The organism is Streptomyces sp. NPDC052023, from assembly GCF_044548465.1.
Classification (GTDB): Bacteria; Actinomycetota; Actinomycetes; order Streptomycetales; family Streptomycetaceae; genus Streptomyces.
Genome location: NZ_JBIUBW010000001.1, coordinates 664,265 through 720,172 on the forward strand (window position 1 = coordinate 664,265; position 55,908 = coordinate 720,172).

Annotated in this window: 47 protein-coding genes, 3 tRNA genes and 2 pseudogenes (1 of these 52 running past the window's edge); 26 read left to right on the top strand and 26 right to left on the bottom strand. The window is 72.9% G+C overall.

Annotated elements, in window-relative coordinates:
* A protein-coding gene (locus ACIHCM_RS03070) for a rod shape-determining protein (RefSeq protein WP_399888184.1) crosses the window boundary here: on the top strand, positions 1–570 show its 3' portion. It extends 468 nt beyond the left edge of the window; only the last 570 of its 1,038 coding nucleotides appear in the window; the start codon falls outside the window, past its left edge; its stop codon occupies positions 568–570.
* Between the two features lie 28 nt (positions 571–598).
* Positions 599–1,687 (top strand): annotated as a pseudogene (locus ACIHCM_RS03075) (GAF domain-containing protein); the annotation flags it as partial.
* 12 nt (positions 1,688–1,699) lie between these two features.
* On the opposite strand, the gene ACIHCM_RS03080 reads toward ACIHCM_RS03075, so the two are convergent.
* Together ACIHCM_RS03080 and ACIHCM_RS03085 are read right to left on the bottom strand one after the other, a co-directional pair.
* A complete protein-coding gene (locus tag ACIHCM_RS03080; RefSeq protein ID WP_399888186.1) occupies positions 1,700–2,698 on the bottom strand; it encodes an anti-sigma factor RsbA family regulatory protein in 999 nt (332 codons plus the stop codon).
* Positions 2,695–3,048, bottom strand: a complete 354-nt coding sequence (locus tag ACIHCM_RS03085) for an STAS domain-containing protein (RefSeq protein ID WP_399888189.1) — start codon at positions 3,046–3,048, stop codon at positions 2,695–2,697. Before ACIHCM_RS03085 ends, ACIHCM_RS03080 begins: the two co-directional genes overlap by 4 nt.
* A 240-nt stretch (positions 3,049–3,288) precedes the next feature.
* Between ACIHCM_RS03085 and ACIHCM_RS03090 the strand changes: the two genes are divergently transcribed.
* A complete protein-coding gene (locus ACIHCM_RS03090) occupies positions 3,289–3,981 on the top strand; it encodes an ANTAR domain-containing response regulator (protein WP_399888191.1) in 693 nt (230 codons plus the stop codon).
* On the opposite strand, the gene ACIHCM_RS03095 is transcribed toward ACIHCM_RS03090, so the two are convergent.
* The 5 genes from ACIHCM_RS03095 to ACIHCM_RS03115 all read right to left on the bottom strand — a co-directional run bounded on the left by ACIHCM_RS03095 (position 3,893) and on the right by ACIHCM_RS03115 (position 6,521).
* Positions 3,893–5,560 carry an adenosine deaminase gene (locus ACIHCM_RS03095; RefSeq protein WP_399888722.1) on the bottom strand — a complete coding sequence of 556 codons (1,668 nt, stop codon included), beginning with the start codon at positions 5,558–5,560 and terminating at the stop codon, positions 3,893–3,895. The two genes, ACIHCM_RS03090 and ACIHCM_RS03095, sit on opposite strands and share 89 nt — an antisense overlap.
* Before the next feature lie 148 nt (positions 5,561–5,708).
* Entirely contained in the window at positions 5,709–6,083 is a 375-nt protein-coding gene (locus tag ACIHCM_RS03100) for an SRPBCC domain-containing protein (RefSeq protein WP_399888193.1), read from the bottom strand.
* Between the two features lie 43 nt (positions 6,084–6,126).
* A tRNA-Ile gene (locus ACIHCM_RS03105) sits at positions 6,127–6,203 on the bottom strand.
* A 167-nt stretch (positions 6,204–6,370) separates the two neighbouring features.
* Positions 6,371–6,443: transfer RNA gene (locus tag ACIHCM_RS03110), tRNA-Asn, on the bottom strand.
* Positions 6,444–6,448: 5 nt separating this feature from the next.
* Positions 6,449–6,521 (bottom strand) — tRNA-Asn (locus ACIHCM_RS03115).
* Between the two features lie 157 nt (positions 6,522–6,678).
* On the opposite strand from ACIHCM_RS03115, the gene ACIHCM_RS03120 reads away from it, so the two are divergent.
* From ACIHCM_RS03120 to ACIHCM_RS03135, 4 genes are all read left to right on the top strand, one after another.
* On the top strand, positions 6,679–6,984 hold the full coding sequence (locus tag ACIHCM_RS03120; RefSeq protein WP_399888195.1) for a YtxH domain-containing protein: 306 nt from the start codon (positions 6,679–6,681) through the stop codon (positions 6,982–6,984).
* A gap of 140 nt (positions 6,985–7,124) precedes the next feature.
* Complete coding sequence (locus tag ACIHCM_RS03125) at positions 7,125–8,576, top strand: FGGY family carbohydrate kinase (protein WP_399888197.1); 1,452 nt, start codon at positions 7,125–7,127, stop codon at positions 8,574–8,576.
* Positions 8,577–8,687: 111 nt separating this feature from the next.
* Positions 8,688–10,421 carry an ABC transporter ATP-binding protein gene (locus ACIHCM_RS03130; protein ID WP_399888199.1) on the top strand — a complete coding sequence of 578 codons (1,734 nt, stop codon included), beginning with the start codon at positions 8,688–8,690 and terminating at the stop codon, positions 10,419–10,421.
* Positions 10,421–12,349, top strand: coding sequence for an ABC transporter ATP-binding protein (locus tag ACIHCM_RS03135; protein ID WP_399888201.1), 1,929 nt, complete (start codon positions 10,421–10,423; stop codon positions 12,347–12,349). Before ACIHCM_RS03130 ends, ACIHCM_RS03135 begins: the two co-directional genes overlap by 1 nt.
* 53 nt (positions 12,350–12,402) lie before the next feature.
* Here ACIHCM_RS03135 and ACIHCM_RS03140 read toward each other — a convergent pair whose 3' ends face one another.
* The 5 genes from ACIHCM_RS03140 to ACIHCM_RS03160 all read right to left on the bottom strand — a co-directional run bounded on the left by ACIHCM_RS03140 (position 12,403) and on the right by ACIHCM_RS03160 (position 19,433).
* Positions 12,403–13,719 carry an RNA polymerase sigma factor gene (locus ACIHCM_RS03140; RefSeq protein WP_399888203.1) on the bottom strand — a complete coding sequence of 439 codons (1,317 nt, stop codon included), beginning with the start codon at positions 13,717–13,719 and terminating at the stop codon, positions 12,403–12,405.
* A gap of 102 nt (positions 13,720–13,821) precedes the next feature.
* Entirely contained in the window at positions 13,822–15,723 is a 1,902-nt protein-coding gene (dnaG, locus tag ACIHCM_RS03145; RefSeq protein ID WP_399888205.1) for a DNA primase, read from the bottom strand.
* Between the two features lie 38 nt (positions 15,724–15,761).
* Complete coding sequence (locus ACIHCM_RS03150) at positions 15,762–17,027, bottom strand: NAD(P)/FAD-dependent oxidoreductase (RefSeq protein WP_399888207.1); 1,266 nt, start codon at positions 17,025–17,027, stop codon at positions 15,762–15,764.
* A 158-nt stretch (positions 17,028–17,185) separates the two neighbouring features.
* Entirely contained in the window at positions 17,186–18,484 is a 1,299-nt protein-coding gene (locus ACIHCM_RS03155) for a deoxyguanosinetriphosphate triphosphohydrolase (RefSeq protein ID WP_399888209.1), read from the bottom strand.
* 166 nt (positions 18,485–18,650) lie between these two features.
* Entirely contained in the window at positions 18,651–19,433 is a 783-nt protein-coding gene (locus ACIHCM_RS03160; protein WP_399888211.1) for a sirohydrochlorin chelatase, read from the bottom strand.
* A 222-nt stretch (positions 19,434–19,655) separates the two neighbouring features.
* Between ACIHCM_RS03160 and ACIHCM_RS03165 the strand changes: the two genes are divergently transcribed.
* A complete protein-coding gene (locus tag ACIHCM_RS03165; RefSeq protein WP_399888213.1) occupies positions 19,656–20,339 on the top strand; it encodes a vancomycin high temperature exclusion protein in 684 nt (227 codons plus the stop codon).
* 144 nt (positions 20,340–20,483) lie between these two features.
* The gene (locus ACIHCM_RS03170; RefSeq protein ID WP_399888215.1) at positions 20,484–22,676 is read left to right on the top strand and encodes a molybdopterin oxidoreductase family protein; all 2,193 of its coding nucleotides are present in this window, start codon (positions 20,484–20,486) and stop codon (positions 22,674–22,676) included.
* An 11-nt stretch (positions 22,677–22,687) separates the two neighbouring features.
* Here ACIHCM_RS03170 and ACIHCM_RS03175 read toward each other — a convergent pair whose 3' ends face one another.
* Positions 22,688–23,098, bottom strand: a complete 411-nt coding sequence (locus tag ACIHCM_RS03175) for a gamma-glutamylcyclotransferase family protein (RefSeq protein ID WP_399888217.1) — start codon at positions 23,096–23,098, stop codon at positions 22,688–22,690.
* A gap of 123 nt (positions 23,099–23,221) precedes the next feature.
* Between ACIHCM_RS03175 and ACIHCM_RS03180 the strand changes: the two genes are divergently transcribed.
* From ACIHCM_RS03180 to ACIHCM_RS03190, 3 genes are all read left to right on the top strand, one after another.
* Positions 23,222–24,862, top strand: a complete 1,641-nt coding sequence (locus tag ACIHCM_RS03180; protein WP_399888219.1) for a M4 family metallopeptidase — start codon at positions 23,222–23,224, stop codon at positions 24,860–24,862.
* Positions 24,863–25,306: 444 nt separating this feature from the next.
* Positions 25,307–25,828, top strand: coding sequence for a hypothetical protein (locus ACIHCM_RS03185; protein ID WP_399888222.1), 522 nt, complete (start codon positions 25,307–25,309; stop codon positions 25,826–25,828).
* Between the two features lie 114 nt (positions 25,829–25,942).
* Positions 25,943–26,572: a class F sortase gene (locus tag ACIHCM_RS03190; protein WP_399888725.1), complete on the top strand. Its 630-nt coding sequence runs from the start codon at positions 25,943–25,945 to the stop codon at positions 26,570–26,572.
* 1 nt (position 26,573) lies between these two features.
* Here ACIHCM_RS03190 and ACIHCM_RS03195 read toward each other — a convergent pair whose 3' ends face one another.
* Complete coding sequence (locus tag ACIHCM_RS03195) at positions 26,574–26,912, bottom strand: winged helix-turn-helix transcriptional regulator (protein ID WP_399888225.1); 339 nt, start codon at positions 26,910–26,912, stop codon at positions 26,574–26,576.
* A gap of 107 nt (positions 26,913–27,019) precedes the next feature.
* On the opposite strand from ACIHCM_RS03195, the gene ACIHCM_RS03200 reads away from it, so the two are divergent.
* Positions 27,020–27,913, top strand: a complete 894-nt coding sequence (locus tag ACIHCM_RS03200; protein WP_399888229.1) for an NAD(P)-dependent oxidoreductase — start codon at positions 27,020–27,022, stop codon at positions 27,911–27,913.
* Here ACIHCM_RS03200 and ACIHCM_RS03205 read toward each other — a convergent pair.
* Complete coding sequence (locus ACIHCM_RS03205; protein WP_399888232.1) at positions 27,910–28,692, bottom strand: sulfite exporter TauE/SafE family protein; 783 nt, start codon at positions 28,690–28,692, stop codon at positions 27,910–27,912. The genes ACIHCM_RS03200 and ACIHCM_RS03205 overlap by 4 nt on opposite strands.
* 606 nt (positions 28,693–29,298) lie before the next feature.
* On the opposite strand from ACIHCM_RS03205, the gene ACIHCM_RS03210 reads away from it, so the two are divergent.
* Genes ACIHCM_RS03210 through nirD form a run of 3 tightly spaced genes read left to right on the top strand, consistent with a single transcriptional unit; the run spans position 29,299 to position 33,476 of the window.
* Positions 29,299–30,519, top strand: a complete 1,221-nt coding sequence (locus ACIHCM_RS03210; RefSeq protein ID WP_399888233.1) for an NAD(P)/FAD-dependent oxidoreductase — start codon at positions 29,299–29,301, stop codon at positions 30,517–30,519.
* Positions 30,520–33,129, top strand: coding sequence for a nitrite reductase large subunit NirB (nirB, locus tag ACIHCM_RS03215; protein ID WP_399888236.1), 2,610 nt, complete (start codon positions 30,520–30,522; stop codon positions 33,127–33,129).
* Positions 33,126–33,476, top strand: coding sequence for a nitrite reductase small subunit NirD (gene nirD / locus ACIHCM_RS03220; RefSeq protein WP_393112284.1), 351 nt, complete (start codon positions 33,126–33,128; stop codon positions 33,474–33,476). Before nirB ends, nirD begins: the two co-directional genes overlap by 4 nt.
* Positions 33,477–33,508: 32 nt before the next feature.
* On the opposite strand, the gene ACIHCM_RS03225 is transcribed toward nirD, so the two are convergent.
* Genes ACIHCM_RS03225 through ACIHCM_RS03235 form a run of 3 tightly spaced genes read right to left on the bottom strand, consistent with a single transcriptional unit; the run spans position 33,509 to position 37,463 of the window.
* Entirely contained in the window at positions 33,509–35,344 is a 1,836-nt protein-coding gene (locus ACIHCM_RS03225; RefSeq protein WP_399888240.1) for a GMC family oxidoreductase N-terminal domain-containing protein, read from the bottom strand.
* A complete protein-coding gene (locus ACIHCM_RS03230) occupies positions 35,341–36,780 on the bottom strand; it encodes a hypothetical protein (RefSeq protein WP_399888242.1) in 1,440 nt (479 codons plus the stop codon). The genes ACIHCM_RS03225 and ACIHCM_RS03230 overlap by 4 nt, the downstream gene beginning before the upstream one ends.
* Entirely contained in the window at positions 36,777–37,463 is a 687-nt protein-coding gene (locus tag ACIHCM_RS03235) for a FadR/GntR family transcriptional regulator (RefSeq protein ID WP_399888245.1), read from the bottom strand. Before ACIHCM_RS03235 ends, ACIHCM_RS03230 begins: the two co-directional genes overlap by 4 nt.
* Before the next feature lie 303 nt (positions 37,464–37,766).
* Here ACIHCM_RS03235 and ACIHCM_RS03240 point away from each other — a divergent pair, with 303 nt between their 5' ends.
* Together ACIHCM_RS03240 and ACIHCM_RS03245 are read left to right on the top strand one after the other, a co-directional pair.
* Entirely contained in the window at positions 37,767–38,927 is a 1,161-nt protein-coding gene (locus ACIHCM_RS03240; RefSeq protein ID WP_399888248.1) for an alkaline phosphatase PhoX, read from the top strand.
* Positions 38,928–39,087: 160 nt separating this feature from the next.
* A complete protein-coding gene (locus ACIHCM_RS03245) occupies positions 39,088–39,504 on the top strand; it encodes a TIGR03668 family PPOX class F420-dependent oxidoreductase (protein ID WP_399888251.1) in 417 nt (138 codons plus the stop codon).
* Position 39,505: 1 nt separating this feature from the next.
* Here ACIHCM_RS03245 and ACIHCM_RS03250 read toward each other — a convergent pair whose 3' ends face one another.
* On the bottom strand, positions 39,506–40,426 hold the full coding sequence (locus tag ACIHCM_RS03250; RefSeq protein WP_399888254.1) for a hypothetical protein: 921 nt from the start codon (positions 40,424–40,426) through the stop codon (positions 39,506–39,508).
* Between the two features lie 173 nt (positions 40,427–40,599).
* Between ACIHCM_RS03250 and ACIHCM_RS03255 the strand changes: the two genes are divergently transcribed.
* Positions 40,600–41,058 (top strand): excalibur calcium-binding domain-containing protein, encoded by a 459-nt coding sequence (locus ACIHCM_RS03255; protein WP_399888256.1) that lies wholly within the window; start codon positions 40,600–40,602, stop codon positions 41,056–41,058.
* A 1-nt stretch (position 41,059) separates the two neighbouring features.
* On the opposite strand, the gene ACIHCM_RS03260 is transcribed toward ACIHCM_RS03255, so the two are convergent.
* Positions 41,060–41,263, bottom strand: a complete 204-nt coding sequence (locus ACIHCM_RS03260) for a hypothetical protein (protein WP_399888259.1) — start codon at positions 41,261–41,263, stop codon at positions 41,060–41,062.
* 82 nt (positions 41,264–41,345) lie between these two features.
* On the opposite strand from ACIHCM_RS03260, the gene ACIHCM_RS03265 reads away from it, so the two are divergent.
* Together ACIHCM_RS03265 and ACIHCM_RS03270 are read left to right on the top strand one after the other, a co-directional pair.
* Positions 41,346–41,546, top strand: coding sequence for a DUF1737 domain-containing protein (locus ACIHCM_RS03265; protein WP_399888262.1), 201 nt, complete (start codon positions 41,346–41,348; stop codon positions 41,544–41,546).
* Positions 41,547–41,973: 427 nt separating this feature from the next.
* The gene (locus ACIHCM_RS03270; protein ID WP_399888264.1) at positions 41,974–42,882 is read left to right on the top strand and encodes a UTP--glucose-1-phosphate uridylyltransferase; all 909 of its coding nucleotides are present in this window, start codon (positions 41,974–41,976) and stop codon (positions 42,880–42,882) included.
* A gap of 108 nt (positions 42,883–42,990) precedes the next feature.
* Here ACIHCM_RS03270 and ppdK read toward each other — a convergent pair whose 3' ends face one another.
* Both ppdK and ACIHCM_RS03280 read right to left on the bottom strand, forming a co-directional pair.
* Positions 42,991–45,738 (bottom strand): pyruvate, phosphate dikinase, encoded by a 2,748-nt coding sequence (ppdK, locus tag ACIHCM_RS03275; RefSeq protein WP_399888268.1) that lies wholly within the window; start codon positions 45,736–45,738, stop codon positions 42,991–42,993.
* Positions 45,739–46,143: 405 nt separating this feature from the next.
* On the bottom strand, positions 46,144–47,352 hold the full coding sequence (locus ACIHCM_RS03280; protein WP_399888271.1) for an ROK family protein: 1,209 nt from the start codon (positions 47,350–47,352) through the stop codon (positions 46,144–46,146).
* Positions 47,353–47,748: 396 nt separating this feature from the next.
* Here ACIHCM_RS03280 and ACIHCM_RS03285 point away from each other — a divergent pair, with 396 nt between their 5' ends.
* Complete coding sequence (locus ACIHCM_RS03285; RefSeq protein ID WP_399888274.1) at positions 47,749–49,497, top strand: CDP-alcohol phosphatidyltransferase; 1,749 nt, start codon at positions 47,749–47,751, stop codon at positions 49,495–49,497.
* 99 nt (positions 49,498–49,596) lie between these two features.
* Positions 49,597–50,088 (top strand): SRPBCC family protein, encoded by a 492-nt coding sequence (locus ACIHCM_RS03290; protein ID WP_399888277.1) that lies wholly within the window; start codon positions 49,597–49,599, stop codon positions 50,086–50,088.
* Positions 50,089–50,179: 91 nt separating this feature from the next.
* On the opposite strand, the gene dusB is transcribed toward ACIHCM_RS03290, so the two are convergent.
* Complete coding sequence (gene dusB / locus ACIHCM_RS03295; protein WP_399888280.1) at positions 50,180–51,313, bottom strand: tRNA dihydrouridine synthase DusB; 1,134 nt, start codon at positions 51,311–51,313, stop codon at positions 50,180–50,182.
* Positions 51,314–51,390: 77 nt separating this feature from the next.
* Between dusB and ACIHCM_RS03300 the strand changes: the two genes are divergently transcribed.
* Positions 51,391–52,839 (top strand): MFS transporter, encoded by a 1,449-nt coding sequence (locus tag ACIHCM_RS03300; protein ID WP_399888283.1) that lies wholly within the window; start codon positions 51,391–51,393, stop codon positions 52,837–52,839.
* 143 nt (positions 52,840–52,982) lie between these two features.
* Entirely contained in the window at positions 52,983–53,189 is a 207-nt protein-coding gene (locus tag ACIHCM_RS03305) for a hypothetical protein (RefSeq protein WP_399888286.1), read from the top strand.
* Positions 53,190–53,199: 10 nt separating this feature from the next.
* On the opposite strand, the gene ACIHCM_RS03310 is transcribed toward ACIHCM_RS03305, so the two are convergent.
* Positions 53,200–53,787: a TetR family transcriptional regulator gene (locus tag ACIHCM_RS03310; protein ID WP_399888289.1), complete on the bottom strand. Its 588-nt coding sequence runs from the start codon at positions 53,785–53,787 to the stop codon at positions 53,200–53,202.
* A 25-nt stretch (positions 53,788–53,812) separates the two neighbouring features.
* The gene (locus ACIHCM_RS03315) at positions 53,813–54,817 is read right to left on the bottom strand and encodes an aldo/keto reductase (protein WP_399888728.1); all 1,005 of its coding nucleotides are present in this window, start codon (positions 54,815–54,817) and stop codon (positions 53,813–53,815) included.
* 20 nt (positions 54,818–54,837) lie between these two features.
* On the opposite strand from ACIHCM_RS03315, the pseudogene ACIHCM_RS03320 reads away from it, so the two are divergent.
* Positions 54,838–55,207 (top strand): annotated as a pseudogene (locus ACIHCM_RS03320) (hypothetical protein); the annotation flags it as partial.
* An 11-nt stretch (positions 55,208–55,218) separates the two neighbouring features.
* Here the strand turns inward: ACIHCM_RS03320 and ACIHCM_RS03325 are convergent.
* On the bottom strand, positions 55,219–55,833 hold the full coding sequence (locus ACIHCM_RS03325; RefSeq protein ID WP_399888292.1) for a LysE family translocator: 615 nt from the start codon (positions 55,831–55,833) through the stop codon (positions 55,219–55,221).
* Positions 55,834–55,908: the final 75 nt, after the last annotated feature.

Here is a 55,908-nt window from a genome sequence, read left to right on the forward strand (position 1 = left end):
GCGACCATGGTCCTGGTGTGCGGGGCGGCCGCCACGCAGGTCGCGGTGCTCTCGCTCGGCTCGATCGTGACCGCCGTGCGGATTCCGGTCGGCGGTGAGGCCGTGGACCACGCGATCGTGCAGCACCTGCGGCACGAGCACGAACTGGTGCTGCCCAGCCAGTCGGTACGTCCCCTGCAGATCGCCCTCTCCGGCAACGGACTCACCCCGCAGGGACCGGCCTCCACGGAGATCCACGGACGCGACGTCGCCACCGGCCTCGCCCGCAGCGTGCGGATCGACACCGCCGCCGTGCGCGACGCCATCCAGACGCCGCTGACCGGCGTCCTCGACGGCATCGGCAAGGTGCTGCGGGACTGCCCGCCGGACCTGGTCGCCGACCTCGCCGACCGGGGGATCATGATGGTCGGCGGCAGCGCCCTGCTCCCCGGCTTCGACCAGATGCTGCGGCAGGCCACCGGCATGCCGGTGCACATCGCCGAGCGGCCCGACGTGTGCGCGGTCCAGGGCCTCGGCACCATGCTGGAGGGCCGGATCGAACCGCTGGAACTGGACCCGCTGGGCAGCTGAGCCGTCCCCTGCGCCCACCGGGACCCCCATGCCTGACGTCCCGCGCCTGCCCGCGCTCCTCCTCGGAGCCGTCCTCGGGGTCGGCGCCGACCTCGGTCTGCGCGCCACCCTCCGGCGCGTGGTCGACGGCGCGGCCGAACTGACCGGCGCCCGCTACGCCGCTCTCCGTCCACGTGATCCCCGCCGCGACGGCCTGGACGAGATCCGCCGGGCGGGCACGCCCGCCCCACCGCCGGGCGCCCCCACCCTCGACGTGCCGATCTTCGTCGGCGACGAGGAGTTCGGCCGTCTCCAGCTCGCCGGCAAACACGGCGGCGGACCGTTCACCGCCGAGGACGAACAGCTGCTGCACGTCCTCACCACCCAGGCCGGCATCGCCCTCGGCAACGCCCGGCTGTACGAGGCCGCGCGGCAGCGGGGACGCTGGATCGAGGGCGCGGCGGCCGTCACCACCGCGCTGCTCAGCGGCGAGCGCGCGGGCGACGCCCTGACGACGGTCGCCGACCAGGCCAGGATCCTCGCCGGCGCCGCCGCGGGCATCATCCTGCTGCCCACCGAGGCGGGCGGCATGGAGATCGCCGCCGCCGCGCCCGAGGAGCCCGGCGACCTCGTCGGCACGACCATCGCCCCCGGCAGCCCCGTCCTGGAGCAGCTCCTGAGCGGCGAGCCGGTGTTCGTCGACGACTCGGCGACCGATCCGCGCATGACCACACCGGTACGGCACCGGTTCGGCCCCAGCATGCTGCTGCCGTTGCAGTCGGGTGGTCGGCTGATCGGCACCCTCGCCCTGCCCCGCCGGCGCGGCGGCCCTGCGTACACACCCCTGGAACGCCGGCTGGCCGGGAAGTTCGCCTCCCAGGCCGCGCTCGCCCTGGTCCTGGCCGACGCCCGGCACAGCCGCGCCCGCCTCGCCGTCTACGAGGACCGCGACCGGATCGCCCGGGACCTGCACGACCTGGTCGTGCAACGGCTGTTCGCCGCCGCGCTGATGCTGGAGACCGCGCAACGCCGTGCGGAGCCGGGCGCGGTCCACGACCGGCTCGGCCGTGCCGTCGACGAGCTCCACGCGATCATCGAGGAGGTGCGCACCACGATCCTCACCCTCCAGCAGCCGCCGGGGTAGCCGCCGTCAGCGGGCGAACCAGCAGCGGATCGTGGTCCCCGCCTCGTCGGCGTGCAGCCGTACGAGATCGGCGACCATGTTCACCAGCAGCAGTCCGCGGCCCCCTCGCTGGTCACGGGAGGCCGGGCGGCGCCCCGCCAGCGGGTCCGTCAGCCGTCCCTCGTCGCGCACCTCGCACACCACGTGCCCGTCCTCGGCCCACACCCGCAGCACGCCCGAACCGCCACCGTGCACCACGCTGTTGGTGGTCAGCTCGGCCGTGACCAGCGCCAGGTCGTCCAGCCGCGTACCGGCCAGCCCGAACCGCGCCGCCTCCCCGGTGGCGGTGTGCCGGGCCACCGGCAGCGTGTCCGCGGTGAAGGCGAAGGTGCGCGCGTCCGGTACGACGGGCAGGGGCTCGTTCCAGCGGCGCACGACGCCTTCCCAGTCGTACGCCGGACTGCTGCTCTCCTGGCCCGAGGTGATGACCGTGGGGTGGGTGGCCCGGGCGTCGGCGAGCACCTCGTCGTCCAGGGCGGTGACGTCGTACGGGCACAGGACGGTCAGCCGGCGGCCCGTGAACGCCGCGTTGATCAGGGCCTCGTGCTGGGCGCAGGCCGGATACTCGGTGGGCGTGCGCCCGGCCCAGACCGGCTCACCGACGATCCGCACCCGGCGGCCGGCCGGCTGGGCGTCGGCGAACGCGCGGAGCACTCCGGGGATGATCCGGCCGGGGTTGCGGCCGGCCTCGCGCATGTCCAGCAGCCGCACCGCGCCGGCGATGTCGCCGAGCCCGTCCCGGATCAGTTCCAGGTTCCCGCGGGGCACGGCCACCGCCACCGGTTCCCCGGCGGCGAGCCCGTCACGGACGAAAGGCAGGACGCCGTCGAGGTACTCCTGCCGGCCCGCGTAGAACAGCGCGGGATGCGCGAAGTGCCCGGACCGGGCGGACGGGCCGGCGCAGTCACGCGGCTCGCGCGCGCCGTGGGGCCCGGCGGAGCCGGAGGACTCGGCTGGGGCACTCATGACGTCGTCACCTCGATCGCCGGCAGATCGGGCCAGAACATTTCCAGTGTCCGGCACAAGGCGGGCGGCGGCCGGTGCAACACGATCCGCTTGCCGACGGGAAGCCGGCGCACGGCGTCCACGAGCACGTCGGCGCCCGCGACGTCCACGAACGTCACGGCGGACAGCTCCAGATGACACACGTCGCCGCCGTCCCGCACCACTTGTTCCAGTGCGCGTTCCCAGATCCCTCGCGTGGTCAGTCCCACTTCCCCCACCGCGCGGACGCCGAACGGCTCGGCCAGCGGTGCGACGGTCAGCCGTGCCGCGCCGCCACCGGATGCGTGCGGCACGCGGTAACGGATGGTCACAACCGGCTCCCCCTACTCCTGGACATCGTCGCTCGTACCCCGAAGCAATCCGGTCAATCCACGAACCCGCGCGATCGGGGGGTGTAGGGCGCCGGGGGCCGGGAAGGCGCACGTTCAGAATCGGGGCGGCGGGGGGCTCCACACAACATCGGGAAACGCGAAGAGCCGTGGCCGGACGTGACGTCGTACCAGGACGTCGGCGGGCGTTCACGGCTTGACGGGGACCACGAAGGCGGTGACATGACCCCAGTGGCACCACCCTCTCTGGTGGAGCGGTCGCGTCCACTCACCATCGACCGGCGCGCGGCCGGTACCGGCCGGGCCGTGCTCCGCGTGCGGGGCGAGCTCGTGCACGGGTGCGTGGACGTCCTGGCCGAGGCGCTGGACGAACTGCCCGCCGGCACCGCCCGGGTGGAGCTGGACATGACCGGCGTGATTTTCATGGACACGGCGGGACGGCAGTTCCTGGACACCCTGCGCGACTACGGGCGCCGGCATCTGGTCCCGGTCTCCGCCACCAACTGGCACGGCCAGCCGCGCCGCATCCTGGAGCTGATCGGTTTGGACACCTCCGACCCCCTGCGCCCCGCGGACCGCAACCCCCCGGTTCTGCCCTCACCCGCCCCGCTGCCCTCCCCCGTCTCCCTGGAGCGCGCGGAACAGCTGCACGAACTGCGCGAGGAGATCGAGCACCTGCGCCGTGCCATCGCCTCCCGCCCGGTGATCGACCAGGCCCGCGGCATCCTGATGGCCACCCACTCGTGCACCTCCGACGAGGCCTGGCACATCCTCCGCGAGGCCTCCCAGCTGTCCAACACCAAGCTCCACACGGTCGCCGCGGCCATCATCTCCGGCGCGGAGAGCGACGGCCCGCCCCTGCCCGGCGAGGTGCGCCTGGCGCTGCGCCGGGCCCTGGCACGACGGGGACGGTGAGAGGCCGGAACCGGTCCCGCGAGCCCATGCCCGGGGTGCCGCCGAAGGCCTGCTCGAACTGCCGGAATGCGGCCTCCTGCCGCCACTGGACCGCGGCCTTCACGCTGGTGTCCAGCAAGCGGCGGCAGTCCGGGCCGGCGGCCGGATCCCCGGGCCGTTCCCCCCGGCAGGCGGCCGTGAGCCGGTAGCCGTCGCGTGCCGGACTGCCGCGCCACAGGCTGCCGCCCGGCAGGAAGGCGTACTCCAGGGAGGCGCGCGCCAGATCCTTCAGCTCCGGGTACGACAGATCGTAGGTCTCGGCGGCGTACCGGTACTCGGCGCTGATGTCGGTGCGGCTGACACCGGGGTCGTCGGTGGCAAGCACCACGGGCACCCCGTGACGGCGGTATACGCCGAACGGATGCTCGTCGCCGCGTACGCCGAGGATCTGGGCGTTGCTGGTGAAGGGCACCTCGACGGCGATCTCGCGGGCGGCCATGGTGCGGACGGTGCGCCGCCAGTCGTGCTCGTGGACCAGGCCGACCCCGTGGCCCACGCGCTCGGCGCCGGCCACCCGCACGGCCTGCCGGATGTGGAACGCCAGGTCCTCCGGCTTGGCCGGCCCCGGCCACAGCTCGCCCGCGTGCAGGGTGAGGCGCGCGCGGGGGTAGACACCGCGCAGGTGCTCCAGCATGCGCATGTGCAGGCGGTAGTCGCGCAGGGCGACCTCCCCGTCCTCGGGCTGCACGAGGGTGACCGCGACGAAGCGGGGGTCCCGTTCGGCCAGGCGCATGCCGAGGGCGATGCGGGTGAAGACCCGCTCCGGTGAACTCTCCCGCAGCACATGGGAGATCCAGCGGACGGGCAGCGCGCAGGCCGGCCTCGGACGACCGGTGCCGCAGCGGGCGGCCGCGCGGAACTCGGCGTCGGCGGCGTCCGCCTCCTCACGGGCCTCGGCCACCAGCCTGTCCAGCCCGCCCCCGGCGGTCAGCCTGCCGTGCAGCCGGGCGAGGTCGCTGTCCCAGCCGACCTCGTCGGCGAGCCGCTCGGCAGCGGGGGCGGCCGGCGTGACCATGGTCTCCAGGTAGAACTGGTTCTGCGCCGCCACGTCGTCCGCGACCTCGGCGAGCAGCTTGCCGCGGTGCGGCTCGCTCACCGCCGCGAACTTGCCGAAGGTGGCGAAGAAGTGGTCGTGCCCGTTGCCGTCCGGCGGGAAGCCGTGCATGGACCAGGCGCGCAGGATCGCCTCGTGGAAGGCACGGTCTGTACGCGCGTCGGCGGCGGGCCGGGTGCCGGTGCCGCAGGGCGGGGCGAGGGCGGTCGTCGTCGCGGTCTCGATGCACAGCCCGTCCTCGGCGGCCAGCTCGATCAGATACTCCGTGGTGGCCGCGCCGGAGAGGTGGTGGTGCAGGTCCGCCCCTTTGGGCAGCCGGCGGAAGAAGTCCCCGAGCAGGCGCGGTTCGTGCCGGACGGCGTCCAGGTAGGCGTCCGTGTCCCGCTCCCCCACGGTCACCGGCCGTGGCACGGGCGCCGCTTGGGCCTGCCCGGGGCCGAGCAGGGTGGACGAGATCAGCAGGGCCAGGGCCAGTGGGCGGAGCATCGCGGCGGTCACGCCGGCATCATCGCCAGGCGGCCACCCGGACATGCGTGCCCCGGGCGGGCCCCGGGGCACGACCACCCCGGTGGGTGAAGCGGGAACCGGAGCGGGGGCCCCGGTCCGGTCACCGCAGGGACCAGGGGTGTGCGCGCTACTCCCGGGCGAGTCCCACGAGCAGGGACAGGGCGTTCCGCCAGGCCAGCGCGCTCGTTGCCGAGTCCTCCAGAGTGCCGCTCTCCGTGACGGCCACGAGGGTGCCGTCCGGCCGCGGCGTCAGGGTGATGTCGACCAGGTCTCCCGGTTCGGGCAGCCACCGGAAGGAGAAGCGGCGGCCGTGCTCGACGGTCTCCACCCGCGCGGGGAAGGCCCCGTGCTCGTCCCAGCGCAGGCGCATCGCACCGCCCGGTACGAGATCGATCTCGGCACCCCCGAAGGCGTACCAGCGCTGGAAGTGACCGGGCTCGGTCACCAGCCGCCAGGTGCGGTCCGGATCGGCGGGGACGACGGCACGCTCGGTGATCTCCACAACGCGACCGTACAGCGAGAAACGCTTCTGCACTTCAGGTGCGTGGTGGGGCGGGTGGGACTCGAACCCACGGCCGACGGATTATGAGTCCGCTGCTCTAACCGGCTGAGCTACCGCCCCATAGCGGCGTGTCGCGCACATTTGTACGCGCCGTCTGCCGCAGCATAGCCGCTCATACGATCTCCTGCTCCGGATGGTCGGCTTCATATGACCTTGAGGACTCTCCCCTGGCCCGGGCGGTTCCACCGGACATGAAAAAGGACCCCGACGGGGTCCTCTTCAGGCTGCTCCCCCGACTGGACTCGAACCAGTAACCTGCCGGTTAACAGCCGGCTGCTCTGCCAATTGAGCTACGGAGGACCGAGCTCCCCCGACTGGACTCGAACCAGTAACCTGCCGGTTAACAGCCGGCTGCTCTGCCAATTGAGCTACGGAGGAATGCCTCGTTGCATCGAACGCACCCACCTGGGTATCCGCCAGAGGGCGCGCGCTCGCTGCGACACATACATTAGCGCAAGCAGGGGGGTGCTTCGCCAATCGGTACTCCCGGCTCCAGGCCGCGCCAGAGGACCTACGCAAGGGAAGGGTGGCCGCCATGCGTTACCGGCTCACGTTCGTCGTCGGACTCGCTGTGGGTTACGTGCTGGGCACACGAGCCGGGCGCGAACGCTACGAACAGCTGAAGAAGACCGCGCGTCAGTTCGCGCAGAACCCCGCCGTACGGAACACCGCCGAGACGGCCGCCATGCAGGGCCGCCACTTCGCCGGCAAGGCGTACCACACGGTGAGCGAGAAGGTCGGCGACCGTATGCCCGACTCGGTCGCCCACCGCGTGCGCTCGCTGCGCGAGCGCAACATCAACGGCACGGCGGAGGACGACTGGGGCACCAGCAACACGTAGAGGCGGCGGCGAGGACACTCCCCCGCAGGGGCGCGGGGGGCCGCGCGATCAGCCGCGGACCACCCGCGCCCCGAACACTTCACACACCCCTGGGGTCTCCCCGGTCCAAGCCGGCGCGGCGCTACGGCAGAATTTGAGGCATGGGGATAGTAGCCGGGCTGGACAGTTCGCCCGATTTCACTCGTATCGTCGTCTGCGACGCGGACACGGGCGCCGTGCTGCGGCAGGGCTACGCGCCGCACCCGGTGGAAGCCGAGGGCGCCGGGCGCCCCAGCGACGTCGATCCGCAGGCTTGGCTGCTGTCCCTGGGCGAGGCGGCGGGCGGTGGCCTGCTGGAAGGCGTGCAGGCCATCGGCGTGTCCGCCCAGCAGAACGCCCTGGTGCCGCTGGACGCGCAGGGTGGCACCGTACGGCCCGCGCTGGTCGGCGGTGACAAGCGGGCGCAGGTCTCGGCGGCCGACCTGGTCGACGCGCTGGGCGGGCGGGAGGCCTGGGCGCAGGCGGTGGGCTCCGTGCCGCAGGCCGCCCAGCCGGTGACCAAGCTGCGCTGGCTCGCCAGGAACGAACCCGAGAACGCGGCCCGGGTCGCGGTGCTGATGCAGGCGCACGACTGGCTGGTGTGGCAGCTGCTGGGCCGGCCGGTCCGGCGGACCACCGACCGGGGCGGGGCCTCGGGGACCGGCTACTGGTCCGCCGCCACCGGCGGCTACCGGCCCGATCTGGTGGAGCTGGCGCTCGGTCACCAGGTCATGCTGCCCGAGGTGATCGGACCGTCCGAAGCGGCCGGTACGACGCCGGAGGGGCTGCTGATCTCCGCCGGGACCGGCGAGACCATGGCCGCGGCGTTCGGGCTGGGCCTCGGTTTCGGCGACGCGGTGGTCTCCCTGGGCGCCTCCGGGTCCGTGATGGCCGTACATCCCGAGGCGCTCCAGGACGGCTCCGGGATGATCACCTCCCTCGCCGACGCCACCGGCATGCACCTGCCGGTGGTCACCACCCTCAACGCCGTGCGCACCCTGCGCGGCACCGCCGAGCTGCTCGGGCTGCCCGACCTGGAGAGCCTGTCCGACCTGGCGATGAAGTCGACGCCGGGCTCCCACGGCCTCGTGCTGCTGCCCTATCTGGAGGGTGAGCGGACGCCCGCGTTGCCGCACACGGCGGGGACGCTGACAGGGCTGCGGCGGGAGTCGATGAAGGCGGAGCACCTGGCGCGGGCGGCCTTCGAGGGCATGCTGTGCGGGCTGGCGGACGCGCTCGACGTGCTGCGCGGGCGTGGGGTGGAGGTTCGGCGGGTCTTCCTGCTGGGGGCGGCGGCCGAGCTGCCCGCCGTCCAGGCCTCGGCGCCCTCGCTGTTCGGGGCGCAGGTCGTCGTGCCGCAGCCCGCGGACTACGCGGCGATCGGCGCGGCGCGGCAGGCGGCCTGGGCGCTCGGGGCCTCCCAGGGCAGCCTTGATCCGCGGACGCCGCCGGCCTGGCAGGGGGCGGTGGCGCAGGTGCTGGAGCCCGGCGAGGAGCTGGCGGTGGGGCAGGCCGTGCGACAGCAGTACGTGTCGGTGCGGGAGCAGACCCACCCGGGTGCGTTCCGGGGCTAGGTCCGGACGCGCCCGCCGGGCTGTACGGGTTGAGGTAACGCGGGCGGAGTGTTCGACGATAGGGGCCAGGGGCAACCATCCGGCCCCTGCCGCCGACTCCGAGAGATCAGTGTGCTCATACGACTGCTGCGGACCTACCTCAGGCCCTACAAGAGACCCATCGCCGTCCTGGTGGTGCTTCAGTTCCTGCAGACCTGCGCGACCCTCTACCTGCCCACCCTGAACGCGCACATCATCGACAACGGTGTCGTCCTCGGCGACTCCGGTCGCATCCTGTCCTACGGCGCCGTGATGATCGGCGTCTCGCTGGCGCAGGTGGTGTGCAACATCGGCGCCGTCTACTACGGCGCCCGCACCGCCGCGGCGCTCGGCCGGGACGTGCGGGCCGCGGTCTTCGACCGGGTGCAGTCGTTCTCCGCGCGTGAGGTGGGCCACTTCGGCGCGCCCTCGCTGATCACGCGGACCACCAACGACGTCCAGCAGGTGCAGATGCTGTGCCTGATGACGTTCACCCTGATGGTGTCGGCGCCGATCATGTGCGTGGGCGGCATCGTGCTGGCACTCGGTCTGGACGTGCCGCTGTCCGGGGTGCTGGTCGGCGTGGTGCCCGTGCTGGGCCTCAGTGTGATCGTGATCGTCCGGCGGCTGCGCCCGCTGTTCCGCTCGATGCAGGTGCGCCTGGACACGGTGAACCGCGTGCTGCGCGAGCAGATCACCGGCAACCGGGTGATTCGCGCCTTCGTCCGGGACGAGTACGAGCAGCACCGCTTCCGGGAGGCGAACGCCGATCTGACGGAGGTGTCGCTCGGCACCGGCAAGCTGCTCGCGCTGATGTTCCCGATCGTCATGACGGTGGTGAACCTGTCGTCGATCGCGGTGGTGTGGTTCGGCGCGCACCGCATCGACAGCGGCGGGATGCAGATCGGCGATCTGACGGCGTATCTCGCCTATCTGCTCCAGATCGTGATGTCCGTGATGATGGCCACCTTCATGTTCATGATGGTGCCGCGCGCGGAGGTGTGTGCCGAGCGCATCCAGGAGGTGCTGGAGACCGGGTCCAGCGTCGAGCCGCCGCGGACGCCGGTGCGGGAACTGCTCCGGCACGGTCATCTGGAGATCCGCGGCGCCGGCTTCCGCTACCCGGGTGCCGAGGAGCCGGTGCTCAAGGGCGTCGACGTGGTCGCGCGGCCCGGTGAGATCACCGCCGTGATCGGCTCGACCGGCAGCGGCAAGTCCACGCTGCTGGGGCTGGTCCCCCGGCTCTTCGACGCCACCGACGGGGAGGTGCTGGTCGACGGGGTGGACGTGCGGACGCTCGACCCGCAGGTGCTGGCCAGGACCGTCGGACTGGTGCCGCAGAAGCCGTACCTGTTCGCCGGCACGGTCGCCGGCAACCTCCGCTACGGCAACCCGGACGCGACCGACGAGGAACTGTGGCACGCCCTGGAGGTGGCGCAGGCCAAGCCGTTCGTGGAGCGGCTCGAGGGGGGACTGGACGCGCCGGTCGCGCAGGGCGGCACCAACGTCTCCGGCGGTCAGCGGCAGCGGCTCGCCATCGCTCGGACGCTGGTGCAGCGGCCGGAGATCTATCTCTTCGACGACTCCTTCTCCGCGCTCGACTACGCCACGGACGCGGCGCTGCGTGCGGCGCTGGCCCGTGAGACCGCGCAGGCGACCGTCGTGATCGTCGCCCAGCGGGTGGCGACCATCCGGGACGCCGACCGGATCGTGGTGCTCGACGCGGGACGGGTGGTGGGCACCGGCCGGCACCACGAGCTGATGGCGGACAACGAGACCTACCGGGAGATCGTTCTCTCCCAGCTGACGGAAGCGGAGGCTGCCTGATGGCCGGTCCGATGGGGCGGATGATGGCCGGGACCGGCCCCGACCATCGCTCGATGGACTTCCGGGGATCCGGCCGGCGGCTGGTCGGCCGGTTCCGGCAGGAGCGGCTGACCATCGGCGCGCTGCTGCTGTGCGTGGTGGTGAGCGTGGGACTGTCGGTGGCCGGCCCGAAGATCCTGGGGCACGCCACCGACCTGGTGTTCGCGGGGCTCGTCGGCCGTCAGATGCCGGCCGGGACGAGCAAGGAGCAGGCCCTCGACGCCATGCGGGAGCGCGGCGACGGTGCCGTGGCCGACATGCTCCGCAGCACCGACTTCACGCCGGGCGAGGGCATCGACTTCGGCGCGGTAGGGAACGTGCTGCTGGTGGCACTGGCGGTGTTCCTGGTCGCCGGGCTGCTGATGGCGGTGGCGACGCGGCTGGTGAACCGGGCCGTCAACCGGACGATGTACCGGATGCGCGAGGACGTGCAGACGAAGCTGTCCCGGCTGCCGCTGTCGTACTTCGACCAGCGGCAGCGCGGTGAGGTGCTGAGCCGGGCGACCAACGACATCGACAACATCGGCCAGACCCTCCAGCAGTCGATGGGCCAGCTGATCAACTCCCTGCTGACCATCATCGGCGTGCTGGCGGTGATGTTCTGGGTCTCCTGGATCCTCGCGCTGGTCGCGCTGGTGACGGTGCCGCTGTCGCTGTCCGTGGCGACGTACGTGGGCAAGCGGTCGCAACCGCACTTCGTGGAGCAGTGGCGTTCGACGGGCCGGCTCAACGCGCACGTGGAGGAGATGTACACCGGGCACACGCTGGTGAAGGTGTTCGGGCGGCAGGAGGAGTCGGCGGAGCAGTTCGCCGAGCAGAACGCCGCGCTGTACGAGGCCGGTTTCCGGGCGCAGTTCAACAGCGGGGTGATGCAGCCGCTGATGCTGTTCGTGTCGAACATCAACTATGTGCTGGTCGCGGTGGTCGGCGGTCTGAGGGTCGCCTCCGGCTCGCTGTCGATCGGTGACGTGCAGGCCTTCATCCAGTACTCGCGGCAGTTCTCGATGCCGCTGACGCAGATCGCGTCGATGGCGAACCTGGTGCAGTCCGGGGTGGCCTCCGCCGAGCGGGTCTTCGAACTGCTCGACGCGCCCGAGCAGTCGGCGGATCCGGTGCCGGGGCTGCGGCCGGAGGAACTGCGCGGCCGGGTGGCGCTGGAGGGGGTGTCCTTCCGCTACGACCCTCACAAGCCGCTGATCGAGGATCTGTCGCTGACGGTGGAGCCCGGGCAGACGGTCGCGATCGTCGGCCCCACCGGTGCGGGCAAGACCACACTGGTCAATCTGCTGATGCGCTTCTACGAGGTCTCCGGCGGGCGGATCACGCTCGACGGGGCGGACATCGCGAAGATGTCCCGCGACGAACTGCGGTCCGGGATCGGGATGGTGCTGCAGGACACCTGGCTGTTCGGCGGCACGATCGCCGAGAACATCGCCTACGGGGCCGCCCGGAAGGTCACCCGGGGCGAGATCGAGGAGGCGGCGCGGGCGGCGCACGCCGACCGCTTCATCCGTACGCTGCCCGACGGCTACGACACCGTGATCGACGACGACGGGGCGGGGGTCAGTGCGGGCGAGAAGCAGCTCATCACCATCGCGCGGGCGTTTCTGTCCGATCCGGTGATCCTGGTGCTGGACGAGGCGACGTCCTCGGTGGACACCCGCACCGAGGTGCTGATCCAGAAGGCGATGGCGAAACTGGCGCACGGGCGGACGTCGTTCGTCATCGCGCACCGGCTGTCGACGATCCGGGACGCGGACACGATCCTCGTGATGGAGAACGGCGCGATCGTCGAGCAGGGCTCGCACACGGAACTGCTGGCCGCGGACGGGGCCTACGCGCGCCTGTACAAGGCGCAGTTCGCGCAGGCGGTGGCCGAGATCGACTGAGCCGGTGCCGGGGGTGTCGCAGCGGGCGCGGCGGCACCCCCGGGTACGCGGGTTCAGTCCAGGTAGCCCCTCAGCTGGTCCGCGAAGGCGTGGTCGCGCAGCTTGTTCAGGGTCTTCGACTCTATCTGGCGTATGCGTTCGCGGGTGACGCCGAAGATGCGGCCGATCTCCTCCAGGGTGCGCGGCCTGCCGTCGGCCAGGCCGTAACGGAGCTGGACGACCTTGCGCTCACGCTCGCCCAGGGTCGACAGGACCGCCTCCAGATGCTCCTTGAGCAGCAGGAACGCGGCCGACTCCACAGGGCTGGCCGCGTCGCCGTCCTCGATCAGGTCGCCGAGCGCCACGTCGTCCTCCTCGCCGACGGGCGCGTGCAGGGAGACCGGCTCCTGGGCCAGGCGCAGCACCTCGCCGACCCGCTCGGGCGGCAGGTCCAGGTGGGCGGCGACCTCCTCGGGGGTGGGTTCGTAGCCGCGTTCCTGAAGCATCCGGCGCTGCACGCGGACCACGCGGTTGATCAACTCGACCACGTGGACGGGGACCCGGATCGTGCGGGCCTGGTCGGCGAGGGCGCGGGACATGGCCTGGCGGATCCACCAGGTGGCGTATGTCGAGAACTTGTACCCACGGGCGTAGTCGAACTTCTCCACCGCCCGGATGAGTCCGAGGTTGCCCTCCTGGACCAGGTCCAGCATGGTCAGGCCGCGGCCGACGTACCGCTTGGCGACCGAGACGACGAGCCGCAGGTTCGCCTCGATCAGCCGGCGTTTGGCCATCCGGCCCATGACGACCAGGCGGTCCAGGTCCAGGGCCAGCGCGGAGTCCAGGTCGGGGGTGTTGCCCAGCTTCTCCTCGGCGAACAGACCGGCCTCGACGCGGCGGGCGAGTTCGACCTCCTCGGCGGCGCTGAGCAGCGGGATGCGCCCGATCTCCCGCAGGTACTGGCGGAACAGGTCCGAGGAGGGACCGCCGGTGTCGACCCGGCCGGGAACGGGCACCACCGGCTCCACCGGCTCGGCGGGTTCGGCGGCGTCCGTACCGCCGACGGCCTCCGCGGGGGGTTCGGCGCCCTCGGGTGACTCGTTCTCCGGGTGAAGCGCCACCCGGTTCTGCGGCGGTACGGCCACCAGCACGCCGTTCTCCGCGTCCGGCGCGGTGCTCCCGGCGCCGGCGGCGGTGGTCATGTCGGTCTGGACGAGGGTCTGGGTCTGCACGGGGGCGACCTCCAGGGTGATCGCTGCTGAGGCGTACGGCAGCGCTGCTCGGGGGACGGAGTCGGCGGCCTCGCCGCTGTCCGTCCCGTACGCGATGAGCGGAACCGGGGTGAAGGACCCGCGAGGGACGGATCGGCCGCGCTCCGAGGACTCAGGCACCGGAACCCAGTGTGGGGTAAGACACATCGCCGCCACGAGGGGCGTGCGGTGACTTTTTGCGTTCGGCCCGTGACCGCGTGGTCACCGTGCCGGGGGCAGGCCTCAGAGAGCTGCGGCTCCGTGGGCCTTGAGTGCCTGGTCGTACTGCTGAAGCACCCACAGCTCGTTCTTCATCGCGGCCAGCTGGGCCGGATCGCCGCCTGCTTCCAGGCGCCTGACGGTGATCTGGATCTCCTGGATACGGCGCTCCACCGCGCGGCGGCGGACCTGGACCAGCACGGTCCCCGCGTACATCTCGTCCACGGTGCGCCGCATGATCGGCTCGACCGCCAGCTCCGTCACCATCGCGCGGACCGTGTCGTCGGGGGCCGCCTCACGGACGCGGACCAGGTACTCCTGCGGGTCCTGCAGGCCGTACTCCGCGCCACCCGCGTCCATGATCGCCTGTCGTACGGCGGCGTAGGGCGCGGCGGTGAACTCGTCGATTCCGTAGGCGTCGAAGGCCGGGGAGACCAGATCGGCGCGCTGAAGGGCGAGTTTGAGCAGTTCACGCTCGGTGGCGTACACCGGATTGCGAAGTGTCAGAGCCGGGCCCGACGTCCGGGGCGTGGGGGCGGCGTCGTACGGCTGCGCGGAGCGTGGTGCGGGGGCCGGGCCCTTGCCGCCGCGGTCGCGTGCCCAGCGGGCCAGCTGCGCCACGCGCTTGACCACGAACTGCGTGTCGAGGATGCCGAGCAGGCCGGCGAGCTGGACGGCGACCTCGTGCTGGGCGCCGCTGTTCTTGATGCGGGCGACGACGGGCGCGGCCTCGTCGAGGGCCGCCGCGCGGCCGGCCGGGGTGTCGAGGTCGTAGCGGGCGACGATCTGGCGCAGCGCGAACTCGAAGAGCGGGGTGCGGGGTTCGGCCAGGTCCGAGACCGCGTCGTCGCCCTTGGCGAGCCGCAGGTCGCAGGGGTCCATGCCGTCGGGGGCGATCGCGATATAGGTCTCGGCGGCGAACTTCTGGTCGTCCTCGAAGGCCCGCAGCGCCGCCTTCTGGCCGGCCGCGTCGCCGTCGAAGGTGAAGATCACGCGGGCCGAGCCGTTGTCCATCAGGAGGCGGCGCAGGATCTTGATGTGGTCGCCGCCGAAGGCCGTGCCGCAGGTGGCGATGGCGGTGGTCACGCCCGCGAGATGGCAGGCCATGACGTCCGTGTAACCCTCGACCACCACCGCGCGGCTGGTCTTGGCGATCTCCTTCTTCGCCAGGTCGATGCCGTAGAGCACCTGGGACTTCTTGTAGATCGCCGTTTCGGGCGTGTTGAGGTACTTCGGGCCGTTGTCCGCCTCGTACAGCTTGCGGGCGCCGAACCCGACGACGTCACCGCCGATGTCCCGGATCGGCCACATCAGCCGGCCCCGGAAACGGTCGATGGGGCCGCGGCGGCCCTCCTGGGAGAGCCCGGAGAGCAGCAGCTCCTTGTCGGTGAAGCCCTTGCCGCGCAGGTAGCGCGTGAGGTGGTCCCAGCCCTGGGGGCTGTAGCCGACGCCGAAGTGGACGGCCGCCGACTGGTCGAACCCGCGCTCGGCCAGGAAGATCCGGCCGGTCTCGGCCTCGGGGCCGGTGGCGAGCTGCTCCGCGTACCACTCGGCGGCGATCTTGTGGGCCTCGACCAGGCGGATGCGTTCGCCGCGCTGATGGGCGGGGTTGTAGCCGCCCTCCTCGTAGCGCAGCGTGATGCCGGCCTGGCCGGCCAGGCGCTCCACCGCCTCGGAGAAGGAGAGGTGGTCGACCTTCATCACGAATGTGATGGTGTCGCCGCCCTCCTGGCAGCCGAAGCAGTGGAAGAGGCCCTTGCTGGGGCTGACCTGGAAGGACGGCGACTTCTCGTCGTGGAACGGGCAGAGGCCCTTGAGGTTGCCGCCGCCCGCGTTCCGCAGCTGGAGGTACTCGGACACGACGGCGTCGATCGGGACCGCGTCCCGTACCGCCTTCACGTCCTCGTCGTTGATCCGTCCTGCCACGAGGCGATTCTACGGGGACGGAACGACAGTCCCGGCGGCTACGGGACGACGGTGTCCAGCGGGACGTGCGGGTCCGCCAGGGCATCGGCGTCCACGACCGCCTGTGAGCGGACCAGGTGCTGGATCGCCTCTGTGACGTCCCACACGTTCACGTTCATCCCGGCCAGCACCCGGCCCTCGGCCAGCCAGAACGCGATGAACTCCCGCTTGCCGGCGTCCCCGCGGATCACCACCTGGTCGTACGACCCCGCCGGCGCCCACCCGGAGTACTCCATCCCCAGGTCGTACTGGTCGGAGAAGAAGTAGGGCACGCGGTCGTACGTCACGGGCTGTCCGAGCATCGACTTCGCCGCCGCGGGGCCGCCGTTCAGCGCGTTCGCCCAGTGCTCGACGCGGATGCGGGTGTCGAAGAGGGCGTGCGGGAAGGCGGCCACGTCGCCGGTGGCGTAGATGTCGGGGTCGGAGGTGCGCAGCCGCTCGTCGACGACGACACCGCCGCCGAACGCCCGGTCGGCGATCTCCAGGCCCGCCGCCTCCGCGAGCCCGGTCCGGGGGGAGGCGCCGATCGCGGCGAGGACGTCGTGCGCCGGGTGCTCCTCGCCGTCGTCCGTGCGGGCGGCCAGCACCATGCCGTCCTGGCCGACGATCTCGGTCAGCCGGACGCCGAAGCGGAACCGGACACCGTGGTCCTGGTGCAGCTCGGCGAAGAGGCCGCCCAGCTCCGGGCCGAGCACCCCGTGCAGCGGGGTCGGCTCCGGCTCGACGACGGTGACCTCCGCGCCGTACTCCCGCGCCGCCGCCGCGACCTCCAGGCCGATCCAGCCCGCGCCGGCGATCACCAGGTGGCCGTTGTCCCTGCCCAGCGACTGCAGGACGCCGCGCAGCCGCTCGGAGTGCGCGAGCCGGCGCAGGTGGTGCACGCCGGCCAGGCCGGTGCCGGGGATGTCCAGGCGGCGGGGCTCGGAACCGGTGGCCAGCAGCAGCTTGTCGTACCGGACGACCGTGCCGTCCTCGCCGAAGCGGACCGTCTTCGCCGTGCGGTCGACGGCGTCGACCGTCTGGCCGAGGTGCAGCTCGATGTCGTTCTGCGCGTACCAGGCGGGTTCGTGCACGAAGATGCTGTCGCGCTCCTCCTTGCCGAGCAGATAGCCCTTCGACAGGGCCGGGCGCTCGTACGGGTGGTCGCGTTCGTCGCAGATCAGTATCACCCGGCCGCTGAAGCCCTCCGCCCGCAGCGTCTCGGCCGCCTTCGCGCCGGCGAGCCCTCCTCCGACGATGACGAACGTCTGATCCGCGTCGACCACTTGATGCCTCCTCGTAAACGTGCCGCCCCGTGCGAGTTCAACGTGCGGCCATATGCGAGCGTCCCGCACGGAGCGTGATGCGGGAAGAGGGAGTGCCCCGATCAGGCCACGCAGGGTCACCTTCGGACCCTGGCGGGGTCACCCGCGTCGCGCCAGTCTCACAGGTGTCCGGTCAGCCGCACGTGCAGCGCCCGCGCGGAGGCGTCCGTCAGGGACGCGATCTGGTCGACGATCACCCGTTTGCGCGCGCGGTCGTCGGGCGCGTGGTCGAACAACGCGCGGAACTGGGGGTCGAGTCCGTCCGGGGCGCGGGCGGTGAGCGCCTCCGCCAGTTCGGCGACGACCACCCGCTGGTCCGCCCGGAGCCTGGCCTGTTCGGCGCGCTGCATGACGTACCGGTCGGCGACCGCCTTCAGCACCGCGCACTCCGTCCGGGTCTCGCGCGGCACCACCAGCTCGGCCGCGTACCGGGTGAGCCGGCCGCCCCCGTACGCCTCGCGGGTGGCGCTCTCGGCGGCCAGGCAGAAGCGGCCGATGAGCTGGCTGGTGGCGTCCTTCAGGCGGGCCTGGGCCTGCGCCGTGCCGTCGTAGCCGTGCGGCCACCACTCCTCGTCGAGGAGGCGGTCCAGGGCGGCGGCGAGTTCGGCCGGGTCGGTGTCCGCCGGGACGTACCGGCCGACGGCGACCTCGAACACCGCCTGCCGTTCCGGCTCGGCGTGCAGGCAGTTGGGGTCGATGTGACCGGCGTGCAGGCCGTCCTCCACGTCGTGCACCGAGTACGCCACGTCGTCCGACCAGTCCATGACCTGGGCCTCGAAGCAGGTCCGGGTGCCGGGGACGTCCTTGCGGACCCAGTCGAACACCGGGCGGTCGTCCTCGTAGACGCCGAACTTCGGGGAGTGCGGGTCGGTGGGGTGGAAGCCGCGCGGCCAGGGGTACTTGGTGGCGGCGTCGAGGGCGGCGCGGGTGAGGTTGAGGCCGACGGAGCCCTCGGGGGTGAACCGCTTGGGCTCGATGCGGGTGAGGAGCCGCAGGGACTGGGCGTTGCCCTCGAATCCGCCGCAGTCCTCGGCGAATTCGTTGAGGGCCTGTTCACCGTTGTGCCCGAAGGGCGGGTGGCCGAGGTCGTGGGAGAGGCAGGCGGCCTCGACCAGGTCGGGGTCGCAGCCGAGGGCCGCGCCCAGTTCGCGGCCGACCTGCGCGCATTCCAGGGAGTGGGTGAGGCGGGTGCGGGGGCTGGGGTCCCAGGCCGCGCTGGTCCCTCCGGGGGTCACCACCTGCGTCTTGCCGGCGAGTCTTCTCAGGGCGGCGGAGTGGAGGATGCGGGCCCGGTCGCGCTGGAAGGCGGTGCGGCCGGGGCGTTTGTCGGGCTCGGGGGCCCAGCGGTCGACCGACGCCGGGTCGTAACCGGGGGGCGGGATGTGGTTCTCGTGCTGGTGGGGTGCGGTGCCTTCCATGACTCGACAGTACGTGCAGGGGGTGACAAACGCGTACGCGTCTGCCGGGTCGTGGTGTGGTGGGGCGGGTGCGGGTGGTTCGTGGCTTGTCGCGCAGTTCCCCGCGCCCCCAGGCACGTCAGGTCCCCGCGCCCCCAGGGACGTCAGGTCCCCGCGCCCCAGGACGTCAGGCCGGGGCCGGTTGCCGGAGGACCGTCGGGGTGGTGGAGCTTGCCTCGTCGTAGCGGGTGAGTATCAGGTGGGCCATCAGGGGGTGGGCTCCCAAGGGGGCGGCGGTGATGCCCGGCGCCGCCTCCGCGCACTCCCGCGCGAAGCGGCCCGGCGCCGTGAAGTACGAGGCCAGGGCCGTGCGCTGACGGCCTTGTGAGCTGAGGGCGCGGAGCGCCTGCGCCACCGTGGGGGAGGTGGCGGAGGCATAGGCCGGGAGGACCGGGACGCCGAGGCGCGCGGCGAGGAGCCGCGCGGTGCGGCCGGTGTCGGTCGCGGCGTCGGCGTCGCGGGAGCCGGCCGCGGCGAGCACCACGGCGGTCGAGCGGCGTTCGGACTCCGTCACGGGGCCGCGCCAGCCCGCCTCGGCGAGGCGGGCGCACAGGGTCTCCACGAGGAGGCGGTGCGGTCCGAGCGGCGCGGCCACCCGGGTGCGGGCCCGGGCGGCGGCGGCCATCTCGGGGATGTCCTGCTTGATGTGGTGGCCGCGGCTGAGCAGGAGAGGTACGAGGATCGCGTCGTCGTCGCCGAGGGCGGCGAGGGTGTCGGGCAGCAGGGGCTCGTTCAGCTCGATGTGGCCGAGGTGCACGCGCAGGCCGGGGCGCAGCTCGCGGACGCGGTCGAGCAGGGCGTGGACCGTGGCGAGGGTGCGGGGGTCGCGGCTGCCGTGGGCCACCAGGACCAGCGCCGGGGAGCCGGGGAGGTGGCCGGTCTCGTCGTGAAGCGGGAGCAACGCCGTCATGAACCGATCGTCGCGCCGCGAGGTTGCCTGCCCGTTGCGCGCGCGTCACGGGTGTTTTCGTCAGGTTCACCACGCCGGGTCAGGGGTGTGTGAGGCCGGATGACCAGGGACTTCGGCGGCGGGCGTGAGGACCGTCACGGAACCCCGCGGCCTCGTGGAGCGTCTCTTCGTGTCGAAACCGATGTGTCGCCGAGGTGTCGGAGCCGACCGGGAGGGCGCCCCATGACGATTGGCCGACCGCGTCTGCCGCGCACCCGGACCGGGCAGCGGCGGCTGGTTCAGGCGCTGCTCGCGGGGTGCGTGCTCGCGCTGCTGCCGTCCACGTGGATGCATCTCGGCACGGACGACCGGCTGCGTACGGCCGCCGACGCGCCCCGCACGGCGGTCGCGGTCGTCTTCGGCGCGGGTCTGTGGAACGGCGAGCCGTCGCCGTACCTCGCCCACCGTCTCGACGCGGCGGCCGAGTTGTACCGCGCGGGGCGGGTGAAGGTGGTGCTCGTCACCGGCGACAACAGCCGCGAGGACTACGACGAGCCGGACGCCATGCGCGCCTATCTCACGCGCAACGGCGTCCCGGACGCCCGCATCGTCAGCGACTACGCGGGCTTCGACACCTGGGACTCCTGTGTACGGGCCCGGAAGATCTTCGGGGTCGAGGAGGCGGTGCTGATCAGCCAGGGCTTCCACATCCGCCGCGCGGTCGCCCTGTGCGAGGCGGCGGGGGTCGTGTCGTACGGCGTCGGAGTGGACGAGCGGCACGACGCGACCTGGTACTACGGGGGCGTGCGGGAGATCCTCGCGGCGGGAAAGGGCGCGCTGGACGTCGTGTTCCGGCCTGATCCGCGGTTCCTCGGGCCGCGGGAGCCCGGCGTGCAGCGGGCGCTGGCGGCGGGCGGGGACACATGACGACGCTGATGAATCTTGACCGGAATTGGCCGGTCCCGTGCCGGACGCCTCACGACGGGCCGGGCCGGGCGGGGAGATGAGCGTCGCACCCGTGTAACAAGGAGCCGTCGCGGCACGTAATACGGCCGACGCACGCTGACGTGCATGGAAACCTCCGTGACGCCCACGCACTGCCCCTACTGCGCCTTGCAGTGCGGCATGAACCTCACGCCCGTCCCGGACGGAACGGTCGAGGTGAGCGAGCGCGCGGACTTCCCGGTGAACCGTGGCGCGCTGTGCGGCAAGGGCCGTACGGCGCCGGCGGTGCTGTCGTCGCGGGTACGGCTGACCACGCCGCTCGTACGCGAAGGCGGGGCGCTGGTGCCCGCCACCTGGGACGAGGCCCTCGGCCGTATCGCCGGCGCGCTGTCCTCGATCCGCTCGGCGCACGGGCCGGACGCGCTGGGCGTCTTCGGCGGGGGCGGGCTGACGAACGAGAAGGCGTACACGCTCGGCAAGTTCGCGCGGATCGTGCTGGGCACCTCACAGATCGACTACAACGGGCGGTTCTGCATGTCGTCGGCCGCGGCGGCCGGCGTCGCGGCGTTCGGGCTGGACCGGGGGCTGCCCTTCCCGCTGGAGGACATCCCGAAGACAGGGTGCGTGATCCTGGTCGGGTCGAACCTCGCGGAGACCATGCCGCCGGCGCTGCGGTATCTGACCGAGCTCAAGGACAACGGCGGCACGCTGATCGTCGTCGATCCGCGCCGCACCAGGACCGCCGAACAGGCCGACCTGCATCTCGCTCCCCGGCCCGGCACCGATCTCGCGCTCGCCCTGGGGCTGCTGCACCTGGTCGTGGCCGAGGGGCGGACCGACGAGGACTACATCCGGGAACGGACGGCCGGCTGGGAGGACGCGCGGGCCGCGGCGATGGCGCACTGGCCGGAGTACGTGGAGCGGATCACCGGGGTTCCGGTGCCGCAACTGCGGGAGGCGGTACGGCTGTTCTGCGCACCACGGGCCGCGATGGTGCTCACCGCGCGTGGTCCCGAGCAGCAGTCCAAGGGCACGGACACCGTGGGCGCGTGGATCAACCTGTGCCTGGCGACCGGACGCGCCGGCCGTCCGCTGTCCGGGTACGGCTGTCTCACCGGTCAGGGCAACGGGCAGGGCGGGCGTGAACACGGCCAGAAGGCCGACCAGTTGCCCGGCTATCGCAAGCTGACCGACCCGGCGGCGCGGCGGCATGTGGCCGAGGTGTGGGGCGTCGACCCCGACACCTTGCCGGGTCCTGGCCGCAGCGCGTACGAACTGCTGGACGCGCTCGGCGGCGACATCCGGGCGCTGCTGCTCATGGGCTCCAACCCGGTGGTGTCCGCGCCGCGCGCCGCGCATGTGGAGGAGCGCCTGAGGTCCCTGGGCTTCCTCGCCGTCTGCGACGTGGTGCTGTCGGAGACGGCGGCCCTCGCGGACGTCGTGCTGCCGGTGACGCAGTGGGCGGAGGAGAGCGGCACGACGACCAGCCTGGAGGGCCGGGTGCTGCTCCGCCGGCAGGCGATCACCCCGCCTGAGGGCGTCCGCAGCGACCTGGAGGTCCTGCACGAACTCGCCGCCCGCCTCGGCGTGGAGAAGGGCTTCCCCACCGACCCCGAGGAGGTCTTCGGGGAACTCCGCCGCGCGACCGCGGGCGCCCCGGCGGACTACTCCGGGATCACGTACCGCCGGCTGGCACGGGAGAACGGCGTGTTCTGGCCGTGCCCGGGACGGGGGGAGGATCCGGAGGGTTTCCCCGGCCGTGAGGGCGGTGGCACGTACCCGGGCGCGGTGCCGGGCGTCGCCGTGGAGGGCGACGGCGGGCCCGTCCACCCCGGCACCCCACGCCTCTTCCTCGACCGCTTCGCCACGGAGGACGGTCGTGCCCGCTTCGTGCCCGTGTCGCACCGGGGCGTCGCCGAGGAACCCGACGCCGAGTACCCGGTGCTGCTGACCACCGGGCGTGTGGTGGCCCAGTACCAGTCAGGCGCCCAGACCCGCCGCGTGGACGAGCTCAACGCGGCCGCGCCCGGGCCCTTCGTGGAACTGCATCCGCGGCTGGCGAAGCGGCTGGGCGTGGCCGAGGGCGGCGCGGTGGCGGTCGTGTCCCGGCGGGGCCGGGCGGTGGCGCCGGCCCGGATCACCTCCGCCATCCGCCCGGACACCGTCTTCATGCCCTTCCACTGGCCGGGCGAGGGTCGCGCGAACACCCTCACCAACCCGGCGCTGGACCCCACCTCACGGATGCCGGAGTTCAAGGCGTGTGCGGTTCGGGTGGAGGCCGTGGAGGCCGTGGGGGCGGCGGAGGGTGCCGCGGGCTGAGCCCGCCGGGTTCACCGCCGCCGCCAGTCCCCGCCCTCGATCCGCTCGCCCCGGGCCCGCAGCCGGGCGGCGACCGCGGGGGCGGCCACGTACACCCAGGCCCGCCGCGTCGTGCCGTCGGCGTCCAGGACCACCTCACGGGCGACGCGTTCGTAGAGGTTGCGGGCGTCTCCGGGGGCGTACTCCTCCAACTGGTCGAGGGCGGCGAGGAGTTCGTCGTAGGCGTCCGGCAGCGGCGTGATCAGTGCGCCGGTCACGACCGAGCCGGGTTCCTCCACCGCGTACGGGTAGCCGGGGCCGGCGTAGAGCACCGCGCCCGCGAGGCGGGCCGGTTCCTCGGCGTGCGTGCGGCCGCGCAGGAACGTGCCGTGGTGGGGCTCACCCGGGCGGAGGGTGCCGTAGACGAAGAACGGGAGGGTCACAGAAACGATTCTCACCCCTCACACACCCACACCGGACGTCTATGGACATGACAAATCATGATCGCGTAAACCTCGGGGAACGTCCGCGCCGCCCCCCACTTCGGCGCCTTCCCGAGGAGACCGATGAGTCGAATACGGCACGCGCGAGGTTCCCGTCTCGCCGTCACCGCCGCCACCGCAGCCCTGCTGGCCGCCGCCCTCTCCCCCACCACCGCGGGCGCGGCCGACCGGCCCACCCGGGCCCAGGCGGTTCAGCACGCGGCCGTGGCCCTCGCGCAGCAGGCCGGCGCCCTGGGCCTCACCGCCGCCCAGGAGACACAGGTCCGGGACGTGATCGTCGACCGGGACGGCACCCAGCACGTCCGCTACGACCGCACCTACCGCCAACTTCCTGTCCTCGGCGGTGACTTCGTCGTCCACCTGGCGCCGGACGGCACCTACCGCGGGGCGAGCAGGGCCACCCGCGCCACCCTCTCCCTGCCGTCCGTCACGCCCCTGCTCTCGGCCCCGAAGGCCGCCGGCCGCGCCGCCGACTCGCTGCGCGCCACCCGCCTCGGCGAGGCGCTGAAGCGGCTGACGGCCAAGCCGGAACTGGTCGTGGACGCCCTGCACGGCACGCCGAAGCTGGCGTGGCGGACCAACGCGGTGGCCCTGGACGCGCGGGGCAACCCGGTCGCCCGCACCGTGCTGACCGACGCCCGCAGCGGCGCGCAGATCGACGCCTGGGACACGCTGGAGTCGGCCTCGGGGGACGGGCGTTCGCTGTACGGCGGGACGGTGCCGCTGGAGACGACGGCCGCGGGAACGTCGTACCGGCTGACGGACCCTACGCGCGGTGACACCTACACCGGTGACGCCGCGAACCGGTCCGACCTGTGTTTCCTCGGCACCATCTGCGTGGTGCGCGCGCCCTCGACCGTCTTCACGGACGCCGACAACCACTGGGGCGACGGCACGACGACGGACCGGGCGTCGGTGGCGGTGGACGCCCAGTACGGGACCGACACCACCTGGGACTACTTCCACGACGTCCACGGGCGCAACGGCATCGCGGGCGACGGCAAGGGCTCGTACAACCGTGTCCACTACGGCACCCGGTACAACAACGCCTTCTGGGACGACACCTGCTTCTGCATGACCTACGGCGACGGTGACGGCACGAACATGGGGCCGCTGGTGTCCCTGGACATCACCGGCCACGAGATGGCCCACGGCGTGACCTCCAAGACGGCCGCGCTGACGTACTCGGGCGAGTCCGGCGGACTGAACGAGGCCACCTCCGACATCTTCGGCACGCTGGTGGAGTTCCACGCGGGCAACGCGTCCGACGAGGGCGACTGGCTGATCGGCGAGAAGGTGGTGCGCGAGGGCTTCGGGCGCGAGGCGCTGCGCTACATGGACCGTCCCTCGCGCGACGGGCTCTCCGCCGACTGCTGGACCGCCACCGCCGGCAGCCTCGACGTCCACTACTCCTCCGGCATCGGCAACCACTTCGCGTACCTGCTGGCGGAGGGCAGTGGCGCGAAGACCCTCGGCGGCGTGGCCCACACCTCCAGCACCTGCGACGGCTCCACGGTGCGGGGCATCGGCCGGGCCAAGCTGGGCGCGATCTGGTACCGGGCGCTGACGGTCTACATGACCTCGTCGACGGACTACGCGGGGGCGCGCGCGGCGACCCTGAACGCGGCGCGGGACCTGTACGGGGCGGGGAGCGCGGAGTACGCGGCCGTGGGGGCGGCCTGGAGTGCGGTGAACGTGGACTGAGCGGCCCTGCGCGGGTCCGGCCGGCCGTCTCCTGGTCCCCGAGTCTCCGACTCGTCCCGGAGACGGCCGGCCTCGCTGTTCGTCGGCCGTTCGCGCCGGCGGGCGGTTCACCGGGTGGCCATCCACCGGACGCGGGTGGTCCGCGTGGGACACGCCGCGCACGAAAGACACCCCGCGAGGCTCGGTCACCCGTTCACACCTCCGCCTCGCGCCCTTCGGATTCTTTTGCCGCGGCGCTCATCGAACGGCCGTGACCTGCTGAAACACCGTCGGGTGCGGGTGCCCGGAGCGGCCCCGGGACCCCGTGCACCGTAAATCTGACGGCCCCTCAGGGAGCGGGCCGGTCGTCATGCCCTTTACCTCGGAAGTGCAGGGATGCGACCGACGGCGGCACATGGGGGTGCCGCGGGCCGTGGCCCGCCGGAGAGCTCGTGAGGAGCAGCGATGCGACGCACCGCCCGTCTGCTGATCGGTACGGCACTCGTCGCCGCCACCGCGGGGTCGCTCGCCGCGCCCGTGTACGGCGCGGACGGCGGGCGCCTCGAGGTCTTCCCGTCCACCGTGGTGCCCGGCGGCGACATCACCGTGAACACCACCGCCTGCGGCAAGGACGGTACGGCGGAGGGCGACGCCAGCGCGGTGGGGGCCGGACGCTTCACGCTGGCGCCCAGCACACACGAGGGCGACGCGATCGGGCAGTTCCGGGTGCCGCCGAGCGCGCAGCCGGGGACGTACGAGATCGTCGCGAAGTGCCCGGCCGGCGGCCCCGAGGTCCGCGGTGACCTGGTGGTCGTCCTGGAGTCGGCGCGGGGTTATGTGCACCCCAGAGGAATTGTGAAGACGGGGGTCGGCGGCGCCCTGGGCTCCGACCCCGTGCAGACCGCGGCCGGCGTGGCGGCTCTCGCCGTCGCCGGCGCGGGCGGTACCTGGCTCCTGCATCGCCGGGCGAGAGGCGACGGGATCTGACGGACACCCTCCGCTGTCCGTCCGCCGGTACCGCAAGTCCCCGCCCCCTCCGGGTCCGACGCCCCTCGCGGCCCGGAGGGGGAACGGGTGGAACAGTCGAGCTGGGAGGCCGACATGGGCAGGTACGGCAACACCGGTGACGCCGCGATAGCCGGCGTCACCGTCTTCGCCCTGTGCGCCGGCGCGTGGCTGCTGACCGACGGCCGGGACGCGCCCGCCCCGCCGCAGCCGTCGGCCGCCGAGGCGCAGATCGGCCCGGCCACACGGCTGTCCGCGGCGCCGGGGCTGCCGCCGTCCCCGCCGGACCGTATCCGCATCCCCGAGATCCGGGTGAACGCGCCCCTGATGGGCCTCGGACTGACCCGGGCCGGCAGCCTCGACGTACCGCCCGCCGCGCACAAGAACCTGGCCGGCTGGTACGAGGCCGGCACCACGCCGGGAGAGACCGGCACCGCCATCGTCGCCGGGCACGTCGACAACTCCGAGGGCCCGGCCGTCTTCTTCCGCCTCGGCGCCCTGAAGCGCGGCAGCACCATCGAGGTGGACCGCCGGGACGGCAGCGTGGCGCGTTTCCAGGTCGACGCGATCGAGGTGTACGACGCCAAGGACTTCCCCGACGAGAAGGTCTACGGCGCCGCGTCCCGTCCCGAGCTGCGGGTGATCACCTGCGGTGGCGGCTACTCGCGCAGCACCGGCTACCAGGGCAACGTCGTCGTCTTCGCGCATCTCACGGGCAGCGCGTGACTCACGCCCGGGACGCGGCGAGCACGTTGGCCCTCCCCCACGCCCCGAGCGGCTCCAGCGCCTCGTTGAGCGCCTCACCGCGCGGTGTCAGTGAGTACTCCACCTTCGGTGGCACCTCCTCGTACACCTCCCGGTGCACGATGCCGTCCGCCTCCAGCTCCCGCAGCTGCGCCGCGAGCACCTTCTCCGTCACCCCGGGCAGCTCCCGGCGCAGCTCGCCGAAGCGGTGCGGCCGCTCGTGCAGCGCCCAGAGGATCAGCACCTTCCACTTCCCGCCGATCACGTCCATCGCCGCGTCGATCCCGCACACGTACGACCCCGGCCGTCGTCCCGCCGTCATGTCCGGCCACCCCGCCTTCCCGCTGCCTGCATGCTTCCCCCCGGGTAACCACCCACTCGCACGTACGTACTTGAGCAGGCCGCTCCCCCTCCATGAGGCTGAACGCCATGACTGACAGCGCCTCTTCCCCGACCCCGCTCACTCTTCTCGGCACCGGTGCGATGGGCACCGCCCTCGCCCGGGCCTGGCTCGCCGCCGGCCACCCCGTCACCGTCTGGAACCGCACCCCTGCCCGTGCCGAGCCCCTCGCCGCCGAGGGCGCCGCCGTCGCCGGGAGCGCGGCCGAGGCGGTGGCCGCCGGCCGGCTGGTGATCGTCTGCCTGCTGGACGACGCGTCGGTGGGCGAGGTCCTGTCCGGCGCCGGCCTGTCCGGACGTGACCTGGTCAACCTCACCACCGGCACGCCGGGCCAGGGCCGTGCCCGCGCCGCCTGGGCGACGCGCCGCGGCGCCCGTTTCCTGGACGCGGGCGTGATGGCCGTACCGCCGATGGTCGGTGACCCGGCGTCCGGGGCGTACGTGCTGTACAGCGGCTCGGCCGAGCTGTTCGAGGAGCACCGCGACACCCTCACCGTCCCGGCCGGGGCCCGCTACGTCGGTACGGACCCCGGCCTCGCCGCGCTGCACGACGTGGCGCTGCTCAGCGCCATGGACGGGATGTTCGCGGGCATCACGCACGCGTTCGCGCTGATCCGTGGCGAGGACATCGCGCCGCGGGAGTTCGCGCCGCTGCTGGTGTCCTGGCTGACCGCGATGGCGCCGGCCGCGCTGGAGACCGCGGGCAGGCTGGAGGTGGGCGACTACACCAAGGACGTCGTATCGAACCTCGCGATGCAGGTGGCCGGCAACGCCACCCTGCTGCGCACCGCCGAGGAGCAGGGCGTCAGCACGGAGCTGCTCACGCCGTTCATGAACCTGATGGAGCGCCGCCTGGCCGCCGGGCACGGCGACGAGGACACGACCGGGTTGATCGAGCTGCTCGCGGCCGGGCACACCGGCTAGGCGATCCACTGCTCGTACGCCAGGTTCGCCACCAGCGCGAACACCACCGTCAGCAGCACGACCCGGACGAAGCCGCTGCCCTTCTTGAGCGCGGTGCGGGCGCCCAGGGTGCCGCCCGCGAGGTTGAACACGGCCATCACCGCGGCCAGCTGCCACAGCACGGTGCCCTGCCAGGCGAAGGTGACGAGGGCGCCGGCGTTGGTGCAGCAGTTGACGATCTTGGCGGTGGCGGAGGCGGTGACCAGGTCGAGGTGGAGCACGGCCGTCAGCGCGAGGACCAGGAACGTGCCGGTGCCGGGGCCGATCAGGCCGTCGTAGAAGCCGATGCCCACGCCCGCGAGACCGATCGCGGCGAGGACGCGGCGCCGGGTGACCGGGCCCGGCGCAGGGGCCGTGCCGAAGGCGGGCTTGAGGATCACGAAGGCCGCCACGGCGAGCAGCACCACCATGATCAGCGGCTTCAGGACCTCCGTGCTCATGCCGGCCGCGAAGAAGGCGCCGCCGGAGGAGCCCGCCAGCGCGGCGAGGCCGATGCGGATCGCCGTACGCACGTCCACGGGGGCCTTGCGGGCGTACGTCACGGCTGCGCCGGTCGTGCCGACGATGGCGACGGCCTTGTTGGTGCCGAGCGCGTACGCGGCCGGGGTGCCGGCGGGCAGTCCCAGCAGCAGCACGGGGAGGAGCAGCAGGCCTCCCCCGCCGACCACGGCGTCGATCCAGCCGGCCGCGAGGGCGGCGAGGCACAGGACGGCGACCATGGCGAGGGGTATGTCGGGCATGATCGGGACCCTATCCCGCGCCCACCTGCCCTTTCCCGCGGCCCTCACCCCACCGCCGCGTCACCCGCCCGCTCCCCTGACCCCTCCCGCCGCGTCACCCGCCCGCTCCCCTGACCCCTTCCACCGCGTCACACCAACGCGGCCCCGGCCCCCGCCCCGGCCCAAGTCCCGCCTCCGCACCGCCGCCCGCATCCCACCAGCGCACCGCCGCCCGCCGCCCGCCGCCTTCACCCCCACCACCGCCCCACACCTACGCGGCCCCGCCGCACCTGCGCAGTCCTCACACCCAGCCCGCCCCCACACCCCTGCGTCCCCTCACCTCCGCTGCCCTCACCCTCCCCGCCGACCGCACCTGCGTGGTCCCAGCCCCAGCCCCGCCCCACACGTCCAGCCGCCCGCCCCCGGTGGTCCCCGCACCCCCCGCAGGCCCCACACCCTGCACCGCACCACACCCCCGACGCCCCACCCACCTCCGCGCCGCACACCCCCTGACACCCCACCGCCCGATCCCCTCACACCCACCGCCGGCCCGTGCTGAGGGCAGCGTTCCTCGGGGGAAACAGGGGGGATGCGGCCGGGTAACACCCGCCGCGCACGCTGCGGTGCATGACCTCGACTACGCGTGTGGTGGTGATCGGCTCCGGCCTCGCGGGCGTACGGCTCGCCCGGCGGCTCGGAGAGCTCGGCACGCCCGCGCTGCTCGTCGGCGAGGAGGAGCACCGCCCCTACAACCGGGTCCTGCTCGCCGAGGTGCTGGCCGGCCGGTACGACCCGGACGTCATCTCCCTGCCCGCCCTCACCGCCCCCGCGGAGCTGGTCCGCGCCCGGGTGACCGGGATCGACCGCGGCGCGCGGACCGTGCGCTGCGCGGACGGCTCGGTGATCGGCTACGGCACGCTCGTCCTGGCCACCGGCTCCAACCCCGTGCTGCCGCCCCTGCGGGGACTGTTCACCCCGGGCGACGCGCTGCCCGAGGGCGTCCACGCCTTCCGCACCATGGACGACTGCCTGAGCCTGTCCAAGGCGGTCCGGCCCTCCGCCCGCGCCGTGGTCATCGGCGGCGGCCTCCTCGGTGTCTCCGCCGCCCGCGCGCTCGCCGTGCGCGGCGCGCAGGTGGTGCTCGCCCAGCAGTCCGAGCGGCTCATGGAACGGCAGCTCGACCCGGCCGCGTCCCAGCTGGTCGGGCGCCATCTGGCGGGCCTCGGCGTCGAGGTGCACACCCGGTGCCGGGTGCGGGACGTACGGGTCGTCGCCGGCGCGGTCCGCTCGGTCGAGCTGGCCGACGGCTACGCCCTCGACGCCGACCTCGTGGTCCTCGCCTGCGGTGTCCGCCCGCGCGCGGGACTCGCCCGGGCGGCAGGGCTCACGGTCGGCGAGGGCGTCCTCGTCGACGACGAGCTGCGCACCTCCGACCCGCACATCCACGCGATCGGCGACTGCGCCCAGCACGACGGCACCCTGTACGGCCTCGCGGCGCCGGCGCTCGACCAGGCCGACATCCTCGCCGGGCTGCTGACCGGCAGCGCGACCACCCGCTACACCGGCACCCGCGCCCTCACCCGCCTCACCCTCGCCGGCCTGACCCCCTTCGACCTCGCCGCGTTCGGGGAGACCGATCCCCGCCCGGGAGACGACGTCGTGCAGCTCGCCGACGCCACCCGGGGCACCTACCGCAAGGTCGTCGTCCGCGACGACCGGCTGGTCGGCGGGGTCCTCGTCGGCGAACTCGGCACCGTCGGCGCGCTCGCCCGCGCCTGGGAGGGAGCCGAACCGCTTGCCGGCGACGGCCCCCTGCTCCACCTGCTCACCCACGATGGAGGCTCCTGAATGTCCGCCACCCCGGGGGCCACCCCCACGATCGTGCTCGTCGGCCACGGCATGGTCGGCCAGCGCTTCCTCGAGGCGCTCGCCGAGCGCGGCCTGACCGCCACGCACCGCGTGGTCGTGCTCTGCGAGGAGCCGCGCCCCGCCTACGACCGCGTCCAGCTGACCTCGTACTTCTCGGGCAGGACGCCCGAGGACCTCTCTCTGGCCGACAGCGGCTTCATCGACGGGCACGGCATCGACCTGCGCGTCGGCGACCCGGCGGAGACGATCGACCGCGCGGCGCGCAAGGTCACCGCCCGCTCCGGGCAGGTCTTCGACTACGACGTCCTGGTCCTGGCCACCGGCTCCTACCCCTTCGTCCCGCCGGTCCCCGGCAAGGACGCGGCGGGCTGCTTCGTGTACCGCACGATCGAGGACCTGCTCGCCATCGAGGAGTACGCGAGGGGCGGGGCCCGGACCGGCGCGGTGGTCGGCGGCGGGCTGCTCGGCCTGGAGGCCGCGGGTGCGCTCAAGGGCCTCGGGCTCGCCACGCACATCGTGGAGTTCGCGCCGCGCCTGATGCCGGTGCAGGTCGACGACGGCGGCGGCGCGGCCCTGCTGCGCACCGTCGAGGGCATGGGCCTGACCGTCCATACCGGCACGGGCACCCAGGAGATCATCACGGACGACGCGGACGCCGTGACCGGCATGAAGCTGTCCGACGGCAGCGAACTCGCCGTCGACATGGTGGTCTTCAGCGCCGGTGTCCGCCCCCGCGACCAGCTGGCCCGCGACTGTGGTCTGGCGGTGGGCGAGCGCGGCGGCATCCGCGTCGACGAGCGGTGCCGCACGGTCGACGACCCGCACGTGTTCGCGATCGGCGAGTGCGCGCAGGCGGTGGACGGCCGGGTGTACGGCCTGGTCGCGCCGGGCTACGAGCAGGCCGAGACGGCGGCGGCGACGATCGCGGCCGACGAGGCCTCCTTCACCGGCGCCGACCTGTCCACCAAGCTCAAACTGCTCGGCGTGGACGTGGCGTCCTTCGGCGACGCGCACGGCACCGGCGGCGACTGCCTCGACGTCGTCTACTCCGACTCCCGCAGCGGCCTGTACAAGAAGCTGGTCGTCGGCCGCGACGGCACGCTGCGCGGCGGCATCCTGGTGGGTGACGCGGAGGCGTACGGCACCCTGCGCGCGCTCACCGGCTCGGTCCCGCCCGTCGCCCCCGAGTCCCTGGTGCTGCCGGCCGGTTCCGGCGGCGGCGCCCAGCTCGGCCCGTCCGCGCTCCCCGACGACGCGGTGATCTGCTCCTGCCACAACGTCACCAAGGGCACCGTCCGGGGAGCGGTGACGGACCACCGGTGCGTGACCGTCCCCGAGGTGAAGAAGTGCACCAAGGCCGGTACGGGCTGCGGCAGTTGCGTCAAGGTGCTCGGTCAGCTGGTCACCGCCGAACTGGAGGCGAGCGGCGTCGAGGTCGACAAGGGCCTGTGCGGCTGCTTCGGGCAGACCCGCGAGGAGCTGTACGAGATCGTCCTGGCGCTGCGCATCACGTCGTACCAGGACCTGCTGGACCGCTACGGCCGGGACGGCGCCCGGGGCGGCGACGGCTGCGAGGTCTGCAAGCCGGCCGTCGCCTCGATCATCGCCTCCCTCGCCCCGGCGATCGGCGCGGGAGGCTACGTCCTGGAGGGCGAGCAGGCGGCCCTGCAGGACACCAACGACCACTTCCTCGCCAACCTCCAGAAGAACGGCTCGTACTCCGTCGTCCCCCGGATCCCCGGCGGTGAGGTCGCCCCGGAGAAGCTGATCGTGATCGGCGAGATCGCCCGCGACTTCGGCCTCTACACGAAGATCACGGGCGGGCAGCGCATCGACATGTTCGGCGCACGCGTCGAGCAACTGCCGCTGATCTGGGCCCGACTGGTGGACGCGGGCTTCGAGTCGGGCCACGCGTACGGCAAGTCGCTGCGCACCGTGAAGTCCTGTGTGGGGCAGACCTGGTGCCGCTACGGCGTCCAGGACTCGGTCCGGATGGCGATCGACCTGGAGCTGCGCTACCGGGGCCTGCGTTCCCCGCACAAGCTCAAGTCGGCGGTCTCCGGCTGTGCCCGGGAGTGCGCGGAGGCCCAGTCGAAGGACTTCGGCGTGATCGCCACGTCGAACGGCTGGAACCTCTACGTCGGCGGCAACGGCGGGGCCACTCCCCGCCACGCGGACCTGCTGGCGCAGGACCTCACGGACGCCGAGCTGATCCGGCTGATCGACCGCTTCCTGATGTTCTACATCCGTACGGCGGACCGCCTGGAGCGCACGTCGACGTGGCTGGAGCGCGTCCCCGGGGGCCTGGACCACGTGCGGGAGGTGGTGGTGGAGGACTCCCTCGGCATCTGCGAGGAGCTGGAGCGGCTGATGGCGTCCCATGTCGCGCACTACCGCGACGAGTGGGCGGAGACCATCGGCGACCCCGAGAAACTCGCCCGTTTCGTCTCCTTCGTGAACGCGCCCGACACTCCCGACCCGGTCGTCGCCTTCGTCCCCGAACGCGACCAGATCAAGCCCGACCTGCCGCTGCTGTCGATCGGCATGCACCGTGCGGCAGACGTCCTGGAAGGAACCGCGCAGCGATGACCCTGGCACCCGAGACCACGGACCTCAAGGTCCAGCTCCAGCTGGCCGGCGGCTGGTTCACGGTCTGCGACCTGCATCTGCTCGTCCCCGGCCGCGGAGTGGCGGCCCTGCTGCCGGACGGCGAACAGGTCGCCGTCTTCCGCGACCGCGGCGGCAGTCTGTACGCGATCGGCAACCGCGACCCGTTCACCGGCGCGGCGGTCCTCTCCCGGGGCCTGACCGGCACCCACCTGGGCCGCCCGTTCGTCGCCTCCCCCCTGCTCAAGCAGCGCTTCGACCTGCTCTCCGGGCAGTGCCTGGACGACGAGACGGTGCGGGTGAAGGCGTACGAGGTACGGGCGGCCTGAGCGGTGCGGCGACTGCCCGGCCGGCCGCCGCGTCACCGCTCCAGGAAGGCGTCCGTGACCGCCAGTGCCGCGGCCATGATGCTCAGCTGCGGGTTCACCTCGGGACAGCCGGGCAGCACCGAGGCATCGGCGATCAGTACGCCCCGTACGCCGCGCAGCCGCCCCTCCGGGTCGGCCGGGGCGCGCGCGGCGTCGGCGCCGGCGGCGACCGTGCCGGTGGGGTGGTAGGCGGACAGGTGGAGCCCGCGCGCGCCGACCCCGGCGAGGACGGCGTCCAGGCCGGCGAGTGTGCGGGCGCGGGGCGCGGAGGGGATGCCGGTGAGGACCTCCTCCGCGCCCGCGGCGAACAGCAGCTCGCCCATGGCGCGCACGGCCCGCATGAGCCGGTCCGCGTCCCGCCGGTGAAGGTCGTAGCGCGGCAGCGTGCGCTCGCGGCCCAGGACCCGGCCGGAGGGGCGGTCGGCGATCATCGCGCCGAGCGTGGCGAGGTGCCCGGCCCCCGCCAGCTCGCGCCGCAACTGCCTGCCCAGGCCCGGCAGGACGAACGACCCCATGCCCGGCGGCGTGGCGGTGGCCTCGATCAGGACGCCCTCGTCGTGGTGTTCCTCGACGCCGACGCTCTGCAGTACGCCCTCCCAGGCGGTGACCGGTTCGGCGAACCGCCCGGCGACACTCGTGGCCGGATGGACGCTGAGGTTGCGGCCCAGACGCGGATGGCCGCCCAGGCCGGAGCGGCGCAGCAGCGGCGGCGACTCCAGGGCGCCCGCGGCGACGACCACGAGCGGCGCCAGGATCTCGAACTCCCCGCCTCCGTCCCGCCGCACCCGCACGCCCGCGGCACGCGGCAGGCCGGGCCGGTCGCCGTCCACCAGGATCCGGCGTACGCGCGCGCCGGTCACGATGCGCGCGCCGGCGGCACAGGCACCGGGCAGCACGGAGAGCTGGACGCTCTGCTTGGCGCCGGTCGGGCAGCCCACCACGCACTGGCAGGAACCCTTGCAGCCCGGCGCGTTGCGGCGCAGTGGTGCGGCCTGCCAGCCGAGCCGCTCCGCGCCGGCCAGTGCGAGGCGGCCGTTGGTGCCGAGGACGTCGAGGGGCTGGCGGCCGACGCGCAGGGTGCTCTCGGCCTCGTCGAGACAGGGCCCGAGGCGTTCGGCGAGCGCGAACCCGAAGTGGTGGGTCCAGCGGTCCAGGACGTGGCCGGGGGTGCGGTAGCAGGTGCCGGAGTTGACGACGGTGGTGCCGCCGACCGCCCGGCCGACGGGAAGCAGCAGGGGCGGGCTGCCCAGGGCGACGGTGGCGCCGCCGTCGCGGTACAGCTCGGCGAACCGGTCCAGCGGGGCACGTCCGCCGAAGGAGTCGGTGCGGTGGTGGTGCCCCTCCTCCAGGACGACGACGTCGAGCCCGGCGCGGGCCAGGGTGCGGGCCGCCATGGCGCCGCCCGCCCCGGAGCCGACGACCACGGCGCCGGCGGTGGAGCGCGCGGGCCAGGCGTGGGCGGGCGTGCAGTCGAGCGGGGGGTCGGCGGGTGCCGCGGCGGTGGCCGGCCCCCCGTCCTGGAGCATGCGCTCGGTACCGGCGGCGAGCAGGACGGGCACCTTGAGCACGTCGAGGAAGGGGACCAGCGCACGGCGGGCGCCGAGGCCGGCGAGCACCGACTCCCGCTCACCCGCGGCGAGGGCGTCGAGCGGGCGGCCCGTCCGGGCCAGGGCATAGGCGTCGACGGCGAGCGCGGCGGCCCGTACGCCGGTGCGGGCGGGCAGCGGCATCGAGTCGAGGACCCGGTCGAGGCGGGCGGGCACGCGGGCGGCCCAGGGCTCGGTGCCGTCGTCGGCGAGCAGCGCGGCCACGAACCCGGTGAGGCTCATCGGGTGCCCACTTCCGCGTGGGCGGTGCCGTCGAGCTGCCACTCGGCCTCGGTGCGCCAGCCGCCCGGCCACCACCGGCGCTCCAGCAGCACATGGGCGTCGGCACGTTCGGAGTTGCGGCAGACCGCGGGGGCGCCGTCGGGGTCGGTGTAGTCGAGCGCGAGGGTGCGGTCGGCGGGCTGGGTGACCTCGACCCGGATCCGGCGCCGCCCGGCACGGCCGGTCACGGTCCAGGTCGGCAGGGCGAGGTCGGCGCGGAACCGGCCGAGACCGGCCCAGCCCACGGCGCTGCGCTCCGCACGACGCGGCCAGGTGGCGCCGCTGCGCCGCAGCCGCAGGAACACCAGTGGGGGCAGCCGGCGCAGCACGGGCCGCATGGACACCGCGGCGACGATCTCCAGGACGTCGCCACCGCCGAGGTCGGCGTGCAGCCAGGCCCAGCGGCGGGCGTTGCCGTGGCCGTAGATGCGGGCCGAGCCGCCGGGGGCGCCGTCGAGGGTGAGGGTGGTGCCGTCGAAGGTGAAGGTCCCGTCGTAGGCGGCACGCGCGGCGGGCAGGATCTGGGCGGCGGGCAGCAGGGGCCGGCGCCAGGACCAGCGCGGGAAGGTGAACAGCGGTGCCCCGGCCGGTCGTTCGGCCAGGTCCCAGCGGAAGGTGCCCGCGGATCCGGTCAGCCGCCCCGGGGTGGCCGACACCCCCGCCGCCGTGAATCCCTCGCCCGGCCGCTCCCACGGAGCCGGACCGAAGCGGGCGTGCCGCACCGGTCCGTGCGCGGGAAAGGCCGCCGCCCAGCCGTGCGCGTACGGCGGGGAACCGTCGGTGGGCGCGGTGAGTTCGTGGTGCAGCCAGAGTCCGGTGCCGGTGGCCGGGTCGGTGAGCGTGGTGTACCAGACCTCGGTGCGGCCCGGCTCGCCGTTCCAGCGGGGCGCGGTGAGCGCGTCCGCGGCCTCGTGGCGGGGGAGGCGGAAGCTCGCCAGGAACGGTACGAGGCCGGTCGTGAGGGGGAAGCGCAGCGTGCCGGTGCCGACGCGCGCCCCGTTCTCGTACAGGGTGAACGGCAGCACGGTCATGGACGTGAGGGGCCGGCGCGGGGTCACCGACTTCCAGCCGTCCAGGGTGAGGCGGCGGCCGTCGGCGGTGAATCCGATGCGGTAGCGGATGCGGCGCCTGGCGAGCGGGGAGATCTCCAGCTCGCCCTCGGCGCCGGGGTCGTCGGCCAGACCGGCGATGCGCAGGCGCCCGGTGGCCCGCGCCTCGGTCGTGGCGTGCGGGCGCAGCACCCGGTCGGCCGCGACGCGCAGGTCGAGGCGGATCCGGCGGGTGCGGTCCCCGCCGTCGAGCCGGACCGTGCCGAGCATCGTCTCGCGGAACGTCGTGCCCCGCCTTGCGCGCGTCCGGGTGCGGGGCTCGCTGCGGGCGTCGTCGGCGTCCGTCATGCGAGTCCCTCCCGCATGATCCGTTCGGTGGCCGTCAGATACGCCTCGGCCGCCTGCCGTGCGCGGCCGTCGTCGCCGGCCACCACGGCGTCCACCACCGGTGCTAGCCGCGCGTGGGCGGTCCCGGCGTCGGTGAAGGGCGCCACGAGGGCGGCGCGCACGGGCAGGTAGGCGTTGAAGAGCGTGTTGGTCAGCAGGACGTAGACCCGGTTGCCGGTGGCGCGGGCCAGGGCCCGGTGCACCTCGACGTCCGCGAGCTGGACGGCCGCGCCGCCCTCGGCGACGCGCACGGCGTCGAGCAGGGCGCGCAGGTCGGCGCGATGGTGCGCGGTGGCCCGGGCGGCGGCCTGCCCGGCGATCAACTGACCTATGGCGCGCCGCACTTCGAAGATCTCGCCGATCCAGTCCGGGCTGTGCCGCACCAGCATGGGCAGCAGATCGGCGCCGCCCAGGCGGGCGAAGTCCCGCACCCGGGTGCCCACTCCATGCTTCGTCTCCAGAAGGCCCGCCTGGACGAGGCGGCCGAAGGCGTGCTTGAGGGTGGTGCGGTTGACGCCGTAGCCGTCGGCCAGCCGGCGCTCGGGCGGCAGATAGCTGCCGACGGGGTGCCGCCCGGCGAGGATGTCCTCGCGCAGCCGCTCCTCCAGGACGTCGACGACGGTGTCGCGGGGCAGTGCCTCCATACGGTTCCTCCGTGCTGCGCTCCGGCCACCGGGTGGACCCGGTGGCTCAGTGGATGAGCCACCCAACCAACACGGCCATGGGAAGTCAATGGGTCGCGCACACAGGGAACTTGACGGCCGGGCAGGTGGAGGCCGAAACCGGTGGGGCCCGGCCGTACCGGCAGGGAATCCCCATCCCCGTAGCCGCCGCCGGCGCGTCACGGCCCGTCCACGGCGCGTCCACTCCGCTCCCCTAGCGTCCCTGATCGCACGACCCCGCCGCCGACCGGCGGCGGGGCGGTCACGGCACCTCTTGGAGTGAGAGTGGAACGTCGTAACCTCCTGCGTGCGGCCGTCCTCGGCGGCTCAGCGGCAGCCCTCGGCGGAAGCCTGTGGCGCGGCGCCGCGTACGCGGCCCCCGCCCAGCCGGGCACGGGCCCCTACGGGGCGCTCGGTTCCGCCGACGCCAACGGCATCAGGCTCCCCAGCGGCTTCACCAGCCGGGTGATAGCCCGTTCCGGACAGCGCGTCACCGGCACGTCGTACACCTGGCACAACGCCCCCGACGGCGGCGCCTGTTACGCCGACGGCAGCGGCTGGATCTACGTCTCCAACTCGGAGATCAACCCGTCCGGCGGCGCGAGCGCGGTGAAGTTCTCCTCGACGGGCACCGTCACGTCGGCGTACCGCATCCTCTCCGGCACCCGCACCAACTGCGCGGGCGGCAAGACCCCGTGGAACACCTGGCTGTCCTGCGAGGAGGTGTCCCTCGGCTACGTCTTCGAGACGGACCCGTGGGGGGTGAAGGCGGCGGTGCGCCGGGACGCCATGGGCCGCTTCAAGCACGAGGCCGCTGCCGCCGACCCCGTCCGCAAGGTCGTCTACCTGACCGAGGACGAGACGAACGGCCGCTTCTACCGCTTCGTGCCCACCACATGGGGCGACCTGTCCGCCGGCACCCTCCAGGTGATGGTCGCGGGATCCGCCACCTCGGGCTCCTTCACCTGGGCGAACGTCCCCGACCCGGACGGCTCCCCGACGGCCACCCGCTCCCAGGTCTCCGGCTCGAAGTCCTTCAACGGCGGCGAGGGCTGCCACTACGCCGACGACACGGTCTGGTTCACCACCAAGGGCGACAACCGCGTCTGGCAGGTCAACCTCACGAGCAACACCTACGAGCTGGCCTACGACGACTCCCTCGTCAGCTCCGGCACGGCCCCGCTGACCGGCGTCGACAACATCACCGGCTCCTCCTCCGGCGACCTGTTCGTCGCGGAGGACGGCGGCAACATGGAGATCTGCGTGATCACGCCGAACGACGTGATCGCCCCCTTCCTCCGGATCGACGGCCAGTCCGGCTCCGAGATCACGGGACCGGCGTTCTCCCCCGACGGCCGGCGGCTGTACTTCTCCAGCCAGCGCGGCACGAGCGGCAGCTCCTCCGGCGGCATCACGTACGAGGTGACGGGGCCCTTCCGGTCGTAGCGTCGCGCCGGGCCGGTGGGGTGGTGGACGCGGCGGGCCCGCCGAGTCCCTGCCGACGTCGCCGAGCGGGCCGTGCCCGCCCGGAACGTCGGGTTCCATCCGTCCCACCGGCCCTTCCTGCCCCGCCTCGCCAGGTCCACGGCCTGGCTACGGTGGACGTATGAAGCTCGCGCCCGCCGACGCCAGGCGGCGTCTGGTCGCCGCGTCCGTCGCGCGGCTGGCGACGGCCGGCGCCGACGGCGTGCCGCACGTCGTACCGGTGACGTTCGCCGTGCTCGGCGAGGTCCTCTACTTCGCCGTGGACCACAAACCGAAGAGCACCTGGGACCTGCGGCGGTTGCGCAACATCCGGGAGAATCCCGCGGTGGCGGTGCTGGCCGACCACTACGACGAGGACTGGGCGGCGCTGTGGTGGGCCCGTGCCGACGGCCGGGGGGAGATCCTCCAGGACGGGGAGGAGCGCCGTCGCGCCGTCGAGTCGCTGTGCGGCAAGTACGGCCAGTACCGGACGTCTCCTCCCCAGGGCCCCGCGGTGGCCGTCCGGGTCGGCCGGTGGAGCGGCTGGGCCTTCGGCTAGCTCACCGCATCGGCAGCTCCACCAGAGCGCCGAGCTCGCCGTCGGTGGCCGGTCTGAGCGTCGTCAGGATGTGCCGGGCGGCCGTCAGGTCGCCGCCGGAGCCCGGCAAGGTCACGGTGAACACCAGGCCGTCACTGCGCAGCCGGAGCTCCTGGTGGGCGTATCCGCCCTCGAACGTCAGCAACTGGCGGCCGCCGCCGTCGTCCGTGCAGTGGATCGGTTCGCCCTGGGGGACGGGGCAGCCGCGGGCGCCGGTGCGCCGGGTGCCGTACTCCTCGCGTGCCACACCGAGGTGCAGTCGTGCCGAGGCGGGCCGCTCGTAGTCGGCCCCGAAGCCGTCCTCGCTCGCGCCCAGGACGCGCAGTGTGTACCCCGGCGGCGGATCGCCGACCCGCAGCATCGCGGGGTCGACGTCGCTTGCGGTGATCCACTCGTCGAGGGCGGGAGGCCGGGCGGCCTCGCGGGCGGCGTACGCCCCCCACCCGGCGAGGACGGCCGCCACCCCCAGAGCCCCCAGCCTGATCCGGGTGCCGGGCAGGAACAACGCGGCGGCGAGGGCGTAGCAGCTGCCCCCGGCGGAGCAGAGCAGGAGACCGCTGTCCAGGTGATCGGCCTGGAAGGCGACCACGGCGGCCCCGAAGACGCCGGCCGTGCCGAGCAGGTGGACGCCCGACGCCCAGGCCCACCGGCCGTGCTTGCGGCGCGTGAGCGGCACGACGGCACGGGCGGCGGTCGCGGCGCCGGCCAGTGCGGTGACCGCCAGGGCGCTGACCACGGTGAGGGCGACGGCGAGCGAAGCGGCCCCGCCGGCGAAGAGGGCGATCAGAGCGACCTGCGTCTGCACGGCCGTGATCGCGCACCCGAACAGCCAGACGGCTGCCAGATGGGCGACGGGGAGCCCCGCTTCCTGCGTCTGCGTCACGCCTGTGATCACGCCGGGCGGGGCGGCCACGGTTCCCCAGGTCCCGCAGGCCTCACGCACACCTCATGCACACTTCACACGCACGAAAGAGTCACAGAAAGGCCACAACGCCCAGCACTCAGGCGCCCCGGCATTACGTTCATCCCCTCACATGACACGTCCGGGGGGACGAGATGACCAACCCGTACATGCCACCGCCCGCCGTTCGCCCCGCCCCGGGATGGGCGCGCAAGCGGTACCTGCTCCCCGCGCTCGCCCTGATCTTCCTGCTCGGCACCGGCATCGGCGCGGCCGGCGGCGGGGAGAAGACGGCCGAGGCGAGACCGGCGGCCGCCGGACCCACCCCGACCGAGACCGTCACCGCGACGGCGACGGCGACGGTGACGCAGACCCCGGAGGCCGAACCGGCGCCCACGGTGACCGTCACGAAGACGGTCACCGCGACCAGGACGGTCACCGCCGAGCCGGCGGCCGGCGGCGGCTTCGACGACTCGTCCGGCTCGGACACCGGGGTCTACTACGGCAACTGCAGCGAGGCCCGGGCGGCCGGCGCCGCCCCGATCCATCGCGGCGAGCCCGGCTACGCCTCCCACCTGGACCGGGACAACGACGGCGTGGCCTGCGACGCGTAGGTCAGCGGCCGGCGAGGCCGCTGGGAAGGATCGTGCTGAGCGAGGTGACCGGGTGCCCCACCTCCAGCGTGCCGAGCAGGCCGCCCAGGAGGCGGCTTGCGGGGACCTCACCGGACGAGTCGGGGGCCGGGGCGGCCTGGGCGGCGGGGGCGGCCGCCAGCAGGGCGGTGGACATGACGGAGACACAGACGAGTTTCTTGATCATGCCCGGCCCAACGACACACGCCGTCCCCGGGCATCGTCCGTCACCCGGTTGCCCCGTCGGCGCGCCTGAGATCCTTGCCTCCATGAGCACACCACCCGGCGGTCTGCCCCGGTACCGCGTCCTCACCGGCCCGGACGACGCGTCGTTCTGCCGCCGCGTGAGCGAGGCTCTCGACCTCGGCTACGAACTCCACGCCGGCCCCTCGGTCACCTTCGACGGCGAGTCCGTCGTCGTCGCCCAGGCACTGCTCTGGCCTGCCCGTCCGGCACCGGACCCGACGTGAGGAAAGGCCCCGCCACGCAACCGTGAGCGGCCTCGGGCGTCATGATCACCAACCGTTGATCACGTGGAGGGGCGTCCGTGCGCGCAGACAGGCTGGGGAAGACCGGGCGCGCTGCTGACCCTCGCCGGGCCGTTCGGCGCCATGGAGTACCGGATCGGCGCCACCGGGAACGCGCGGGCGGGCGAGGGATGGCCCGGCGTCCACGCCGTCCGGGCCGGCGCCGGCCCCCTCGACATGGCGGACCTGCGAGGCGGCGGCTTCCCGCTCCGCACCGCCCCTCGCGGGGTGAGACCGCCACTCGCGGGTGGAACGGGGACGGCGCTCCTCCACGCGACGGGCATGCGCAGTCCCTCGGCGGTACACGTCCGGATGGGACACTCACCGCCGACGTCCCGTCCGCGACACCCACTCCGCCTCTGGGGGCTCCATGGCCACGACCATCCGCAGGGCAGTCATCCCCGCCGCCGGCCTCGGTTCCAGGCTTCTGCCGCTGACCAAGGCCACGCCCAAGGAGATGCTGCCCGTCGGTGACAAACCCGTCATCGAGCACACCGTCCGGGAGCTCGTGGCCTCCGGCATCACCGACATCACCATCGTCGTCTCGGGCGGAAAGGGCCTCATCCAGGACCACTTCCGGCCCAACCCCGCGCTCGTCGCCCAGCTGCGGGCCGACGGCAAGACGGCGTACGCGGACGCCGTGGAGGAGGTCGGCGAGCTGTCCCGGCTCGGCCACATCACCTACCTCGACCAGCACGGCCCGTACGGCAACGGCACCCCCGTCCTCAACGCCGCCCGCAACTTCGGTGACGAGCCGATGCTCGTGCTGTGGCCCGACGACGTCTTCGTCGCCGACGTACCGCGCGCCCAGCAGCTGATCCGGGCCTACGAGGCCACCAGCTGCCCCGTCCTCGCGCTGATGCCGATGGAGCCGGGCGACTCGCAGCGCTACGGCGTGCCCGTGGTCAGGGAGGACCTCGGCGAGGGGCTGCTGCGCATCACCGGCCTGGTGGAGAAGCCCAAGCCGCAGGACGCGCCCTCGGCGTACGCGGCCATCGGCGGGTACGTCATCACCCCGGGCATCGTCGACGAGCTGCGGGAGCAGACCAAGCGCTGGTACGAGCACCGCACCGGCGAGATCTACCTGACCGACGCGATCAACGCCTACGCCGGCAGCCGGGCCGTGTACGGACAGGTCATCCAGGGCCGCTGGTACGACACCGGCAACCCGCTCGCCTACCTCACCGCCCAGTTCGCCGCCGCCCTCGCGGACCCGGAGTACGGGCCGCCGCTGCGCCGGCTCGCCACGGAGCTCGACCACCCGGCCGACGGCACGTGACACGAAGAGGGCGGCACCCCCGCACAGGGTGCCGCCCTCTCCTCGTACGCCGGAACCGCCGCCGGATCGTGAGGGTCGGGGATCAACGGCGGTTCCGGGGCCCTCGGGTCAGCGGTGGTCGCTGCCCGCCGACTGCGACGCGGCCCGGCCGGCCTCCAGACGCGCCACCGGGATCCGGAACGGCGAGCAGGAGACGTAGTCCAGCCCCACCTCGTGGAAGAAGTGGACGGACTCCGGGTCGCCGCCGTGCTCGCCGCAGACGCCGAGCTTCAGGTCGGGACGGGTCTCACGGCCCGCCTTCGCGGCGGCCGCGACCAGGGAACCCACGCCGTCCTTGTCGATCGTCTCGAACGGGGAGACGCCGAAGATGCCCTTCTCCAGGTACGCCGTGAAGAACGAGGCCTCCACGTCGTCCCGGCTGAAGCCCCACACCGTCTGCGTGAGGTCGTTGGTGCCGAAGGAGAAGAACTCCGCCGCCTCGGCGATCTGAGCGGCGGTCAGCGCGGCGCGCGGCAGCTCGATCATGGTGCCGATGGCCAGCTTCAGCTTCGTGCCGGTCGCGGCCTCGACCTCGGCGATGACCTGGTCGGCCTCGTCGCGGACCAGCTCCAGCTCCTGCACCGTGCCGACCAGCGGGATCATGACCTCGGCGCGCGGGTCGCCCTTCGCCGCCTTGCGCGCGGCCGCGGCCTCGGCGATCGCCCGGACCTGCATCGTGAACAGGCCGGGGATGACCAGGCCGAGCCGGACGCCGCGCAGGCCCAGCATCGGGTTCTGCTCGTGCAGCCGGTGGACGGCCTGGAGCAGGCGGAGTTCGTTCTCGTGCGGCTCCTGACGGGACTCCGCCAGCGCCACGCGGACCGACAGCTCGGTGATGTCGGGGAGGAACTCGTGCAGCGGCGGGTCGAGCAGCCGGATGGTGACCGGCAGGCCGTCCATCGCCTCGAACAGCTCCACGAAGTCCTGCTTCTGAAGCGGCAGCAGCTCCTTCAGCGACTCCTCGCGCTCCGTCTCCGTGTCGGCCAGGATCAGGCGCTCCACCAGCTCACGGCGGTCACCGAGGAACATGTGCTCGGTACGGCACAGGCCGATGCCCTGCGCGCCGAAGCGGCGGGCCCGCAGCGCGTCCTCGGCGTTGTCCGCGTTGGCGCGCACCCGCAGCCGGCGCTTGCGGTCCGCGAACGCCATGATCCGGTGCACGGCCTCGACCAGCTCGTCGGCGTCGTCCGCGCCCGCGTGCATCCGGCCCTCGAAGTACTCGACGACCGGGGAGGGCACCACCGGCACCTCACCGAGGTACACCTTGCCCGAGGAGCCGTCGATGGAGATGAGGTCGCCCTCCTCCACCACGTGACCGCCGGGCACGGTCATCCGGCGGCGCTTGGTGTCGACCTCCAGCTCCTCCGCGCCGCAGACACAGGTCTTGCCCATGCCGCGCGCGACGACGGCCGCGTGGGAGGTCTTGCCGCCGCGCGAGGTCAGGATGCCCTCGGCCGCGATCATGCCGTCCAGGTCGTCGGGGTTGGTCTCGCGGCGGATCAGGATGACCTTCTCGCCGGAGCGCGACCACTTCACCGCGGTGTACGAGTCGAAGACCGCCTTGCCGACCGCCGCGCCCGGCGACGCCGCGATGCCCCGGCCGACCTGCTCGACCTTGGCGCTGTCGTCGAAGCGGGGGAACATCAGCTGGGCGAGCTGGGCGCCGGTGACCCGCTGGAGCGCCTCGGCCTCGTCGATCAGGCCCTGGTCGACGAGCTGGGTCGCGATGCGGAAGGCGGCGCCGGCGGTGCGCTTGCCGACGCGGGTCTGGAGCATCCACAGCTGACCGCGCTCGATCGTGAACTCGATGTCGCACAGGTCCTTGTAGTGGTTCTCCAGCGTCTCCATGATCTGCATCAGCTGGTCGTACGACTTCTTGTCGATCTGCTCCAGCTCGGCGAGCGGGACGGTGTTGCGGATGCCCGCCACCACGTCCTCGCCCTGCGCGTTCTGCAGGTAGTCGCCGTAGACGCCCTGGTGGCCGGAGGCGGGGTCGCGGGTGAAGGCGACGCCGGTGCCGGAGTCGGGGCCGAGGTTGCCGAAGACCATCGAGCAGACGTTGACCGCGGTGCCCAGGTCGTGCGGGATGCGCTCCTGGCGGCGGTAGAGCTTGGCGCGGTCGGTGTTCCAGGAGTCGAAGACCGCGTGGATGGCGAGGTCCATCTGCTCGCGCGGGTCCTGCGGGAAGTCGCGGCCGGCCTCCTTCTTGACGATCTTCTTGAAGGAGGTGACGAGCTTCTTGAGGTCCGCGGCCTCCAGCTCGGTGTCGACCGCGACCTTCTTGGCCTCCTTGGCCTTCTCCAGCGCCTCCTCGAAGAGGTCGCCTTCGACGCCGAGGACGGTCTTGCCGAACATCTGGATGAGGCGGCGGTAGGAGTCCCACGCGAAGCGTTCGTCGCCGGCCTGCTTGGCCAGCCCCTGGACGGACTTGTCCGACAGACCGATGTTCAGGACCGTGTCCATCATGCCGGGCATGGAGAACTTGGCACCCGAGCGGACCGACACGAGGAGAGGGTTGTCGGCCTGACCGAGCTTCTTGCCCATCGTCTGCTCCAGCGCGTCGAGGTGCGCACTCACCTCGTCACGCAGTGCCGCGGGCTCCTCACCACTGTCGAGGTAGACCTTGCAGGCCTCGGTGGTGATGGTGAAGCCCGGAGGCACGGGAAGGCCCAGGTTGGTCATCTCGGCGAGGTTCGCGCCCTTGCCGCCGAGGAGGTCCTTGAGGTCCTTGTTGCCCTCGGTGAAGTCGTAAACGAACTTCACGCCCTCAACGCTGTTGCCGGATCCGGCTACCTGGGGATCTTTGTTTTCCGACACGGTCTCGACTCCTCGAGGACGCGGTGGCTGCCCTGACGGCGAGGAACATACCCAGATCGAAGGCGCCTGGGTACGTCTACTTGTGCGTCATGCGCCTGTAACCACTCGTCCGCCACCGGATCGAAAGTCAAGGCTTGGTAAGCGCCGACGGGCTTATGTTTTCACTTCTTGAACGCAGCGCCGCCCAGAGGCGGGGCTTTCTGCTCATACGAGCGGCATCCGGCACGTCTGATTTCGATCGATGAACGATCAAGGGGTGGCACTGAGTGCCACCCCTTGGAGAAGTGCAGTCGCCCAAGATCCGCTCATCTGAGCGCAACCCTTATCAAGGGTGGCGAGAATCACGCTGCCACAGGCAGCGGGTTTTCACCATGCGGACGCCGTCGGGAGACGGAAATCCGCTCGTCACACGCCCAGTGCCTGCAGCCGCTCCTCCACCCGCTCCGGCGCGTACAGGTGCTCCACGACCAGCGCACCCGCCCCCACCAGCCCCGCACGCTCCCCGAGCCGCGAGGTCACGATGTCCAGCCGGGCCGTGGAGCGCGGCAGCGCCCGCTCGTAGAGCAACTCCCGTACGCCGGTCAGGAAGGGAGTTCCGGCCAAATCCCCGGCCATCATCAGGACCCCGGGGTTCAGCAGCGTCACCACGGTCGCCAGCACCTCCCCGACCCGGCGCCCGGCCTCCCGTGCCAGCGCCACCGCCTCCGGGTGCCCGGCCGCCAGCAGCTCCCGCACGTCCGAACCGGACGCCGCCGGCACACCGGCCTCGGCCAGCCGCCGGGCCACGGCGCCGCCACTGGCGACGGCGGCCAGACAGCCGTACGAACCGCACCGGCACAGCGCGTCCGCGCCCTCCGGGACCCGGATGTGGCCGATGTCCCCGGCGCCGCCGTCCACCCCCCGGTAGACCGAGCCGCCGACGACCACGCCCGCGCCGATGCCGGTGGAGACCTTGACGAGGACGAACGCCGAGCAGCCGTAGTGGCCGCTGCGCTGCTCGCCGTACGCCATCAGGTTCGCGTCGTTGTCGACGAGGACGGGGACGGGCCCGGCGCCCGTGTGCTCGGTGAACGCCTGTGCCATGCGGCCGCGCAGGTCGTAGCCGTCCCAGCCCGGCATCATCGGGGGCTGGACCACCCGGCCGGTGTCGATGTCGACCGGGCCGGGCACGGCCAGGCCGATGCCGCAGACCTCCCCGGCGCCGTGGCCGGCCTTCTGGAGCAACTCCGCGAACCACCGCCCGAGTTCGCCCAGCACCAGCTCCGGACCGTCCTCGATGACCAGCGTGCCGCCGTGTTCGGCGAGGATCTCGCCGCTCAGGGACAGGACGGCCGCGCGGGCGTGCCGGGTGTCGAGGTCGGCGGCGAGGACGACCGCGTGCTCGGCGTCGAACTCCAAGGTGATGGCGGGGCGGCCCCCGAGCGGGGAGTCCACGGGGCCGCCGGCCCCCTCGCGCAGCCAGCCCGCGCGGAAGAGGCGGTCGAGGCGCTGACCGACGGTGGCCCGGGACAGACCGGTGGCCTGCTGGAGCGCGCCACGCGTGGTGGCCCGCCCCCTGCGCACGAGTTCCAGCAGCTCCCCCGCGCTGGCCTGGGTCGTGTTGCGTCCGGTCATGCGCACCCCCTTGCGTTTCCCGGCCCCGCGTGACGGGGCGGGTTTTGCGTGCCAAATAGACCTAACTCTACGGCAGCCGGGGCGGACCCGCGGCCGACCGGGGCGTGCGAGCCGTCGCGGGCACGTGGCCGACTCTCCGTGGCCCGCGGATCGCGCGCCCGCCGGAGCCTCGGCCAGCCGTCGCGGGCACGTGGCCGGCTCGCCGAGGCGCACGCGTCGCGCGTCCGCCGGAGCCACGAGCCGGCGGTGCCCGAACGCCCGTGATCATCCGGCGGCGGGGCTGTTCCGGGACGCGCTGAACGCAGCGGGGCCGCGGGCCGTACGAAGGGGTGGCGGACCCGTTCCCCCACGCCGGGTCCGCCGCTTTTCGGCGTTTTCGTACGGAGGGACCCACGGGTGGCTGTCTTCACGCGTCAACCGCGCACGACCGATGACGCAGCAAAGACCGCTCCGGACACCCCTGAGCCGCCCGCCCCCTCCGGCCGCCTCGCGCGGTGGCGCGCCGGCCGTCCCACCGCCACCCGCGTGCTGCGCCACACCGCCACCGCCCTCGCCGCGGTCCTCGTGCTGGGCGCGCTGCTGCTGCCGAACACCCTGCACACCGTCACGCCCGGCAAGTTCTTCCGCATCCCGGTCGAGGCGATCATCGGTGCCGCCGTCCTGCTGGCGCTGCCGCGCCGCCCCCGGCTGGTGGCAGCCGTGGCCGGCGGGCTCTCCCTCGGGGCGCTGACCGTACTGAACCTGCTCGACATGGGCTTCTACGAGTACCTCGGCCGCGGCTTCAACCTGGTCCTCGACTGGGGTCTGCTCGACGACGCCCAGGCGTACATGGAGGACGCGATGGGCGGGGCGGGCGCCACGGCCCTCGCGGTCGGTGCCCTCGTCCTGGCCGTCCTGATGTTCGCGGTGACGACCCTGGCGACGGTCCGGCTGAGCAACGTACTCGCCCGGCACCGCACGGTCGCCGTCCGCTCCACCCTCGCCGCCGCCGTCGCCTGGACGCTGGCGTCCACGCTCGGCGTCCAGGTCGCCGGACTGCCGCTCGCGTCCGACCACGCGTCGGCGCTGGTGGAGGTCCAGGCGCGGCGGGTGCAGACGACACTGCGGGACGAGGCGGCGTTCGAACGGGAGGCGCGGACGGACGCGTTCGGCGGGACGCCCGGCGAGCAGCTCGTCCCGGACCTGCGGGGCAAGGACGTCCTCTTCGCGTTCATCGAGAGCTACGGCCGCAGCGCGATCGAGGACCCCCTGATCGCCCCCGGCGTCCGCCGGACCCTGGACGCCGGCACCGACAGCCTCACGGAGGCGGGGTTCGCCTCGAAGAGCGGGTGGCTGACGTCGGCGACCTACGGCGGCAGCAGCTGGCTCGGCCACTCCACGTTCCTGTCCGGCCTGTGGATCGACAGCCAGCAGCGCTACCGGACCGTCACCTCCGGCGACCACCTCACCCTGACCAAGGCGTTCCAGAAGACCGGCGACTGGCAGACGCTCGGGGTCATGCCGGGTGTGCAGAAGGGCTGGCCGGAGGCGAAGTTCTACGGCCTGGACAACGTCTACGACGCGTTCGAACTCGGTTACAAGGGACCGAAGTTCAGCTGGTCGACCATGCCGGACCAGTACACCCTGGAGGCCTTCCAGCGGCTGGAGCACGGCAGGAAGCGCGACAAGCCGCTGATGGCGGAGATCATCCTGACGTCCAGTCACCAGCCCTGGTCGCCACTGCCGAAGATGGTCGACTGGGAGGACCTCGGCGACGGCTCGCTCTTCGGCCCGATCCAGCGGGCGGGCACGGACCCGGCGGAGATCATCGCCGACGGCACCCGCTCCAAGGAGGAGTACGGCAAGTCCGTCCAGTACTCCGTCACCAGCCTCACTCAGTGGCTGGAGCGCTACGGCACCAAGGACACCGTCCTGGTCTTCCTCGGCGACCACCAGCCCATCGCCCGGGTCAGCGGCCACCGCGCCAGCCGGGACGTGCCGGTCTCGATCGTCGCCAAGGACCCGAAGGTGCTGGACAGGATCGCGGGCTGGGGCTGGACGGACGGGCTACGGCCCGCGCAGGACGCGCCGGTCTGGAAGATGAGCGACTTCCGCGACCGCTTCCTGACGGCGTACGGCTCGACCCCGTCGAGGAAGACCGGCTGACCGCGATGCGGGCGCACGTCTGCTGCCCTCTGCTTCACGGACACGGAATGCAGTGCCCTCCGCTGTCCCGCGCCTGGAGGGAAGGGAATGATGGGCCCCATGAAATACACCGTCTCCACCGAGATCGCGCTGCCTCGGGAGAAGGTGGTCCAGCTGCTCGCCGACCCGGCACACCTGCCGAAATGGCTGCGGGGCCTGGTGCTGCACGAGCCGCTGAGTGGGGAGCACGGGCAGCCGGGCACCACGTCGCGGGTCGTGATGGAGATGGGCGGGCGGAAGATCGAGTGCACCGAGACCATCACACGGCGGGAACCGGCAGACCTGCGCGAGATCCCGGCAACGAGCGTCGTTCACTTCGACCGCGAGATCGTCGGCGAGGGCATGTGGAGCGCCGTGCGCGACCGGCTGACCGAAGCCGGCCCGGAAACGACGCTCTGGGAGAGCGAGAACGAGTACCGGTTCAGCGGCTTCCTGATGAAGCTGGTGGCACTTGCGGTGCCCCGCGCCTTCCGCAGGCAGTCGCACCAGCACATGCGGGACTTCAAGGCGTTCGCCGAGCAGGGAAGGGACGTCCGCGAAGCGGCGGACTGATCCGCCGTCACAGGTCGGCCTTGACCCGTGACGGTGGGCCGGGCTGCCGGCCCACCGGAGACGGCCCGGCCGGCCGGCGGCGCCCGGCTGTTCAGCCGCCGGAGGTGTCCAGTTCGGCGTCCTCGGCGATGCCCGCGCAGTCGTAGGGGTCCTTCAGCCAGCCGTCCGGCAGCACGACACGGTTGTTGCTGCTGCTCCGGCCGCGCGGCCCGTCGGCTCCGGCCGGCCAGGGCTGGCCGAGGTCCAGCTCGTCCAGCCCGGCGCGCAGTTCACCGAGCGAGGACGTGACGGCGAGCCGCCGGCGCATCTCCGAGCCGACCGCGAAGCCCTTCAGGTACCAGGCGACGTGCTTGCGGAAGTCGATGACGCCGCGTGACTCGTCCCCGATCCACTCACCGAGCAGGGAGGCGTGCCGGACCATGATGTCGGCGACCTCCCGCAGGGCGGGCCGCGTGACGTCCTGGTCGCGGCCCTCGAAGGCGGCCACCAGATCGGCGAAGAGCCACGGCCGTCCCAGGCATCCGCGCCCGACCACGACCCCGTCGCAGCCGGTCTCCCGCACCATGCGCACCGCGTCCTCGGCGGACCAGATGTCGCCGTTGCCGAGCACGGGGATCTCCGGCACATGCTCCTTCAGCCGGGCGATGGCGTCCCAGTCGGCGGTGCCGCCGTAGTGCTCGGCGGCGGTACGGCCGTGCAGGGCGATGGCCGTGACGCCCTCCTCGACGGCGATCCGGCCGGCGTCCAGGTAGGTGATGTGGTCGTCGTCGATGCCCTTGCGCATCTTCATCGTCACCGGCAGCTCACCGGCTCCGGCGACGGCCTCGCGCAGGATGGCGCGCAGCAGATTCCGCTTGTACGGCAGCGCGGAGCCACCGCCCTTGCGCGTCACCTTGGGCACCGGACAGCCGAAGTTCAGGTCGATGTGGTCGGCCAGGTCCTCCTCCGCGATCATGCGGACGGCCTTGCCGACGGTCGCGGGGTCCACGCCGTAGAGCTGGATCGACCGGGGCCGCTCGGTCGCGTCGAAGTGGACCAGCTGCATGGTCTTCTCGTTGCGCTCGACCAGCGCGCGAGTCGTGATCATCTCGCTCACGAACAGGCCCTTGCCGCCGCTGAATTCCCTGCACAGGGTGCGGAAGGGCGCGTTGGTGATCCCGGCCATGGGGGCCAGGACGACGGGCGGCTGGACGGTGTGCGGACCGATCTGCAGGGGCGTGGGCATTCCTCCATTGTGCCGTGCAATGAGTTCGTAAAGTTCGTTAGTTAGGCGCACTATCGAAATGGCCGTACGATGGACGCATGCCCGAGCTCAGTCACCGCCGACGTCTGCTCGTCCTCGCGATCTGCTGCATGAGCCTGCTGATCGTCAGCCTCGACAACACGATCCTCAACGTCGCCCTGCCGTCCCTGCAGGACGACCTCCGCGCCGGCACCTCGGGCCTGCAGTGGACGATCGACGCCTACACCCTCGTTCTCGCGTCCCTGCTGATGCTCGCGGGCTCCACGGCCGACCGGATCGGCCGCAAGCGGGTCTTCATGGCGGGGCTGGTCGTCTTCACCGCCGGCTCGGCGCTGTGCTCGGTGGCGCCGGACCTGGACACGCTGGTGATCTTCCGCATGGTGCAGGCGGTGGGCGGTTCGATGCTCAACCCGGTCGCCATGTCGATCATCACCAACACCTTCACGGACCCGCGCGAGCGCGCCCGCGCGATCGGCGTGTGGGGCGCCGTGGTCGGCATCTCGATGGCCGCGGGTCCGCTGGTGGGCGGCCTGCTGGTGGAGGCGGTGAACTGGCGGGCGATCTTCTGGGTCAACCTCCCGGTGGGCGCCGCCGCGCTGCTGCTGACGCTGCGCTTCGTCCCCGAGTCCCGCGCCCCGAAGCCCCGGCGGGCCGATCCGGTGGGCCAGGTGCTGGTGATCGCGCTGTTCGGGGCGCTGACGTACGCGATCATCGAGGCGCCGAGCGCCGGGCTCGCGGCGGTGCTGCCGTTCGCGGCGGTGGCGGCGGCCGCGCTGCTGGGGCTGCTCGCCTACGAACCGCGGCGTGCGGAGCCGCTGATCGACCTGCGGTTCTTCCGTTCGGCACCCTTCAGCGGGGCGACCGTGATAGCGATCAGCGCGTTCGCCGCACTGGGCGGTTTCCTGTTCCTGTCGACGCTGTACCTCCAGAACGTCCGGGGGCTGGACGCGCTGCACGCCGGGCTGTGGATGCTGCCGCTGGCCGTGCCGACGTTCCTGTGCGCCCCGTTGGCCGGGCGGCTCGTGGGCAGCCGGGGCCCCCGGCTGCCGCTGCTGATCGCGGGGGTGGCGATGACGGCGAGCGCGGTGCTGTTCGCTGGATTCGAGGGCGAGACGTCGAACGTCACGCTCTTCGTCGGCTACGTCCTGTTCGGTGTCGGCTTCGGCTTCGTGAACGCGCCGATCACCAACACGGCGGTGTCGGGGATGCCCCGGGCGCAGGCCGGCGTCGCCGCCGCCGTCGCCTCCACCAGCCGCCAGCTCGGCCAGACGCTGGGCGTCGCCGTGGTGGGCGCCGTACTGGCGGCCGGGATCGGGGCGTCGTCGTACCGGGACGCCTTCGTCACGGCCGCCCGGCCGGGATGGTGGATCCTCGTGGGGTGCGGCGCCGCGGTGCTGGCCGTCGGCCTGCTGACCAGCGGGCGCTGGGCCCGGGGGACGGCCGAGCGGGCCGCCGGTCGGCTGGAGCAGGACGAGGTGCGGCAGGCGGTGGGGGCCGGCGCCCCTTAGGGGCACGTCAGGGCACAGCTTGGACAACTAGGTGTGAAGAACCCCCTGTTGATGTTGATCCTGCTGCACACTCCTTGCGGCGCGAAACGCCCCCCGGGACGGATCGCCAAGGACGGATCGCCGGACCCGACGCTGGAGGCGTCATGCCGCAGATCGACACGAGCAAGGTCAGCCGGTGGGACCAGCACGGCCGCGAACACGTGGTCCGCGTCCAGCGCACCGGTGTGCAGCGCACGATCAGTTGCGACACCTGCGGCTGGCGGCGGGGTGCGCAGTTCCTGCCCTGGCTGAAGGCGCAGGAGCACCTCGCCGAGGCGCATCAGGCGACGGTGGACCCGGCGGGGGCCTGAGCCGCCGGCCTCAGGCCCGCAGCCCCCGCACGACCAGTTCCACCACCGCGGCGAAGTCCTCCTCGACGCCCGGCAACGTCCACTCCGGGGCGTAACAGGGGTCGTGGAAGCGCCCGGTGGCCTGGAACACCGCGCGGGCCGCGGCCTGCGCGTCGCCGCCGGCGAAGGTGCCTGCCGCGATGCCCGCCGCGACGATGCGGGCCAGCTGGGCGGTGAGGTCGGCTATGTGCTCCGGGACCGCCTCACCGCTCTCGCCGGTCAGCACCATGTACGTGGCGAACAGCTCCGGGTCGTCGCCCGCCTTGCGCCGCTTGGCGTCGAACAGGCCCCGCAACCAGTCCCGCAGCCGCCCCTCCGCGTCACGGTCCTCGGCGGCGATCCCGGCCAGCGCCTCGGACGTGCGGTCCAGCCAGCGCTTCGTGACCGCCTCCCGAAGGGCCGCCTTGGTGCGGAAGTGCCGGTAGACGCTGCCGTGGCTGACGCCCAGCGCGCGCGCCACGTCGACCACGGTGGCCTTGGCCGGGCCGTGGCGGCGCAGCACCTCCTCGGTGGTGGCGAGGATGCGCTCGGCGGTCAGGGTCTCACTGGTCGGGGACATGAGGTGACGGTACCCCGGGCCCGGTTCAGCGTTCGCTGTCGAGGTGCGCCATCTGCTGGGCGGCGTAGCGCTCGCCCGCGGCGGCACCGGCCGGGACGGCCTCCTCGATCGCCCGCAGGTCGGCCTCGTCCAGCCGCACGTCGAGCGCGCCGAGGGCCTCCGTCAGCCGGTCCCGGCGGCGGGCGCCGACCAGCGGCACGATGTCCTCGCCGCGCGAGAGCACCCAGGCGATGGCGATCTGCGCGACGCTGACGCCCTTCTGTTCGGCGATCTTCCGCAGCGCCTCCACCAGGTTCAGGTTGTGCCGGAGGTTCTCGCCCTGGAAGCGGGGCGACATGGCCCGGAAGTCGTCGGCCGCGAGCCGGCGGTCGGCGGTGAAGTGGCCGGAGATCAGCCCGCGGGACAGCACGCCGTACGCGGTGACGGCGACGCCCAGTTCACGGGCGGTCGGCAGGATCTCGGCCTCGATACCGCGCGAGATCAGCGAGTACTCGATCTGGAGGTCGGAGATCGGGGCGGTGGCGGCGGCCCGGCGGAGCGTCTCGGCGCCGATCTCGCTGAGGCCGATGTGACGGACGTACCCCTTCTCGACCAGCTCCGCGACGGCGCCGACCGTCTCCTCGATCGGTACGTCCGGGTCGAGGCGGGAGAGCCGGTAGACGTCGATGTGGTCCACACCGAGGCGCTGGAGGGAGTAGGAGGCGAAGTTCTTCACGGCGGCCGGGCGGCCGTCGTAACCCAGCCAGTCGCCGGCCGGGCCGCGCAGGGCGCCGAATTTCACGCTGATCAGGGCCTGTTCCCGCCGGGCCGGTGGCGCGGCGCGCAGGGCCTCGCCGATCAGCATCTCGTTGTGGCCCATGCCGTAGAAGTCGCCGGTGTCGAGCAGGGTGATGCCGGCTTCCAGGGCGGCGTGGACGGTGGCGATGGACTCGGTGCGGTCCGCTTCGCCGTACAGGGCGGACATGCCCATGCAGCCGAGGCCGAGGGCGGAGACCTGGGGGCCGGTGGTGCCGAGAGTGCGTGGGTGCATCGTCATGCCTCCACGATGGCATGACAGATGACAGATTTCAATATCTGTCATCTGTTCTTTGTCAGGCCGGATCGCACCGCCCTGATCCAGCACCGCGTCTGGACTACTGGAAGAACTGGGACGTGCCGACAACGGGGTCCACCCGCCGTTCGGCTGGACCCCGATCACCGACTCCGGATCGGCACGCACGGCTACGACGTGATCAACGCGGCGTTCCCCGTGATCCGCTCGGACGGCACCGCGCTGTGGGAGGACGGCATGGGCACGGGCGTGAAGGTCGCGACGCCCGCGGAGATGTGTGCCGCGAAGGCCGCCGGCCGGACGATCCTGCTCTCGACCGGCGGCGCCACGGCCGGCATCACGCGGTCCGGCAACGCTGCCGGCCCACGCCGGGCGCCGTCTCACCGCGAGGTGAACGCCAGTTTCGCCCCCAGTGCCACGAACGAGCCCGCGAACGTCCGGCGCACCCAGGTCATCACCCGGGGACGGGAGACCACCTGGCTGCGCACGGACGCCGCGAGCAGGCCGAGGGCGGCGAACAGCACGAAGGTCACCAGCATGAACACGCCGCCCAGCGCCAGCATCCGGGGTACCGCGTGCGGCTCGGCCGGGCTCACGAACTGGGGCAGGAACGCGAGGAAGAAGATCGTCACCTTCGGGTTGAGCAGGTTGACCAGCACGGCCCGCACGATCACCCGCCCCGCGGTCACCGGCGCTGCGCCCTCCTGCCCGACGTCGATCGCGCCCTTCTCCCGGACCGTCGCCCAGGCCATGTACAGCAGATAGGCGACACCGGCGTACTTCAGCACCTGGAAGGCCGTCGCGCCGGCGTGCAGCAGCGCGGCGACGCCGGTGACGGTGGCCAGCACATGCGGGACGATCGCGACCGTGCACCCGAGCGCGGCGGCGACGCTCGCCCGCCGCCCCAGGGAGAGCCCGGCGGAGAGCGTGTAGACGAGGCCGGTGCCGGGGGTGACGACGACGACGAGGGTGGTCAGCAGGAAGGCGAGGCTCATGGGCTCCACCCTGGGAGCACGACGGCCCCCGGCACAGGTCCAAAGAGGAGCCTGTATCGGGGGCCGATCAGCCCG

Excerpts from the sequence above, each read along its gene's own strand:
- ACIHCM_RS03235 (WP_399888245.1), bottom strand. The coding sequence starts at position 37,463 with ATGGAGGCACTGCCCCGCGACACCGTCGTCGACGTCCTGGAGGAGCGG.
- ACIHCM_RS03185 (WP_399888222.1), top strand. The coding sequence starts at position 25,307 with ATGCGACGCACCGCCCGTCTGCTGATCGGTACGGCACTCGTCGCCGCC.
- ACIHCM_RS03095 (WP_399888722.1), bottom strand. The coding sequence starts at position 5,560 with ATGCTCCGCCCACTGGCCCTGGCCCTGCTGATCTCGTCCACCCTGCTC.
- nirD (WP_393112284.1), top strand. The coding sequence starts at position 33,126 with ATGACCCTGGCACCCGAGACCACGGACCTCAAGGTCCAGCTCCAGCTG.
- ACIHCM_RS03165 (WP_399888213.1), top strand. The coding sequence starts at position 19,656 with ATGACGATTGGCCGACCGCGTCTGCCGCGCACCCGGACCGGGCAGCGG.
- ACIHCM_RS03210 (WP_399888233.1), top strand. The coding sequence starts at position 29,299 with ATGACCTCGACTACGCGTGTGGTGGTGATCGGCTCCGGCCTCGCGGGC.
- ACIHCM_RS03090 (WP_399888191.1), top strand. The coding sequence starts at position 3,289 with ATGACCCCAGTGGCACCACCCTCTCTGGTGGAGCGGTCGCGTCCACTC.
- ACIHCM_RS03300 (WP_399888283.1), top strand. The coding sequence starts at position 51,391 with ATGCCCGAGCTCAGTCACCGCCGACGTCTGCTCGTCCTCGCGATCTGC.
- ACIHCM_RS03305 (WP_399888286.1), top strand. The coding sequence starts at position 52,983 with ATGCCGCAGATCGACACGAGCAAGGTCAGCCGGTGGGACCAGCACGGC.
- ACIHCM_RS03290 (WP_399888277.1), top strand. The coding sequence starts at position 49,597 with ATGAAATACACCGTCTCCACCGAGATCGCGCTGCCTCGGGAGAAGGTG.
- ACIHCM_RS03205 (WP_399888232.1), bottom strand. The coding sequence starts at position 28,692 with ATGCCCGACATACCCCTCGCCATGGTCGCCGTCCTGTGCCTCGCCGCC.
- ACIHCM_RS03190 (WP_399888725.1), top strand. The coding sequence starts at position 25,943 with ATGGGCAGGTACGGCAACACCGGTGACGCCGCGATAGCCGGCGTCACC.
- ACIHCM_RS03125 (WP_399888197.1), top strand. The coding sequence starts at position 7,125 with ATGGGGATAGTAGCCGGGCTGGACAGTTCGCCCGATTTCACTCGTATC.
- ACIHCM_RS03255 (WP_399888256.1), top strand. The coding sequence starts at position 40,600 with ATGACCAACCCGTACATGCCACCGCCCGCCGTTCGCCCCGCCCCGGGA.
- ACIHCM_RS03230 (WP_399888242.1), bottom strand. The coding sequence starts at position 36,780 with ATGACGGACGCCGACGACGCCCGCAGCGAGCCCCGCACCCGGACGCGC.
- ACIHCM_RS03170 (WP_399888215.1), top strand. The coding sequence starts at position 20,484 with ATGGAAACCTCCGTGACGCCCACGCACTGCCCCTACTGCGCCTTGCAG.
- ACIHCM_RS03160 (WP_399888211.1), bottom strand. The coding sequence starts at position 19,433 with ATGACGGCGTTGCTCCCGCTTCACGACGAGACCGGCCACCTCCCCGGC.
- ACIHCM_RS03180 (WP_399888219.1), top strand. The coding sequence starts at position 23,222 with ATGAGTCGAATACGGCACGCGCGAGGTTCCCGTCTCGCCGTCACCGCC.
- nirB (WP_399888236.1), top strand. The coding sequence starts at position 30,520 with ATGTCCGCCACCCCGGGGGCCACCCCCACGATCGTGCTCGTCGGCCAC.
- ACIHCM_RS03080 (WP_399888186.1), bottom strand. The coding sequence starts at position 2,698 with ATGAGTGCCCCAGCCGAGTCCTCCGGCTCCGCCGGGCCCCACGGCGCG.
- ACIHCM_RS03195 (WP_399888225.1), bottom strand. The coding sequence starts at position 26,912 with ATGACGGCGGGACGACGGCCGGGGTCGTACGTGTGCGGGATCGACGCG.
- ACIHCM_RS03200 (WP_399888229.1), top strand. The coding sequence starts at position 27,020 with ATGACTGACAGCGCCTCTTCCCCGACCCCGCTCACTCTTCTCGGCACC.
- ACIHCM_RS03225 (WP_399888240.1), bottom strand. The coding sequence starts at position 35,344 with ATGAGCCTCACCGGGTTCGTGGCCGCGCTGCTCGCCGACGACGGCACC.
- ACIHCM_RS03315 (WP_399888728.1), bottom strand. The coding sequence starts at position 54,817 with ATGCACCCACGCACTCTCGGCACCACCGGCCCCCAGGTCTCCGCCCTC.
- ACIHCM_RS03270 (WP_399888264.1), top strand. The coding sequence starts at position 41,974 with ATGGCCACGACCATCCGCAGGGCAGTCATCCCCGCCGCCGGCCTCGGT.
- ACIHCM_RS03280 (WP_399888271.1), bottom strand. The coding sequence starts at position 47,352 with ATGACCGGACGCAACACGACCCAGGCCAGCGCGGGGGAGCTGCTGGAA.
- ACIHCM_RS03260 (WP_399888259.1), bottom strand. The coding sequence starts at position 41,263 with ATGATCAAGAAACTCGTCTGTGTCTCCGTCATGTCCACCGCCCTGCTG.
- ACIHCM_RS03325 (WP_399888292.1), bottom strand. The coding sequence starts at position 55,833 with ATGAGCCTCGCCTTCCTGCTGACCACCCTCGTCGTCGTCGTCACCCCC.
- ACIHCM_RS03135 (WP_399888201.1), top strand. The coding sequence starts at position 10,421 with ATGGCCGGTCCGATGGGGCGGATGATGGCCGGGACCGGCCCCGACCAT.
- ACIHCM_RS03310 (WP_399888289.1), bottom strand. The coding sequence starts at position 53,787 with ATGTCCCCGACCAGTGAGACCCTGACCGCCGAGCGCATCCTCGCCACC.
- dusB (WP_399888280.1), bottom strand. The coding sequence starts at position 51,313 with ATGCCCACGCCCCTGCAGATCGGTCCGCACACCGTCCAGCCGCCCGTC.
- ACIHCM_RS03245 (WP_399888251.1), top strand. The coding sequence starts at position 39,088 with ATGAAGCTCGCGCCCGCCGACGCCAGGCGGCGTCTGGTCGCCGCGTCC.
- ACIHCM_RS03265 (WP_399888262.1), top strand. The coding sequence starts at position 41,346 with ATGAGCACACCACCCGGCGGTCTGCCCCGGTACCGCGTCCTCACCGGC.
- ACIHCM_RS03155 (WP_399888209.1), bottom strand. The coding sequence starts at position 18,484 with ATGGAAGGCACCGCACCCCACCAGCACGAGAACCACATCCCGCCCCCC.
- ACIHCM_RS03120 (WP_399888195.1), top strand. The coding sequence starts at position 6,679 with ATGCGTTACCGGCTCACGTTCGTCGTCGGACTCGCTGTGGGTTACGTG.